Origin of the sequence: Endozoicomonas gorgoniicola, assembly GCF_025562715.2 — a bacterium.
Lineage (GTDB): Bacteria > Pseudomonadota > Gammaproteobacteria > Pseudomonadales > Endozoicomonadaceae > Endozoicomonas_A > Endozoicomonas_A gorgoniicola.
Window position 1 is genome coordinate 403,700 of sequence record NZ_JAPFCC010000001.1, and the last position, 57,671, is coordinate 461,370.

General features: G+C 48.4%; 54 protein-coding genes and 2 pseudogenes (1 of these 56 cut by a window edge). 25 read left to right on the forward strand and 31 right to left on the reverse strand.

Translation table 11 applies throughout. From position 1 onward, the window contains the following. Positions 1-237: 237 nt before the first annotated feature. Positions 238-1,158 (forward strand): LysR family transcriptional regulator, encoded by a 921-nt coding sequence (locus NX722_RS01840; protein WP_262566458.1) that lies wholly within the window; start codon positions 238-240, stop codon positions 1,156-1,158. Positions 1,159-1,311: 153 nt separating this feature from the next. On the opposite strand, the gene dapD is transcribed toward NX722_RS01840, so the two are convergent. Next, on the reverse strand, positions 1,312-2,337 hold the full coding sequence (gene dapD, locus NX722_RS01845; RefSeq protein WP_262568596.1) for a 2,3,4,5-tetrahydropyridine-2,6-dicarboxylate N-succinyltransferase: 1,026 nt from the start codon (positions 2,335-2,337) through the stop codon (positions 1,312-1,314). A gap of 53 nt (positions 2,338-2,390) precedes the next feature. Beyond that, positions 2,391-2,789: an ArsC family reductase gene (locus NX722_RS01850; RefSeq protein ID WP_262566459.1), complete on the reverse strand. Its 399-nt coding sequence runs from the start codon at positions 2,787-2,789 to the stop codon at positions 2,391-2,393. Between the two features lie 159 nt (positions 2,790-2,948). Between NX722_RS01850 and NX722_RS01855 the strand changes: the two genes are divergently transcribed. Continuing rightward, positions 2,949-3,932, forward strand: coding sequence for a pentapeptide repeat-containing protein (locus NX722_RS01855; RefSeq protein WP_262566460.1), 984 nt, complete (start codon positions 2,949-2,951; stop codon positions 3,930-3,932). Positions 3,933-3,944: 12 nt separating this feature from the next. Here the strand turns inward: NX722_RS01855 and NX722_RS01860 are convergent, their stop codons facing one another. Beyond that, on the reverse strand, positions 3,945-4,442 hold the full coding sequence (locus NX722_RS01860; RefSeq protein ID WP_262566461.1) for an aminoacyl-tRNA deacylase: 498 nt from the start codon (positions 4,440-4,442) through the stop codon (positions 3,945-3,947). Between the two features lie 381 nt (positions 4,443-4,823). On the opposite strand from NX722_RS01860, the gene nhaD reads away from it, so the two are divergent. Then, entirely contained in the window at positions 4,824-6,140 is a 1,317-nt protein-coding gene (nhaD, locus tag NX722_RS01865) for a sodium:proton antiporter NhaD (protein WP_322740904.1), read from the forward strand. Positions 6,141-6,614: 474 nt separating this feature from the next. On the opposite strand, the gene NX722_RS01870 is transcribed toward nhaD, so the two are convergent. From NX722_RS01870 to NX722_RS01880, 3 genes are all read right to left on the reverse strand, one after another. Then, positions 6,615-7,211 (reverse strand): hypothetical protein, encoded by a 597-nt coding sequence (locus NX722_RS01870; RefSeq protein ID WP_262566463.1) that lies wholly within the window; start codon positions 7,209-7,211, stop codon positions 6,615-6,617. Positions 7,212-7,409: 198 nt separating this feature from the next. Continuing rightward, complete coding sequence (locus NX722_RS01875) at positions 7,410-10,535, reverse strand: efflux RND transporter permease subunit (protein WP_262566464.1); 3,126 nt, start codon at positions 10,533-10,535, stop codon at positions 7,410-7,412. Position 10,536: 1 nt separating this feature from the next. Beyond that, a complete protein-coding gene (locus NX722_RS01880) occupies positions 10,537-11,742 on the reverse strand; it encodes an efflux RND transporter periplasmic adaptor subunit (protein ID WP_262566465.1) in 1,206 nt (401 codons plus the stop codon). 332 nt (positions 11,743-12,074) lie between these two features. Here NX722_RS01880 and NX722_RS01885 point away from each other — a divergent pair, with 332 nt between their 5' ends. The 5 genes from NX722_RS01885 (at position 12,075) to NX722_RS01905 (ending at position 17,351) form a co-directional block, all read left to right on the forward strand. Further along, complete coding sequence (locus tag NX722_RS01885) at positions 12,075-13,436, forward strand: IS110 family RNA-guided transposase (RefSeq protein WP_262563664.1); 1,362 nt, start codon at positions 12,075-12,077, stop codon at positions 13,434-13,436. 524 nt (positions 13,437-13,960) lie between these two features. Further along, a complete protein-coding gene (locus tag NX722_RS01890) occupies positions 13,961-14,659 on the forward strand; it encodes a response regulator (protein ID WP_262566466.1) in 699 nt (232 codons plus the stop codon). A 52-nt stretch (positions 14,660-14,711) separates the two neighbouring features. After that, positions 14,712-16,094, forward strand: a complete 1,383-nt coding sequence (locus NX722_RS01895; protein ID WP_262566467.1) for an ATP-binding protein — start codon at positions 14,712-14,714, stop codon at positions 16,092-16,094. Next, positions 16,061-16,768 carry a deoxyribonuclease V gene (gene nfi, locus NX722_RS01900; RefSeq protein WP_262566468.1) on the forward strand — a complete coding sequence of 236 codons (708 nt, stop codon included), beginning with the start codon at positions 16,061-16,063 and terminating at the stop codon, positions 16,766-16,768. The genes NX722_RS01895 and nfi overlap by 34 nt, the downstream gene beginning before the upstream one ends. Next, positions 16,731-17,351 (forward strand): hypothetical protein, encoded by a 621-nt coding sequence (locus NX722_RS01905; protein ID WP_262566469.1) that lies wholly within the window; start codon positions 16,731-16,733, stop codon positions 17,349-17,351. Before nfi ends, NX722_RS01905 begins: the two co-directional genes overlap by 38 nt. A 57-nt stretch (positions 17,352-17,408) precedes the next feature. Here NX722_RS01905 and NX722_RS01910 read toward each other — a convergent pair whose 3' ends face one another. The 6 genes from NX722_RS01910 to NX722_RS01935 form a co-directional block, all read right to left on the reverse strand. Beyond that, positions 17,409-18,593, reverse strand: coding sequence for a CsgG/HfaB family protein (locus NX722_RS01910; protein WP_262566470.1), 1,185 nt, complete (start codon positions 18,591-18,593; stop codon positions 17,409-17,411). Between the two features lie 12 nt (positions 18,594-18,605). Next, positions 18,606-20,009, reverse strand: coding sequence for a DUF6844 domain-containing protein (locus NX722_RS01915; protein ID WP_262566471.1), 1,404 nt, complete (start codon positions 20,007-20,009; stop codon positions 18,606-18,608). A 75-nt stretch (positions 20,010-20,084) separates the two neighbouring features. Then, the gene (gene lpoB, locus NX722_RS01920) at positions 20,085-20,711 is read right to left on the reverse strand and encodes a penicillin-binding protein activator LpoB (RefSeq protein ID WP_262566472.1); all 627 of its coding nucleotides are present in this window, start codon (positions 20,709-20,711) and stop codon (positions 20,085-20,087) included. Positions 20,712-20,725: 14 nt separating this feature from the next. Continuing rightward, complete coding sequence (locus tag NX722_RS01925; RefSeq protein WP_262566473.1) at positions 20,726-22,135, reverse strand: COG3014 family protein; 1,410 nt, start codon at positions 22,133-22,135, stop codon at positions 20,726-20,728. A 153-nt stretch (positions 22,136-22,288) separates the two neighbouring features. After that, on the reverse strand, positions 22,289-22,687 hold the full coding sequence (locus tag NX722_RS01930) for a VanZ family protein (RefSeq protein WP_262566474.1): 399 nt from the start codon (positions 22,685-22,687) through the stop codon (positions 22,289-22,291). After that, a complete protein-coding gene (locus NX722_RS01935; protein ID WP_262566475.1) occupies positions 22,675-23,364 on the reverse strand; it encodes a pseudouridine synthase in 690 nt (229 codons plus the stop codon). Before NX722_RS01935 ends, NX722_RS01930 begins: the two co-directional genes overlap by 13 nt. Before the next feature lie 251 nt (positions 23,365-23,615). Here NX722_RS01935 and NX722_RS01940 point away from each other — a divergent pair, with 251 nt between their 5' ends. Then, entirely contained in the window at positions 23,616-25,064 is a 1,449-nt protein-coding gene (locus NX722_RS01940) for an anion permease (protein WP_262566477.1), read from the forward strand. 320 nt (positions 25,065-25,384) lie between these two features. Here NX722_RS01940 and NX722_RS01945 read toward each other — a convergent pair whose 3' ends face one another. Beyond that, positions 25,385-25,582 carry a DUF2788 domain-containing protein gene (locus NX722_RS01945; RefSeq protein ID WP_262566478.1) on the reverse strand — a complete coding sequence of 66 codons (198 nt, stop codon included), beginning with the start codon at positions 25,580-25,582 and terminating at the stop codon, positions 25,385-25,387. Between the two features lie 147 nt (positions 25,583-25,729). Between NX722_RS01945 and NX722_RS01950 the strand changes: the two genes are divergently transcribed. Both NX722_RS01950 and NX722_RS01955 read left to right on the forward strand, forming a co-directional pair. After that, complete coding sequence (locus tag NX722_RS01950; RefSeq protein WP_262566479.1) at positions 25,730-26,092, forward strand: hypothetical protein; 363 nt, start codon at positions 25,730-25,732, stop codon at positions 26,090-26,092. A 45-nt stretch (positions 26,093-26,137) separates the two neighbouring features. Beyond that, the gene (locus tag NX722_RS01955; protein ID WP_262566480.1) at positions 26,138-27,283 is read left to right on the forward strand and encodes a hypothetical protein; all 1,146 of its coding nucleotides are present in this window, start codon (positions 26,138-26,140) and stop codon (positions 27,281-27,283) included. Positions 27,284-27,318: 35 nt separating this feature from the next. Here the strand turns inward: NX722_RS01955 and NX722_RS01960 are convergent, their stop codons facing one another. From NX722_RS01960 to NX722_RS01980, 5 genes are all read right to left on the reverse strand, one after another. Beyond that, on the reverse strand, positions 27,319-27,927 hold the full coding sequence (locus tag NX722_RS01960; RefSeq protein ID WP_262566481.1) for a YjaG family protein: 609 nt from the start codon (positions 27,925-27,927) through the stop codon (positions 27,319-27,321). Positions 27,928-28,028: 101 nt separating this feature from the next. Further along, positions 28,029-28,589: a hypothetical protein gene (locus NX722_RS01965; protein WP_262566482.1), complete on the reverse strand. Its 561-nt coding sequence runs from the start codon at positions 28,587-28,589 to the stop codon at positions 28,029-28,031. A gap of 445 nt (positions 28,590-29,034) precedes the next feature. Then, positions 29,035-29,601: an elongation factor P-like protein EfpL gene (gene efpL / locus NX722_RS01970; RefSeq protein WP_262566483.1), complete on the reverse strand. Its 567-nt coding sequence runs from the start codon at positions 29,599-29,601 to the stop codon at positions 29,035-29,037. Between the two features lie 70 nt (positions 29,602-29,671). After that, the gene (locus NX722_RS01975; protein WP_262566484.1) at positions 29,672-30,064 is read right to left on the reverse strand and encodes a DUF3301 domain-containing protein; all 393 of its coding nucleotides are present in this window, start codon (positions 30,062-30,064) and stop codon (positions 29,672-29,674) included. A gap of 340 nt (positions 30,065-30,404) precedes the next feature. Further along, a complete protein-coding gene (locus NX722_RS01980; RefSeq protein WP_262566485.1) occupies positions 30,405-30,575 on the reverse strand; it encodes a hypothetical protein in 171 nt (56 codons plus the stop codon). A 321-nt stretch (positions 30,576-30,896) separates the two neighbouring features. Between NX722_RS01980 and ald the strand changes: the two genes are divergently transcribed. Continuing rightward, complete coding sequence (ald, locus tag NX722_RS01985) at positions 30,897-32,018, forward strand: alanine dehydrogenase (protein ID WP_262566486.1); 1,122 nt, start codon at positions 30,897-30,899, stop codon at positions 32,016-32,018. A gap of 116 nt (positions 32,019-32,134) precedes the next feature. Then, a complete protein-coding gene (locus NX722_RS01990; protein ID WP_262566487.1) occupies positions 32,135-32,596 on the forward strand; it encodes a GNAT family N-acetyltransferase in 462 nt (153 codons plus the stop codon). A gap of 15 nt (positions 32,597-32,611) precedes the next feature. On the opposite strand, the gene NX722_RS01995 is transcribed toward NX722_RS01990, so the two are convergent. After that, the gene (locus NX722_RS01995; protein ID WP_262566488.1) at positions 32,612-33,448 is read right to left on the reverse strand and encodes a DUF4922 domain-containing protein; all 837 of its coding nucleotides are present in this window, start codon (positions 33,446-33,448) and stop codon (positions 32,612-32,614) included. 196 nt (positions 33,449-33,644) lie between these two features. On the opposite strand from NX722_RS01995, the gene NX722_RS02000 reads away from it, so the two are divergent. Next, positions 33,645-34,220 (forward strand): hemerythrin domain-containing protein, encoded by a 576-nt coding sequence (locus NX722_RS02000; RefSeq protein WP_262566489.1) that lies wholly within the window; start codon positions 33,645-33,647, stop codon positions 34,218-34,220. A 31-nt stretch (positions 34,221-34,251) separates the two neighbouring features. Here the strand turns inward: NX722_RS02000 and NX722_RS02005 are convergent, their stop codons facing one another. Beyond that, positions 34,252-36,270 carry an acetoacetate--CoA ligase gene (locus NX722_RS02005; protein WP_262566490.1) on the reverse strand — a complete coding sequence of 673 codons (2,019 nt, stop codon included), beginning with the start codon at positions 36,268-36,270 and terminating at the stop codon, positions 34,252-34,254. 305 nt (positions 36,271-36,575) lie between these two features. Here NX722_RS02005 and NX722_RS02010 point away from each other — a divergent pair, with 305 nt between their 5' ends. Further along, the gene (locus NX722_RS02010) at positions 36,576-38,177 is read left to right on the forward strand and encodes a hypothetical protein (protein WP_262566491.1); all 1,602 of its coding nucleotides are present in this window, start codon (positions 36,576-36,578) and stop codon (positions 38,175-38,177) included. A gap of 59 nt (positions 38,178-38,236) precedes the next feature. Here NX722_RS02010 and NX722_RS02015 read toward each other — a convergent pair whose 3' ends face one another. Further along, positions 38,237-38,623: a YybH family protein gene (locus tag NX722_RS02015; protein ID WP_262566492.1), complete on the reverse strand. Its 387-nt coding sequence runs from the start codon at positions 38,621-38,623 to the stop codon at positions 38,237-38,239. Between the two features lie 84 nt (positions 38,624-38,707). Continuing rightward, on the reverse strand, positions 38,708-38,971 hold the full coding sequence (locus tag NX722_RS02020) for a YihD family protein (protein WP_262566493.1): 264 nt from the start codon (positions 38,969-38,971) through the stop codon (positions 38,708-38,710). A gap of 393 nt (positions 38,972-39,364) precedes the next feature. Here NX722_RS02020 and NX722_RS02025 point away from each other — a divergent pair, with 393 nt between their 5' ends. The 3 genes from NX722_RS02025 (at position 39,365) to NX722_RS02035 (ending at position 43,835) form a co-directional block, all read left to right on the forward strand. Next, the gene (locus NX722_RS02025; RefSeq protein ID WP_262566494.1) at positions 39,365-40,714 is read left to right on the forward strand and encodes a hypothetical protein; all 1,350 of its coding nucleotides are present in this window, start codon (positions 39,365-39,367) and stop codon (positions 40,712-40,714) included. 390 nt (positions 40,715-41,104) lie between these two features. Further along, complete coding sequence (locus NX722_RS02030) at positions 41,105-42,436, forward strand: hypothetical protein (RefSeq protein WP_262566495.1); 1,332 nt, start codon at positions 41,105-41,107, stop codon at positions 42,434-42,436. A gap of 145 nt (positions 42,437-42,581) precedes the next feature. Continuing rightward, a complete protein-coding gene (locus NX722_RS02035; protein WP_262566496.1) occupies positions 42,582-43,835 on the forward strand; it encodes a methyltransferase in 1,254 nt (417 codons plus the stop codon). A gap of 54 nt (positions 43,836-43,889) precedes the next feature. Here NX722_RS02035 and NX722_RS02040 read toward each other — a convergent pair whose 3' ends face one another. The 3 genes from NX722_RS02040 to NX722_RS02050 form a co-directional block, all read right to left on the reverse strand. Further along, the gene (locus NX722_RS02040; RefSeq protein WP_262566497.1) at positions 43,890-44,495 is read right to left on the reverse strand and encodes a hypothetical protein; all 606 of its coding nucleotides are present in this window, start codon (positions 44,493-44,495) and stop codon (positions 43,890-43,892) included. Positions 44,496-44,688: 193 nt separating this feature from the next. Continuing rightward, the gene (locus NX722_RS02045; RefSeq protein WP_262566498.1) at positions 44,689-45,288 is read right to left on the reverse strand and encodes a short chain dehydrogenase; all 600 of its coding nucleotides are present in this window, start codon (positions 45,286-45,288) and stop codon (positions 44,689-44,691) included. Between the two features lie 22 nt (positions 45,289-45,310). Continuing rightward, on the reverse strand, positions 45,311-46,288 hold the full coding sequence (locus NX722_RS02050) for a PLP-dependent cysteine synthase family protein (RefSeq protein WP_322740962.1): 978 nt from the start codon (positions 46,286-46,288) through the stop codon (positions 45,311-45,313). Between the two features lie 63 nt (positions 46,289-46,351). Between NX722_RS02050 and NX722_RS02055 the strand changes: the two genes are divergently transcribed. The 6 genes and pseudogenes from NX722_RS02055 to NX722_RS02080 all read left to right on the forward strand — a co-directional run bounded on the left by NX722_RS02055 (position 46,352) and on the right by NX722_RS02080 (position 49,812). Beyond that, on the forward strand, positions 46,352-47,596 hold the full coding sequence (locus tag NX722_RS02055; protein WP_262565184.1) for an ISL3 family transposase: 1,245 nt from the start codon (positions 46,352-46,354) through the stop codon (positions 47,594-47,596). A 133-nt stretch (positions 47,597-47,729) separates the two neighbouring features. Continuing rightward, positions 47,730-47,819: pseudogene (locus NX722_RS02060) on the forward strand (IS5/IS1182 family transposase); the annotation flags it as partial. Positions 47,820-47,881: 62 nt separating this feature from the next. After that, on the forward strand, positions 47,882-48,097 hold the full coding sequence (locus NX722_RS02065) for a DUF397 domain-containing protein (protein ID WP_262566499.1): 216 nt from the start codon (positions 47,882-47,884) through the stop codon (positions 48,095-48,097). Positions 48,098-48,130: 33 nt separating this feature from the next. Next, positions 48,131-48,243 (forward strand): annotated as a pseudogene (locus NX722_RS02070) (IS5/IS1182 family transposase); the annotation flags it as partial. Positions 48,244-48,364: 121 nt separating this feature from the next. Beyond that, positions 48,365-49,300, forward strand: coding sequence for a hypothetical protein (locus tag NX722_RS02075; protein WP_262566500.1), 936 nt, complete (start codon positions 48,365-48,367; stop codon positions 49,298-49,300). A 308-nt stretch (positions 49,301-49,608) separates the two neighbouring features. After that, positions 49,609-49,812: a hypothetical protein gene (locus NX722_RS02080; protein ID WP_262566501.1), complete on the forward strand. Its 204-nt coding sequence runs from the start codon at positions 49,609-49,611 to the stop codon at positions 49,810-49,812. Between the two features lie 124 nt (positions 49,813-49,936). Here the strand turns inward: NX722_RS02080 and NX722_RS02085 are convergent, their stop codons facing one another. The 3 genes from NX722_RS02085 to NX722_RS02095 form a co-directional block, all read right to left on the reverse strand. Then, complete coding sequence (locus NX722_RS02085; RefSeq protein ID WP_262566502.1) at positions 49,937-51,319, reverse strand: YjiH family protein; 1,383 nt, start codon at positions 51,317-51,319, stop codon at positions 49,937-49,939. A gap of 191 nt (positions 51,320-51,510) precedes the next feature. Continuing rightward, positions 51,511-52,080, reverse strand: coding sequence for a GNAT family N-acetyltransferase (locus tag NX722_RS02090; RefSeq protein WP_262566503.1), 570 nt, complete (start codon positions 52,078-52,080; stop codon positions 51,511-51,513). Positions 52,081-52,086: 6 nt separating this feature from the next. Continuing rightward, the gene (locus NX722_RS02095) at positions 52,087-52,347 is read right to left on the reverse strand and encodes a hypothetical protein (protein WP_262566504.1); all 261 of its coding nucleotides are present in this window, start codon (positions 52,345-52,347) and stop codon (positions 52,087-52,089) included. A gap of 39 nt (positions 52,348-52,386) precedes the next feature. Here NX722_RS02095 and NX722_RS02100 point away from each other — a divergent pair, with 39 nt between their 5' ends. Next, positions 52,387-52,995: a C58 family peptidase gene (locus NX722_RS02100; RefSeq protein WP_262566505.1), complete on the forward strand. Its 609-nt coding sequence runs from the start codon at positions 52,387-52,389 to the stop codon at positions 52,993-52,995. 180 nt (positions 52,996-53,175) lie between these two features. Here the strand turns inward: NX722_RS02100 and sstT are convergent, their stop codons facing one another. From sstT to NX722_RS02115, 3 genes are all read right to left on the reverse strand, one after another. Further along, entirely contained in the window at positions 53,176-54,426 is a 1,251-nt protein-coding gene (gene sstT, locus NX722_RS02105; RefSeq protein WP_262566506.1) for a serine/threonine transporter SstT, read from the reverse strand. A gap of 330 nt (positions 54,427-54,756) precedes the next feature. Then, a complete protein-coding gene (locus NX722_RS02110) occupies positions 54,757-56,784 on the reverse strand; it encodes an NADPH-dependent 2,4-dienoyl-CoA reductase (protein WP_262566507.1) in 2,028 nt (675 codons plus the stop codon). 359 nt (positions 56,785-57,143) lie between these two features. Beyond that, positions 57,144-57,671, reverse strand: partial view of a hypothetical protein gene (locus tag NX722_RS02115; protein WP_262566508.1) — the 3' portion only. It continues 117 nt past the right edge of the window; only the last 528 of its 645 coding nucleotides appear in the window; its start codon lies beyond the right edge, outside the window — the gene reads right to left on this strand; the stop codon is at positions 57,144-57,146.

Sequence of the window (57,671 nt, forward strand, 5' to 3'; positions counted from 1 at the left end):
AATAAAATTACTTTCCGAATTATTTGTTTTTATCCGTCTATAACCAATAGTTTTGTTTCAGGTTATACCTATATCACTAAACGACATGGAGATGATATTTTGTTATATGTCATTGGGTACTTAAATCACTCTGAGTTATATTGCTAAAACTTAGAGTTAACTTAATTTGTTTAAGAAATACTCAAAAAAGATACAAATTCATTATTACTGATTATTTTTTCATTATCGCAGGGACTTATGAATACACAGGCAAATTTAAATCTTCTGCGTGTTTTTTATAGCTTGTTGAATACCAAAAGTACCGTTAGTACAGCCAAAGCATTGAACGTTACGCAACCTGCAGTAAGCAAACAGTTAAATCAGCTGAGGGAGTTGTTACAAGACCCACTGATTTTCCGCTATGGAAGTAGTAATGGACTTACGCCAAAGGCAGAAAGCCTCCGGGGGTTGGTTTCTGAAACCGTTGGAAATTTAAATACTCTTTTTGAGGGCCACTCTTTCGATTTGTTGTCCAGTGATATTCATCTGAATATAGCAACCAACAGTGCAATCATTCGTGGCTGGTTAGCAGGCATTATTGGTTCGCTGCATCAGGAAGCCCCCAATCTTTCTGTCAACTTCGTACCTATAAGCGAACATGTAGAGAAAGGATTTAATAAAGGATTGATTGACTTATACATAGGTCCTTTACCCATAAAGGCTGATATTCCTCTTGAGATTATGGAAGTTATCACACAGCCTGTACGTTGTTTTATGCCGAAAAAACATCCACTTGCCCTTTCTACCGATCCTGGTGAAACTTTGTCCGTTGATGATTTAAAAAAATATGCATTCACTAATGATCGCGCCGGTTTTTCTAATACTGACGAATGCGGCAAATACTTTAAACAGCTAGGCGTGACTCCAAAAGAAGCATTCTCGTTAATGGAAGGCGGTTCCGCACTAACCACTATAAAAAGTACCAGCACATTGCTGATCGGCGCTTACGAACTGTCACCTGAATTCCACCGTGATAATGAGCTCACATCCAGAGCCCTTCCCGGAAATGTACCTCTGCTGAAGGTGGGACTGGTTTGGCCAAAATACAAGAATGCCTGCTCCAAACACAGTTGGTTTAGAAAGCGTTTTATCGAATTGTGGAATAGAAATTATTCATAGCGACAACATTTAGCATTTTGTGCTTATAGCTGCCTGGGTACTCTGCACTGTGTAAGCCGCTAAGCCAGTAAAGCTATTTTGCAAAGAGTTTTACCGGCTTAGAGAGGTTTTTGCGGCACCCTCGATTGGGCGAAGATATACGATTACGGCCTCTTAGTTATGAGCGTGCAACTCATCATTCAGGGCAAAAGCCGTCTTTTTGGTCAGGCATTCAATGGCGCCTGTCTGGGAGTTTCGCCAGAACAGCAGGTTGGACTGGCCTGACAGGGTTGAAGCCTTAACGGTTTCAACCGGATTGCGTTCGTTATCCAGCAGGGTGACTTTTGAACCAGCGGTGAGGTACAGGCCTGCTTCTATGGTGCAGTGATCTCCCAGTGGGATGTTGACACCCGCTTCAGCACCAATCAGGCAGTTTCTGCCAATGGAAACGACGATATCGTTACCGCCAGACAGGGTGCCCATGGTGCTGCAACCACCACCCAGATCGGAACCTTCGCCCACCCAGATACCCGCCGAAATACGACCTTCCACCATACTCTTGCCTTCAGTACCGGCATTGAAGTTAATAAAGCCTTCATGCATCACTGTAGTGCCTTCACCGACATAAGCGCCCAGACGTACTCTGGCCGTGTGGGCGATGCGCACGCCTGTCGGAACAACGTAGTCGGTCATTTTCGGGAATTTGTCGACGGAATTGACACTTAGGTAACGACCTTCAGCACGGGCTTTTAGTTGGCGCTCCTGCAATTCAGCCAGGTCGATTGCGCCTTCGCTGGTCCAGGCTACATTAGGCAGCAAAGGGAAAATTCCTTGCAGATTAACACCGTGTGGTTTGACCATTCGGTGAGAGAGCAGATGCAGTTTCAGATAGGCTTCGGGAGTACTGGTCAGGGCGCTGTCGGTTTCAAGGAAGGTAATAACCCGTGGGCGGTCGCTTTCTTCCAGGCTCAGCATAATGCTGGCCAGTTCCTGCTCACCCAGGTTTTCAAACAGTTCTTCCAGGGCGTGGCAGGTTTCGCTATCCAGTTCAGCGTAAGTGTTGCCGCCTTCGTACCGGATCAGGTTCTGAATGGCTTCAACCAGCTTTGCTTCCGGATGTATCAGCGGTTTCGGATAATACACTTCCAGCCATTCGTCTTTGTTGTTTTTAGTGCCAATGCCAATGGCGAGGCTGAACAGAGAGTTGGTTGTACTCATTGAATGTGCTGCCTTATTGCAATTTTTCAGTTGAATTAGGTAATGGGGGCAAAAATCTGTTTATAAAGGTCTGGCTTGAATCCCAGGTGTTTTTCTGTGCCGGTATCCAGCAGTGGACGCTTGATCATGGCAGGGTACTCCACCATCAGAGTCAGGGCGCGATCTTTATTAATGCTCTGTTTTTGCGCTTCCGGAAGGTTCCGCCAGGTGGTGCCGCGCTTGTTCAGCAGTTGTTCCCAGTCCAACTCTTCAGTCCACCCCTGTAGCTGCTGAAGGGTTAACCCATCTTTGCGGTAATCGTGGAAATGGTATTTGACATCATTGTCATCAAGCCAGCGGCGAGCTTTTTTTATGGTGTCACAATTCTTTATGCCATAAAGAGTTATGCCATTAAGAGTTATGCCATTAAGAGTGCTGTCGTAAAGAATGGTCATAGTGTTTCCTGATGTACCCTGAAGCCCTTGCCGCGCTTACTATGCCTTAAATACCGATACGCCTCAAATACCAGCCTGTTGCAAGGACTTCACAGCCTGCGGCCATGTGCCGACAGAATAAGGATGACTATTCATTGATTTATTGAGGCTGGCTGCATTATGAACTCGGAAGATCTGCACTGTGCTTATAAAGGTTCGTCAGGCTCTGGCTGCGACGGGAAGGTGGTATCCGGTTCAACGTTTTGTTTCTGGCACTGTCCGGATATTGACAAGTCGGGCATGGAACTCACCAAGAGACTGGAAAAGAGAGCCAGGACAGGACGCCCTATGGAAGGCTTTCTGCTGAAAGGTGCCAATCTGGAGAATGTTAATCTTGTCAATCATGACGGAGAACCCTACCGGCTGACAGGGGCAGATCTGAATCGGGCTAATTTGCATAAGGCGCATTTATATCAGGTGAGTTTGTTACAGTGTAATCTGCTTAAAGCCAATCTCAGTGGTGCGAATCTGCACTTTACTGATCTCTCAGGCTGTAATCTTCTGGGGGTTAATTTTAAACAGGCCCGGCTCGACGAGGTTTACTGGGGCGACCGGCTGTTGCAGGAACGTCTGGGTTATGAACAACAGCGCAGTCATCAGCATGAATCGGCCCAGTCGTTGTTTCAGGAAGCAGAAGAGGTTGCACGTAATATTCGCCGCAATTGTGAGAGTCAGGGGTTGTTTGCCATCGCGGGTGACTTTTTTTATCGGGAAATGGTGATCAGACGTCAGCGCTATCCTAAGTGGTCGTACGACAGAGGGCTGTCATTGCTGGTTGATCTGATCAGTGGTTATGGGGAAAAGCCGCGCCGGGTCATTTCGTTTGCGGCTGGTTTGATTATTCTGTTTTCTTTCATCTATCTGCTGTTTGGGGTTCAGGAGGGGGAACGACTGATTCAGTATTCCCCGGATCAGTCGTTTCTGGTCAATGCACGAACCTGGCTTGATACTCTTTACTACAGTGTTGTCACGTTTACGACACTGGGTTATGGCGATATTACGCCTGTGGGCATTTCAAGGCTCTTTGCGGCGCTGGAGGCTTTCACCGGCAGTTTCAGTATGGCGCTGTTTGTGGTGGTGTTTGTAAAAAAAATGTCTCGGTGACAGTCCCTTTCTTCAACCGGTCTTGTACGCTTCACTTTCTTCAGGATCACAGCTGATGGCAGCGTGGTTCTGCCCCTGTAACAACTGTTTAAACTGCTCCCGGTGCATATGAACCAGCTCCCTGTGGTTGCCTGCTTCAAGATAGATGTCCTGAACGGAGTTGAGTTCATCATCCCAGCAAGTACTTATGCCGTAAGCGGTTCCCATGGCCGGAACTGCACCGGAATCGCAGTCCGGAAAGAGTTTTTTCAGCTCTTTCTCGGTAGCCAGTTGTAAATGGCGATCCAGTTTGGCATTGATCCAGCGGAGCATCAGCTTATTCATGGAGGGCATTATGGCCATCATGTAGCCTTGCTCGTCGTGAAGTACAACCGCTTTGGTCATGTTCTTCACCGGTATACAGGCGGAACGGGCCGTATCCAGCGATCTTTCGGAATAGGGGTGGCAGACCAGTTCGTAGTCTGCATGATGCTCATGGAGAAAAGATTGCAGTTGTTGGGCAATAGCCATGTCAGTAACCCCGGTTAACTATTTGAATAGAAATGGTCTGAATAGCAAATAGTCAGACATCTGTGCAAAGAAGAGATAAGGATAAAGTTTATATGGAATAAGAGCGTACGCCTGACGAGTTGGTACGGAAACTGAGAACAAAAACGAATTAAAACAGCGTCGTATATAGTCTACTGACTGTTAGAAAATTCTATTTATATCGTTCTGTATAAATCATCGCTCTGTTTTTCCTGCTTTAACGACGGTATTCTGTTTTTAATTCGGTAAAAATATATAAGGTTACAATTGATGAATATAGGGTGCAGAACCAGGTCTGCCTCAGCAGCCGCGTTAGCGATTTCTTTCCCACAGATAACCTGGGCTGCAGATGATTTGTTAAGAGTGACAACCCATCCTGTGGCATGGGTCTGTGTCGTTATTTTTGTTATCGCTTACATCGCCGTTATGGCGGAAGAGAAAATCCACCTGCGTAAATCCAAGCCGGTCATACTGGCTGCAGGACTGATCTGGGCCCTGATTGCCTGGCTGGCGAAAGAGCAGGGGGTTGCGCACAGTGACCTGTCACAGGCAGTCATGCATGACCTGGAAGAGTACGCGGCGATGTTTCTGTTCCTGCTGGTGGCGATGACGTATATCAACGCCATGGAAGAACGACATGTGTTTGCCAGCCTGCGCTCCTGGCTGGTACAGAAAGGGTTTAATTTCAGGCAATTGTTCTGGGTAACAGGGGTTCTGGCGTTTTTTATCTCCCCGATAGCCGATAACCTGACGACTGCGTTGTTGATGGGAGCGGTGATCATGGCTGTGGGACAGAAAGATGTGCGCTTTATCTCTCTGGCAATGGTTAATGTCGTCGTCGCATCGAATGCAGGTGGAGCTTTCAGCCCCTTTGGGGATATTACCACGCTGATGGTATGGCAGGCGGGTAAAGTCGAATTCGCGCAGTTTTTTACACTGTTTATTCCCTCGGTTGTGAATTTCCTGCTGCCGGCAATGATTATGAGTGCTTTTGTCAGTACAGGGCAGCCGCTTCCGATTAAGGATCAGATATCTATTCGACCGGGCGGGTTGGTGATATGCATCTTGTTTTTGCTAACCATTGCTATTGCAGTTTCCTTTGAACACTTCCTTGGTCTGCCTCCGTTTATGGGGATGATGACCGGACTGGCGCTGTTGATGTTTTATACCTACTTCCTCAACCTGAAGGGATTAACCAGCAGCAAGCTCTTTCCATCCGGTATGCATAATTATGAAAACCTCGACGTGTTCCAGCGGGTGGCTCGTGCCGAGTGGGATACGCTGCTGTTCTTCTTTGGTGTTATTTTCTCGGTAGGTGGGCTTCGATACCTTGGCTATCTGGAAGTGGTATCCGAGTTAATGTACAACGGTATAGGCGAGAGTTGGACAAACATTGCTGCCGGTGTGATTTCAGCCATTGTTGATAACATTCCGGTGATGTTTGCAATTCTTGGTATGAACCCACAAATGGATACTTTCCAGTGGTTGCTGATTACCCTGACTGCCGGTGTGGGGGGGAGTTTGTTATCAGTGGGTTCTGCTGCGGGTGTCGCCCTGATGGGAACGTCTAAAGGGCATTACACCTTCCTGTCTCACCTGCGCTGGAGCTGGGTGATTGCCCTTGGTTATATTGCCAGTATTCTTGCCCACTTCCTGCTGAATGGCGAGTCGTTTATCTAAGCAGGTAAACGACATAAGGAGTGCATTGGCCAGTGGTTCTGATGTTGACAATTGCATCGTAGCGCTGGCCAGGCTTAAGGTTCCGACTTTGTTTATGGAGTGAGAGAGACAGCCTGGACATATCAATATTGTATTGTCTGAACCTGTCGGCATGGGGCTTTGAGTCTGGTGTAAAACTGACCACGAGAGATTCCCCTGTGCTGTTTACAACGACGGAACCTCTGATGGGTTCATAGCGGCAGTTCAGATTGTTACTGATGCTGCAACCCGAAAGCAGCAAGCTGGCAATCATTGTTATCGCGTACAGTTTCGAATGGCAGCGTCTGTTTTCCCTCATAACTTCCCTCTCAGCTGATATCCATTTTGTTTATATCTGATTATCTCCTGCCTTTGCCCTGATGTATATGTACCGAGTGTATAAGGGTTACACCTTGAAGTGAGTGGTAATGGCACCGCTGGCTCGATAAAGGCTGTCTACATTAGGTTGCATCGTGGACATCCAGGCGCGACAGACGCATATTGGACCGAAAGGAAAAGAAACAGGTTTGCTGACAAAGATATTACAGCTATGGTTGGTGAAAGGTAATGAATCCAGTCAAACAAGGAATAGCTTTTTGGTTGGCAACCGGGGCAAACAGATAGATTATGACAAATGCTGATAGTACCGCTTTTGGTTCTTTTACTGTAACAAGGCCGGAAGCGCTTCACTGACCATTGAGTTTCTTTTTTTTGCAGGTTCATTTTGAAGATTTGCGTTGAGAACTTTATAAGTTCTTCTGAGATCGTATTTATTTCACAGTTGATTTCTTCAATCGAATTAGCAGCTTGATTATATTCATAACCTTTTGATTTACCGAATGGTGCAATGCCCCATTGACCTTTATCCGACACGCAAAAAGAAAATACATACTCATCTTGAGAATTTTTTGGTAATTTCAATAGCGAGAAAGGAAGTGTATCAAACACCTTTGCACTCTTGACCAGTATTGCTTCTATATTTTCATCGCTAAGCTCCATGGCACTCAGGGAACTACAGCAAAGAAACATTACAAGAATAAGTTTTTTCAACATCGCTTTATTACCTGATGGTTTTTAACAATAGCCCTCTATGCTAGATCAAATTGGGGGATAGGGTGGGAGGTAGTGGTGGCCTGAAGATTCGCCCCTCTAAAGGTTTGTCGTTACCGGTGTTTGTCAACAAAGTTGTCCCGTCATTCCTGCACAGGCAGGAATGACGATGTTCTGATTAGCTTTCTGCTACCGCTTTGGTTAGCTGTTAGCCTTATCCGGGTTGAAATGTTCGCGCAGTCGCTGCAACAGGAAGTAGAACACAGGTATTAGCAAAATACCGATTACGGTGGCGGCGATCATACCGGACATGACCGTTGTACCAATGATTTTGCGGCTGGCTGCGCCAGCGCCGCTGGCAAATACCAGGGGCAATACACCCAGGATAAACGACAGGGCTGTCATCAGTACCGCACGGAAACGCAGAGCAGCTGCATCAGCCGCAGCATCCAGAATACTCTTGCCCTGCTGGCGTTGAACCATAGAAAATTCAACGATCAGGATCGCGGTTTTAGCGGCAATACCAAACAGCAGGACAATACCAATCTGGGCGTAAATATCATTGGCCATTTCCGGAGCGAAGGTGCGGAACAGGTTAATACCGGCAAAAGCACCAAAGGCAGCCACAGGGACCGCACTGATAATCGCCAGTGGCATGGTCCAGCTTTCATACTGGGCGACCAGGAACAGGTAGACAAACAGAAACGCCAGACTGAACAACAGGGGTGCCAGGTTGCCTGCTTCGATTTCCTGCAAACTCTGACCAGACCAGGAGTAGGTGTAACCCTCTGGCAGTGTTTTGGCAATTTCCTCCATCGCGACGATAGCGTCACCCGAACTCAGACCCGCTGCAGCCTGACCACTGACGTTCGCGGAACGGAACATATTGTAGTGCTTAAGACTGTTTGGCCCCAGAACAGGGCTCAGGGTGGCAACGGTCGTCAGAGGTACCATTTCACCTTTGTTATTACGAACAAAGAACCGGCTCAGGTCGGCTGGCCCGGTACGGTATTCACTTTCAGCCTGTAAACGCACCTGATAGGAGCGACCGAACTTACTGAAATCGTTAATGTAGGCAGAGCCCAGCTGGGTTTGCAGTGTCATAAAGATTTCAGACAGTGCTATACCCTGTGCCTTGGCCTTGTCACGGTCAATATCCAGATAATACTGGGGAATATTGGCGCGCCAGGTGCTGAATACACGATTCAGGCGAGGGTCCTGGTTAGCCTGATAAATCAGACCATTAAGAACCTGCCCCAGCTCTTGTGCTGAGCGTCCCCTGGTATCCTGCAGGCGGAAGTCAAAGCCACCGGAGGAACCAAGACCGGGAATGGGTGGGAATACAAAGGCCATGGCCTGGGCTTCAGGCAGGCTCCATACCATGCCCTGAATTCTCTGGAGAATGGCAGACTGGTGTTGGTCCGGGTCAGGGCGCTCACTCCAGTCGTTCAGGTTGACAATGGCCATGCCACCATTAGAGCCTGAGCCAGAGAAGATACTGAAGCCGGAAACGGTAATCACACTTTTAACATCCTTGTCAGTACGGATCATGTTGGTGATTTTTTTCATGACCTCCTCGGTACGGTTCACCGAAGCAGCATCTGGCAGCTGAACGTCAAGTACCACAAAGCCCTGGTCTTCATTAGGGACAAAGCCAGTAGGGGTAGCCTTGAACAGGTAGCCAGTGCTGCCAATCAGGATGGCAAACAGGCCAATGCCTAATACAGAGCGGCGCAACAGCAGGGTTACCCAGCTTTTGTACCCTCCGGTCATCTTGTGGATGAATACATCCAGTGGTTTCAACCAGGCGACATGTCCCATTGACTCTTTTTTCAGCAGAGTGGCACACAGCGCAGGGCTCAGGGTCAGGGCATTGATGGAGGAGATAAGCACCGCTACGGAGATGGTCACGGCAAACTGGGAGTACAGACCACCGGTAATGCCCGGCATAAAGCCAACGGGTACAAACACCGCCAGCAGTACCAGAGTGGTAGCAACAATCGGGCCGGCTACTTCTTTCATGGCCTTGCTGGTTGCCGCTTTCGGGTCCATGCCTTCTTTGGTGATCAGGCGCTCAACGTTCTCAATAACAACAATGGCGTCGTCTACTACAACACCTATCGCCAGTACCAGACCAAACAGGGTAATGGTATTGATAGAGAAACCCAGCACCAGCATGACCGCGAAAGTACCGATCAGGGACACTGGAATGGCAATGGCTGGAATCAGGGTGGCACGCCAGTTCTGCAGGAACAGGAACACCACCAGAATAACCAGCAGTACCGCCTGGAACAGGGTATTCACCACTTCACTGATGGAGGCATCGATGAATTTGGTGGTGTCGAAGGCGATCTCGTATTTGACACCGTCCGGAAAGTTTACAGACAGCTCTTTAACGGCCTTTTTTATGTCCGCAGCAACACTCATCGCATTCGCGGCAGGCTGCTGGTAAATCACCAGGAAGGCAGTATCGGTGTTGTTGAAACGGGATGTGCCAGTGTAGCTTTGAGCCCCAAGCTCGACACGGGCAACGTCTTTCAGACGGATAATGGTGCCATCCGGACGGGCTCGAACGATGATATTCTCAAAATCCGGCTCTTCGACAAGACGCCCCTTGGTTTTGATGGTGTAGGTGAACATCTGGTCCGGTACATTGGGTCCCTGACCTAACTGCCCCGCTGCCACAATGGTGTTCTGTTCCCGCATGACTGCTGCAACATCAGAAGTGGTAACGTCCAGGGCAGCCATGCGTTCCGGGTTCAGCCAGACACGCATACTGTAGATCTGGGCGCCCAGAATGTTGGCGTCAGCGACACCGTCAACCCGGGCCAGACTATCTTTCAGGTAGTTATTGGCATAGTTGTTCAGGAATATGCTGTCATATTCCGGGCGGTCAGAAATCAGGTTGATACCCAGCAACATATTGGACGACTGCTTTCGCACCCGCACACCCGTACGACGCACGTCTTCTGGCAGAAGAGGTTGGGCTACGGCAACACGGTTCTGGACATTTACCATCGCTATGTCCTGGTCGATGCCGGACTTGAAGGTAACGGTGATCGTTGCGGAGCCTTCGTCGGCAGAGGACTCCATGTAGATCATGTCTTCCACACCATTGATATTATCTTCGAGCGGGCGAATGACAGCCTCTTCAATGGTTTCCGCATCAGCACCCGGATAGCTGGCACTGACGTTTATCTGGGGTGGTGTGATACTCGGAAACATTGCCACGGGCAACGCATTAAGGGCTATCAGACCGACCAGTGTGATGACTATCGATATGACAAAAGCAAACTTGGGCCTGTTAATAAAGAATTGACTGAACATCTCAATTACCCTGCTGAGTCTGAGTGTCGGTCTGAGCTGGCATCATGATAGCGCCACTTTCCGGGTCGAGGGTGACCCGATTTGGCTGAACCTTCACGCCGGGGCGAACTTTCTGCAGACCTTCCACGATGATCTGCTCACCGGCTTTCAGACCGCTGTTAACCACCCAGAACGGGCCCATGCGTCGTCCCATTTCGACCTGACGGGTTTCTACCTCGTTGTCACTGTTGACCACCAGTACAAAGCGACCGCTCTGATTTTCCTGGATGGCAGACTGAGGCACTACGGGACGATCCTGTTTGATGCGGCTCTCGGCGATCAGGGTCACGTACATGCCGGGAACAATAATGCCATGGGGGTTAGGGAACTGGGCACGAAGGGTCAGGGTGCCGGTGGTCTGGTCAACCTGAGTGTCCGCAAAATTGAAGACGCCGGGCTGATCGTATTCTGAGCCGTTTGGCAGGCGCAGACGCATATCGAAATTGCCGCTGTCTGTGCGTTCTCCCCCTGTATCCTGGAGATAATCGACCAGCATGCGCTCACCGACCTGGAAGGTGACGTACATAGGGTCAACGGTGGTCAGGGTAGCGAGAGAACCGGAAGATGGGCCGACCAGGTTGCCAACGCTCTGAGTGGCACGACCAATCTGACCGGCAAATGGCGCATAGATATGGGTATAGCCAAGGTTCAGCTTGGCGGTTTCCAAACCGGCTTCTGCTGCCTGAACGGCGGCTTCGGCACGTGCCTGATTGCTGGTCTGTGTATCGAGATTAGCCTGACTGATATGACCTTTCTGGAACAGGTCCTTGCTGCGTTGAAGGTCTTTGACAGCCTTGATTCGTTCGGCCTTGGCGCTGGCAACGTTGGCTTCAGCTTTTTTCAGGGCTGCTTCGTAAGGTTTTGGGTCAATCTCAAACAGTAGCTGACCATTTTTGACATTTTGTCCTTCTATGAAATCACGCCGGGTCAGAAAACCTTCAACCCTTGCACGCAGGTCTACGGTTTTAACGGCTTCGGTGCGGGCAACGAATTCGTGATAGTCTCCAACGGGTTGCCGGGTAACGTCAATCACAGAAACGGCAGGTGCTGGCATCTGTCCCTGTTGTTGTGGTTGTTGATCACAACCGGTCAGCGCAAATAAAGATGCGATGAGGAAGCCAACCGACAATAATTGCCGCTGGCGGATATTTGAAATGATCGATTTCATTGACTGCTCCGGTCGGAAGAAACAGAAGGGTTTGCGAGCTTTGTGATGAGTGGCAAATGTGTTTTGAGTTTAGCGGACTAGCCCGCCCGGCGGGCACACAACCCAGAGTAACTCTTAGCTGCCAACCTCAATTCTTCGTCCTACGATAAGGAAGGAGGCATATCCGAGCCAGAGACCGAACGCACACTGGTGCTCTTGCCCGAAGTTTAGCGTGGTCGGGAGGCTGGCGACCGCATCACTGATGACGCCTGGCGATCTCGTTCAGAAGACTGCATATGATCGACAGCCCCATACCCGGATATGCCTTCGTTCAGTAGTGTAGGAACGCAGTCATGAAACACAACCCAAATCCGGCTAAAGTTCAAAAGCGGATATCTGGCCATCTAAAAACCGTGAACCTCTATGCTGCAGGCATTGATATTGGTTCAGAGTTCCACTTTGTTGCTGTCCCTAAAGAGCTCGATGAACAGTCGGTTCGGTCTTTTGCCTGCTTTACCTCTGATCTCGAAATGATGACTCAATGGCTCGTGAAAATCGGAATTACGACCGTGGTCATGGAGTCTACCGGAATCTATTGGATTCCCGCTTTCGAAATGCTTGAAGAGCACGGCCTTGACGTCAAACTGGTGAATGCTCGTCATGTTAAAAACGTCCCTGGTCGTAAAAGTGATGTGCAGGACTGTCAGTGGTTACAACAACTGCATACTCATGGCCTGCTTGAGGGAGCTTTTCGCCCTGAAGATCAGGTGTGTGCCTTGCGTGCCTATATGCGTCAGCGTGAAACCCTGATCCGTTACCGGGCGTCGCACATACAGCACATGCAGAAAGCTTTACGGCAAATGAACCTGTTGTTGGACAATGTCGTTGCGGATATCACTGGCAAAACGGGGATGGGTATCATTCTCTCCATTCTCGCGGGAGAGCGTGACCCAGAGGTACTGGCCAAACACCGGGACTCTCATTGTAAAAAATCAGAGAAAGTCATTGCTAAGTCACTGCATGGGCATTACCGGGTGGAACACCTATTTGCCTTAAAGCAGTCTGTTGAGCTTTATGATTTTTACGAAAAGCAAATTGAAGCTTGTGACAAGGCATTGGAAGACCAGTTGAACCAGTTTGATGATAAGTCCGAGAGTATCTCTCTGCCTGCAAAACGCAAATCAGCCAGCGCCCCTGCTTTTGATGTAAGAACTCACCTTTACCGGGTGACAGGGGTAGATCTGACATCGATTGAGGGAATAGAGGAAAATACCGCCCTGAAGGTAGTTTCTGAAATTGGTACAGACATGAGTCGCTGGCCGACAGTGAAGCACTTTTGTTCCTGGCTGGGACTGAGCCCGGGAAACAAGATATCAGGAGGCAAAGTGTTGAGCAGCAAGACCAAAAGAATCCCTAACCGGGCCGCTTCTGCTCTGCGTATGGCTGCACTGACTCTGGTGAGTTCGAAAAGTGCGCTGGGAGCCTATTATCGTCGAATGAGAAGTAAGCTGGGGGCACCAAAAGCGATTACAGCGACTGCACATAAACTTGCCCGGCTGATTTACAGCATGCTGAAAAACGGCTCAGAGTACGTAGATAGAGGTCAGGATTACTACGAGGAGCAATACCGTGACCGAGTCATTAAAAACATGAGAAAGCGCGCTGAAGACATGGGTTACAAACTGGTCGAAATTGAAACAGCCTCACCATCTTGACTCTATGCAAATAACTAGTCCCGAAGGAGTTACTCAGAAGCAGCCGGCCTGTGAGGGAAAGCAGGCTGTCAGGCTGACTGAGTTATTTCCCACTTTGGACGTGGATTCTACCTGTTCAAAGAAACACCTAGTAGTAGATCGGCTGAGTTTTACAAGTAATTGACGCAATGTCATTGGTGCCAATGGGTTTAATCATGATAAACCATCCATTTACAGGACTCTTACCGATTCTAACCGCCCAATATAGATCAGCAGCCATACACTTAAGCCCACTCTGAATCAGCTTTCAGGCGTTTGAGCCTGATTCAGAATGGTATGTACGATTTTGTAACTGCACTGTCAGTTAAAATCCAATATGATACCGGCAGGTTCAAGTGCATTGACCGGTAGCATATTGTCAAATTTCCCTGTTACCCTGAGCTGTACTTTAACCCCGACGTACCCCCGCCGGGGTCTTTTTTATCTGGCGTAACTGCACGATTGGCAGTTGCTCTTTGCTCATGGTTGTCTGGATGGAGTATCAAATGAGTAGCGACAGCGTAAAACTTCTTTTGATAGACGATGATGTCGAATTATGTGAGTTGCTGATCGAATATCTGGCCACAGAAGGTTATGACGTAAAGGCAGTTCACGATGGAGAATCGGGTGTGCTTTCTGCACTGTCCGGTGAATACCAGCTGGTGTTGCTGGATGTCACCCTGCCGAAACTGAACGGCTTTGATGTGCTGAAAAAAATTCGCCAGACTTCTGATATCCCTGTTCTCATGCTGACTGCCCGTGGCGATGATGTCGACCGTATCATTGGCCTGGAGTTTGGCGCAGACGATTATCTGCCGAAACCTTATAACCATCGCGAACTGGTCGCCCGTATCAAGGCGATTATGCGTCGTGGTCGCCCCCAGGCGACTGACAGCAACCCAAGAACCCTGAGTATTGACGACATCACACTGAATCTGGCGAATCGTGAAGCCACTATTCATGGTGAGGTACTGGAGCTGACGGCCACGGAGTTTATGGTGCTGAAAGCCCTGATCGAAAAAGCGGGTGAGCTGATCTCCCGTGATGAACTGACCCAGATTGCCCTGAATCGCCGTCTGACCCTGTATGATCGCGCCATCGATATGCACGTGAGCAACGTTCGTAAAAAGATTGGTACCCGCGCTGACGGATCCGCACGCATTAAAACAGTGCGTGGGGCTGGTTATTTCTATATCCGCCCCTGAGGAATCATGGGCGATAAGCACGTTTGCAGTACCTGATTGAATGAAAGCTCAAATGCACAAAATGCTGGTCTGGCCATTTCGCAGTTTATTCTGGAAACTATTCTTATGGTTCTGGCTGACCATGGTGTCAATGATGGTGGCGCTGGTAGTAGCCGTTGCCATTACGTTTGACCCTGCGGATTTCCTGTCTGAACGAAGAGCCCTGTTTCGGGAGCTGGAAGTGGCTTCCCGGCAGGTTGAACGAATGGCAGCCGGCTGGTCGACCAGTCTTTCTATAAGACAGTTGCCTGGTAGTTATTATTATCTTTTTGCCCCTGATGGTGAACCTGTCGGGCAACCGGTAGTCCCTGCTGAAGTTCAGTTCGCTTACCGCAAAACCCATGACCGGCGGGAGCCGGTTATCACGTTCCGCAGTGGTGTTGTTGCGGTAGGGCCACGCAAAATCTGGATTGATCGTACTCCCTTTGATCTTTACCTCACCAAAGAGATGCCTCGCCTGGTACACTGGCGGGTCAAGAAAGTGTTTGTACAGCAGTGGCATCTGGTCATCATTGCTCTTGGGGTCAGCTTCCTGTTGAGCATCATGCTGGCGCGCTATCTGGTAGTCCCCATACGACAACTACAGGGTACATCACGCCGACTGGCTCAGGGTGACCTGGCTGCCAGAGTGGCTCAGGTTGTTCGTGAACGACGGGATGAGCTGGGTGAGTTTGGTCGTGACTTTAACCACATGGCTGAACAGCTTGAGTCGCTTATAAACGACAAAGAGCGATTACTCAGGGATGTGTCCCATGAATTACGTTCGCCTCTGACCCGGTTGCAACTGTCACTGGCGCTGGCCCGTCGGAAATCGCCGGATGCAGAATCTGAACATGGTCGTATTGAGCGCGAAATCGAACGTCTGGACCAGATGATCGGAGAAATTATCCGCTTCTCCCGTATTCAGAATGGTGTAACAGACCTGGCCTGGGAGCCGGTACCACTTCATGCACTGATTGAAGGCATTGTTGACGATGCCGACTTTGAAGCTCAGGCTCAGGATAAGTCGGTGGTGACAACAGAACTGCTGGATATTGAAATCAACGGTATAAAAGACTGGCTGGGCAGCGCCATTGAAAACATGGTGCGCAATGCCATTCGTTTCACGCCACAGGACAGCCGTGTGGAAGTGGCTCTGAAGAAGCACAAGCGCTATGCCATTGTCACCGTCAGAGACTTTGGACCGGGTATTCCGGAAGGTGCTCTGGATTCGCTGTTTGAGCCGTTCTTCAGGGTGGACGACACTCGTGGTAAAGAGAATGATGGCTTTGGGCTGGGAACGTCCATTGCGATGGGGGCTGTGAAAAATCATGGCGGTACCATTACAGCAAGGAACGTTCATCCGGGCCTGGAGGTCACCATTTGTTTACCTTTGAATCACAAGGTCGTTGCCTGACGGTTGCCGAAGCCAGGGAGTGGCAACAGGAAATGGCCGGGCAGATTGTCTGCCGGGATGAGGTTAGAGATGTCCACACGGTGGCCGGTGTGGACGTCGGCTTTGAAGAAAATGGCTCTGTGACCAGGGCGGCAGTCGCCGTCCTTGATTTCCTGACATTGCAGCTGGTGGATTTTACCATTGCCCGGCTGCCCACCTGTATGCCCTACATTCCGGGGCTGTTATCTTTTCGTGAAAGCCCTGCCGTTCTGGCTGCCCTGCAGCAGCTGACTGTGCAGCCAGACCTTTTGTTATGCGACGGACAGGGCAGGGCGCATCCCCGGCGATTTGGCGTAGCGTGCCATGTTGGTCTGTTGTCCGGTATTCCTTCCATTGGTGTTGCCAAACAGAGACTCTGTGGGGAACATGACACTTTGCCTGTTGAAAAAAACAGTATCGTTGCGTTGATGGACGATCAGCAAACCATTGGTTACGTTTTACGCAGTCGCACCGGCATCAAACCTCTGTATGTTAGTATTGGACACAGGATTTCTCTGACATCCGCTATGTACTTTGTGCAGGAAAGTCTTGCCGGTTACAAACTGCCTGAACCCATTCGCTGGGCTGACGGGTTAGCATCAAATCGAGGGAAAATCGTTGAAAAAGCTAGTCGGATTCTGGAGCGTTCCATTTAACCTTTCGCTGGCGCTGGTATTTTCGCTGCTGGCTATGTTCGCCGGGTGTTCGCAATCCCGGTCAGTAACACTTACCTCTGAGGAGTTGCAGGCTCTGGTTGACCAGAAATTTATGTCGCCACAGATTCGTAATTTGAAGGTATTGCCGCCCATTGTGAATGTTCAGCTCTATCTGGAAACCCCAAAACTGACGCTTCATGGTGATTACCAGGCGATTGGTTTCCAGTTCAGGGGAACGCTGGATGCTGATGTTTTCAGTAACTATCTGGACGGAGGCGTCACCGATCCTGTTCCTTTCCAGGTAGAAGGCATTGCCAACCTGGAATACAGGCCGGACGACCGGGCTTTCTTTTTCTCAAACATTCTGCTGGAGAAGGCACATATCGATCTGGACATTGCCATGATCGAGACACTGATGATTGACCAGCTGAAGAAAGCCCTCAGGCAGGAACTGGGTAGCTTGCCGATCATCCCTCTTGATGATGGGGATGCGCTGTACCGTAAGCTTGGTAGCCTGCCTGCTGCGGTGAGGGTGGAGCAGGGTAAGGTGGTGATTACTCCGAAAGTATCTGAAGGTTCGTGAAAGGGAAGCAAAAGCCCCGCATAACACAGGGCTGTTCGTGCAAATCAGGAAGCTGTATTAAAGAATAACGCCACCAGACTCTGGTACAACAACATTACTTTTGGGGGCGGGAGAAGCTGGCTGCTTTTTAACGGGTTGGGTAATAGCGCTGCCAGGGCGGGCAATAAACCCCGGCTGGATAGTACCCAAGTCACCTTCCACCACCCTGGCGTAGGCCATTTTCGCTTCGACACGGGTGACCTTAACCGTCGCTACTCTGGTTTCAGTCTGTCCTAGTGGTTCATTGGTGTAGGGGTCAATCATCACTTCACCAAGGGCGTATATTTTAAAATAGCTGCCATCCCGGATAGTCTTGCCACCCTGGTTCAGAATCACCTGACCATTACTGGACGCAACCACGCGCAGTGGATAGATGTTCTCCAGCAACTCCCCGGAGATTTTTTTGCCTGTTGCTACCGACGCCTGCTCAAGACTGCCGACGTTGTTAAGCGTTACCGAGACGGTATCAGACCATTTGATCTGGCGGGTAGGTACTGCGATTACCTGGTAGCGGACTCTGGCGGAAGTGCGAACATGGTTTTCCTTCTCACCGGTCAGGGCTACCGAGGTTGACCAGCGATGAACGCCAGCCTTTTCAATGCTGCCCACCACAATGTAGTCCAGACCCAGCACTTGCCCGAGGCGTGCTTTTTCAGCCACCGAAACATCATCACTTTGCCAGAGTGATTTTTCTGCCCGGTATTCCTTTTCATGTTCACGATCCAGCACGGCAAAGCGACGACTTTGTACTAACTGCTCCTGCACCTGTCGTGTGACCATCTTGCGGAATTCTTTCCCGCCGGTGAATGGCAGTACCGCGATTCGACGACGGTTGTCGCTGGGAAGGCCGGGAGCCTTGTATTGATGTACTTCCACATTCAGGTTGACAGTGCAGCCTTTTGCAGTGCATTCACTGTTGGTAACACGATAGCCCGCCACCTGTCCCCTGGCTTTAAGGTTGGTTCCCTGGCTGATTTCAATCCGGGTTTCACTCTCTCCGTTCACCCTTGACTGTCCCGTGGCAGTGGTTTGCTGACTATTAATGTCCGTGCCATGAACCTGTCTGACTGCTTGAACCAGCCCCTGTTCAATGGCTGATTCCTGTGTGAGCCCTGTACCCTGCACCTGTACGGTTACCACTTCTGCCAGTAAAGGGGAGCAGGTACAGAGTGCCAGAAGGGCGGCAGCAATTTTATGTTTCATAACAAACTCCGTTTAAAAATCGCTGTCATCCATAATAAAAGCACTGGATGCCCGGTTACCTGATGAGTTTTTTTGTGTCGGTGTTGCAGCTGCTGGCTTTGTTGCTGAAGGCGTTTTGTGAGCTTTAAAGGTTCTCAGAGCCTGTTCACGCTTAGGGTGCCAAGCTAATACGACGCCATTGATTTCCCGGTTAGAAACCGGGTGTGTTTCTGACCACTTTTTGGCTTCGTAGATTCCCACCAGTCCTTTGACCTCTGACTGCATTTTGGACATGGCTTTGGTTTCTCTGAGGATAGTGGTCACGGTTTCCTTGAGCGTCTCATTAGACTGATTGACTCTGGCTACTGTGACTTTCTGCTTCCCCTTGTTAGTGTTACTTTCTGTAAAACCATTCAGGTTGTAGGCTTCAGCAAAGTGAGACATAGCATCGTTGTAGGCTTCGATATACGAAAACTCCCGGTTATCGGCACACTCTTCATAATCTGCCGGATTGCAGCTGTTGCCTGCCTGTGAGAAGGACAGCAAGACTGGATAGCCCTCTTCATCCCGGAACAGGCGCAGACCGTACTCATACATCAGGTTTGGCTCGTTAGCTTCCAGATAGTCTTCAATATTGACGCCCCTCCTGTTTTCATCCGGTGTGATAACACCTTTACTACTGCGTAATTCGGTCAGGATGTTTTTCATTTTTACGGATGTCTTCATCACAACAGCGACTGCGGTCTTACCATTCACATCGGTGGTTTCAAAAGTGTTGGTGATCATGGCACCGCTCAGGTCACCATAGGACCGGGTCTTGACCCCTTTGGTGAAGGCTTGCTTCAGCATGGTTTTGCGCTTTTCAAGGGGGGCTGCTTTATACTCGGCGGGATCAATGCCCTGTTCTTCCAGTTTTGAGTCCAGCACGGCATGGCTGTAGGCAGCTACTTTGTTCAGCAGGCTTTCAGCTGAACTTTGTGCCTGCAATTCGTCCGGGGTAAATTCGGGGAGTGCGCTGGTTTTAAAGCTTTCTTTGATGATGTCGCTGGACACCTGGGCATAGAGTTGCCTCAGAAAGTTTTCCCTGGCTTTGTTTTGTGCCTCCTGGTAGGCAATAACCCTTGCGTCCCCCCAGTCTGGTGAGGTGGAACTGACTGAAACCAGGGCTTTACCATAGGCAATAAATACTTCATTGCTTCGTCCCTGCGACTGAAGCTTGCGTCTTTGCTTAGCCACGTGCCGGGAGGCTGCTTTTTCCACATCCCTCAGGGCATCCTGAACTTCATTCTTGCTGGCAGCAATCACGGCTTCCTGAGTCTGCGCCGGAGCAGGCTCTGCGTTGGTGGTAGTGGCGGTGTTTGCATTAACAGGCTGTATCAGCATGGCAGAAAGCGCAAAAGAAATGGCAGACGCAACGATCTGTTTGCGACGGTTCATAAATCCCCCGAAAAAATGGTAAGCCGGAACAGGGAGAACCTGTTCCGGTTGAGTGGGTGGTGACTTAACCCGGTATTACCAGCTAACTGAACGACCATCGCCTTTTTTGACGATAGGGACTTCACCTTCCCAGTAGGCCAGTCCATTTTCCAGATTGGTGAGGGTCATTTGCAGGTAGTAATTGATCTCCTGCTCGCTTTTAGAAAGGGTGAAGTTGCGCTGGATAATCTTGCCGCTGAGGCTGAAGTCCGGGGCGATCACCTTATTGTTGCCCTTGACGGTTTGCTGATTCACCAGTTTGGAATTTTTCAGCGCCCGGACTTTTTCGGTCATCTCATCTTCTGCACCGTTTAACCCAATGGCGGTGGTGGTCAGGAAACGACCGGAGTTCAGCAGGTCTACCCTGATTTTCTTGGTCAGCTGATCCGTATCAATCCGCTGGGTGGTGTCATTGATAATGCTGGATATTGCCATGACATACACTGCGCCCTTATCTGCGTTCGGGTGACGCAGTCTTGGGTTATTCAGCATACTCTGAACCATTTCATCGGCAGCGTCAGAGAAGTCCCGGTAGTTCAGGCCTGCTACCGTTTCCTGCTTGGTGGTCTGCCCGGTATTCTGGTCGACGTAGTAGGTTTTTGTTGCACAGCCCGTCAGCATTACTGAGGCCAGTATGGCTCCGGCCATTACCTTGATTTTCATAGAGTTACTTCCTGTCAGATATTGATGACATCAACAGTGGGGGATGCCAGCGGACTTACCGCACGAACATAGACGATGCTGAACCGGGACTTTGAGTCAAGTTCAACGTTTAATGGTGTTTCCATACCCTTAGCAGAGATGGCGAGACTACCATTTTTTGGTTTGCTGACCCGGGCTAGCTGGAAGTCTTTTGGCAGACTGTTCCACATGCGTAAATCAGCGCTTGTCGTAGCTGCCTGAGCGATTGATGCAATCAGGCCAGCCATCTCGTTTTTATCATTCATCTGCTTTTGAGCAATAGTTTTCCAAACCGTCCGTGCTACTTCACGGCTGAGGATATAGGGGAACTCCGCCTTGAATTCCGCATGAATAACCCGATCCATTTCAGACAGAACAGTGGTTGTTGTTCCTTCTACTTCCAGTGCCGGAAAAGCCTGCTGGCGGTCTACCAGCTTTGGCAGCGCCATACCGGTATACATGACATCATTACTGGCGACAAAAACAGGCAGGTCGATTCGGAGTTCTTCCTTTTTAGGTCCCAGACCATTTTCGAAAACAACCCAGACGGTCGGTTCAATATCACTGATCGATTTTTTGCCCTTACGCAGAGAGTCAGCCAGTACCATGTCGGCTTTGGCGGTGTCATTGCCGGTCATGGCAGCGGCACGTTTCAGGCTGTCGTAGGCCTTACCGAAATCACTGCCACCCTGGGCATTGACCATAAAGAACAGACCGTGCATATAGGTGCTGAATGGATTCACATAATCCTGGTAGGCGTTCCATTGTGAGAAATCAATGCCTTGCGACTGGATGATTTTTTCTGCTTCGCTAAGACTTTGTTCGGTATTGGCTTCAGTCTCTTTCTTTTTAGTAGCTTCTTTCGCCTGCTCTTCTTTTAACTTTGCTATTTTCTCGGCAAAGGCATCAACAGCCCGGCGCTGGCGGTCATCAACCCGATTCCACTCAACCCTGGCGTTGGCGACATCGCCTTCAAACATAAAGTTGAGGGCTTTATAACTGTTAGCCATGATGCCGTCATAGTGAGCCTGCTCATAGTCCGCTAACGAGTCATTAACCAGTATGCTGCCGACACCATCAGCCGCCTTTTCTGCAATACTCTCGGTATCTTCTGCCTTCATCAGCATTTCTGCATCATCAAAGAAAGCGGTACTTTGCTGGTAGCCACCTTTTATACGCAGCAGGGTTGCAGCTTCCAATGACCATAACAGATCGTTAGCGCCACCGGTTTCAGGGTTTACATCGGCTTTTTTTATCGCCATTTCTGCCGCAGCGTCGAGCTGACCACTGGCAATTTTACTTTCATAATTGCCATAGGTTTGTTGCTGGGCAATGGAGGTGCAACCCGTTAAAACGAATGAGGCGAGTGCCAATCCGAGAAGGTTTTTCTTTATCTTTAACTTCATTGTTGAACTGTACTAATTATAAAAATATATCTTGGTTCTATAGTCCAATGCAGTGTAACGACTTATATAGTTAATGAAAATTGTTTGAAGCCACAATTTTCAGGGGTGGCGAGTTTTATTCCCCGGAGTTTGCTCCGGGGAGTGGTTTGACTCTTAGTTCTGGCTAAAGCGTGAATCCCAACGCCAGTTAATCACAGGGATTTTTTTAAACAGGGGTATTGTCACTGTATAGAGCCCGATGCCAGCCGCATCGGCGAGCAGGTCAAGCCCGGATAACTCCCGATAATCCGTAAACCCCTGTAACACTTCCAGCAGCAGGCCGTAACCAAGCAGTGCCAGGGCTTTTTTCCAGTTCAGTTCTGTTTCGGGCCAGCTGGCGTCAACAAGAAAGGTCAGAATCAGAAAGGCGATAATGTGCTGTGCCTTATCGTTCCAGTCTGACAGAGGGATTTGCTCTGTGGGAATTAAACCCAGAATGGTCATTGTGATAAGGGCGATTGCCAGAGAAACTCTGGCAAGAAAGGTGTAGTGTTTTTTTATTATCGCTTCCAATGTGTGGTCCTTGATCGACGATGCCAGTGATGGGCAGATCCGGGCTTGTTCTGACTCTTGCTCAGTTGTTTTTTTAATGATTCTGGTACCGGGGCTTCCCGATATGTTCCCTGAGGCAGGTTGTCCAGAGTCCAGTCTCCTATCTTATAACGAACCAGCCTCAGAGTGGGATAGCCAATTGCTGCTGTCATACGCCTGACTTGTCGGTTACGACCTTCTTTGATGGTGAGTTCCAGCCAGCAGTCCGGAATCGACTGGCGCACGCGAATAGGTGGATTACGATCCGGCAGTTCCGGAGCGCTTATGCGTTTCACTTTGGCGGGCAGGGTTAAGCCATCATTCAGTCTCACACCTTTTCTCAGCTGATCAAGAGCGGTTTCGTCAAGAATGCCTTCCACCTGAACCCAGTAGGTTTTTGGCATTTTGTGCATGGGGGAACTGACCTGATGCTGGATTTTGCCGTTATTGGTCAGTAGCAACAATCCTTCGCTGTCCCGGTCGAGACGACCCGCAGGGTAAACACCGGGAATGGGAATATAGTCTTTCAGGGTTGCCCTGCCCTCTGCATCGGTAAACTGGGTCAATACACCATAGGGTTTATTGAACAGGATCAGCCTGACAGGCTTATCAGGACTGTCTGTGGTTTTCTGGGGCTGATGGTAAGTATTCTTTCGCATGATTCCGATCCGAAGAAAAATAGCGGGGGATTATAGGTGTCAGTGCCGTTGTTTAAAATCGGTATTACGTGAAAGTGATAGCTTTAAGATCTATATACATCAGAATGATGGTTAAGCCTTTGTTTGAATAAATATTTAAACTATGAATCTGAACTACACTAAATCCCTGTAAGCATGCTAAGTGAGCCAGTCAATAGGGTATTTTTTTGACTGCTGGATAACAAAACGAAAGATACAGGACAGGGTGAACGTTGAGTACTTTAAATTCTGCTGATAATCGTTCTATTTTAACTCAGCCAACCTTGTTGTTGCGCTATTGTTTTCCTCTGCTTTTTGGGGTAGTTCTCTGGAATTTGCCAGCCCCGGAAGCTATGGATATCAGGGGCTGGCAAATGGTGACCATTTTTCTGAGTACTCTGCTCGGAGTCATGGTCATGCCCTTACCCATGTCAGCGGTTACTTTTTTTGGTATAGCTGCATTGGGTCTTACCCAGACTCTGACTCTGAAACAGGCGCTGTCTGGCTACAGTGAACCCATTACCTGGCTGATTGTGCTGGCGTTCTTTATTTCCAACGGTTTTATTAAAACAGGTCTGGGAATGCGAATAGCATTTTGCTTTATGCGGTTGTTGGGGAAAAGGACTATTACGCTCGGTTATGGTGTGGCACTGACGGATGCTTTACTGGCACCTGCCATGCCCAGCCAGACAGCCAGAGCCGGTGCTGTGGTTTATCCGATTATGCGTTCAATCGCTGAGGTTTATGAGAGTTATCCCGGCAATCCTTCTGCCAGAAGAATGGGAACCTATTTAACTCTGGTGGTGTTCCATGTTAATGCGATTACCAGTGGAATGTTTCTTACTGCCATGGCGGGGAATCCACTGGTTATTAAGCTGGCAGGTGATCAGGGTGTTGATATTACCTGGGCGTCCTGGGCTATTGGTGCGATTGTTCCAGGTTTGATTTGTCTGGCGGTCATGCCTGTCCTGCTTTACAGAATTTCACCTCCCCAATTAAGGGAAACCCCAAAAGCCGTCGAGATGGCAACAGAAAAGTTACACGAACTTGGCCGCTTTAAACGAGATGAATGGATTATGGCAGGCACTTTTGTGGGTTTGCTGGTGTTCTGGGTAATGGGGCGTTACCTGGGGCTCTCTGCACCACTGGTGGCTCTGTGTGGCGTGTGTCTGCTGCTGTTGTCGGGTGTACTTAACTGGCATGAAATAAAAGGTAATAAAGGTGCCTGGGACACCATGATCTGGTTTGGTGCTTTTGTCACTATGGCGCATTATCTGAGTGAGTTTGGAGTGATTACGTATGTCAGCAGCTCTATAGGCGTATGGTTTGAAGGTTTACCCGTTTGGCTCAGTCTGATTTCAATTAGCGTGGTCTATTACTTTGCTCACTACTTTTTTGCTTCAGCAACGGCTCAAGTCAGTGCCATGTATGCCAGTTTTCTGATTATCATGATCAGTGCCGGTATTCACCCAACAGGCGCCGCTCTCATACTGGCTTACCTGAGCAGTAATTGTGCGGTGTTGACACATTATGGCAATGGCCCTGCTCCGATTTTGTTTGGTGCCGGATATGTTCCACTGACCACCTGGTGGAAAGCCGGTTTTTTGATGAGTCTTGTTTATCTGACGATCTGGCTCACCGCAGGAACAGCCTGGATGAAATGGCTGGGCTATTTTGGATGAATCTGTTAAAGCTGAGTTGGTGCCGTGACGGAATGGGTAAAAGTACGAACAGATTTTGTTGTTAAGTTGGTTTTCTGTGTGTGTCTGTCAGTTCGTGTTGTGATTTGGCGTATATCTACGGATTAATGAAATTGTCAGAAGGTTCAAAATAGCAGGACAGATAAGTTGCTATGTATCTTATCTCTTGTCATGGAGTGCTGGTGTAATCAACGGTAAGTTTACCTTTTTGATTTACCGACTTGTCATGTTCGTTCTTCTATTCTGGCCCGGGTCAATGTTTTGACCCGGGTTTTTTTTTAAGCCTTTCTAACAGACGACTGTCAGCCAATCGAACGCATAAGAATTCCTTTGATAAGAAATCCCAGAACACCCAGACACAGTGCTCCAAATAAAACAAAGGTACCAAACTTGCCGGCTCTGGACTTTTTCGCCAGGTCATAAACGATAAACCCCATAAATAGAATCAGCCCTGTGAGCAGGGTTTTCAGCATCAGGGACTCAAAAGTTTCTATATCCATTACGGCGCACTCTGTTGTTTATTGTTCTGCATCTGTAGTCTTCTGCAGCTGTGATTTTAGCTGCTCATGCCTGTTGGGTGAATGGTTGTATGAAATCTGTCTAAACTGAGAATTAGCAACTTTCATGGACTTTTATGGAGAGAGGGAATGGCATCCCGCATCCGTCTGGTAGACATTACCAAACTCAGCAAGTCATCCTGGCTTGTGCAGAAAGAATCAGAAGCAGTTCTCAATCAAGCAAATCGAAGTATGAAGCAGCAGGCTGAATTTATGGAAAATGTCGGCCTGGATCGCAAGGCGCTCAGAGATTTCATAAACAGCGACCGCTGGACCGTCAAACAGAGACATAAGGCCCGTCAGGAACTGATTCGTTTCAGTGAAGAACTGAAACAGGATATGTCTGAGCAGGCTTCTGAAAAACGCAGGGAAATTCGCCTGGCTAACAATCTTCTTAAGCCCAAACGCAAGAGCAAGCCGTCTGTCCGGAGACGCCGTACCGGATTTGTATAAGGAAAAGGCATACAGATCGGTTAATACAGCAAGGATGCGAGCAGCATGAGCAATGTTAATGGCGTAGATAATAGTAATATTTCATTTCAGCCACTTGATCCGGCTGAACTGAGTCAGCAGGACTTTATTGCAGCCGTGTATCTTGAACGAGGCAGTATGCTCGATGGCGAAGTACGCAGAATTGCCAAAGATATAGAAACGTCCAATAATCTGTTGCACTCCGTTAATACAATGGTTAATAAGGCTAACATCGCTCAGTATAATGACAGTAATTACAGTGAAGTAAGCTGGTCAGTCAACGGACAAAGTATTGTGCTGGATAATGGGTATGGGTTGACGGTACGTACTGATGACGCTGGAAATACAACGTTTGCGATAACAGATGCAGAGAATAATCAGCTCATTTATAAAGATCAGACTCTTATACCAGTGTCGTCCGGAGATACTGTTGATGTGAGTGAAGTCGGTATCCCTGTCATGAATGATATGACAATGGTTCTGGATGACGGTACTGAAATTACCTTTGATACAGGAACCCCTGCTTCAGCTTTTGACCCCAACAATTTTTCCGGTGGTATGGTTGATATCAAGACGATTACCATTAAACGGGGTAATCAGGGGATGACAATTAATGATGTTGACACGGCAAATCCAATGATTATCGCTCCAGCGTTAAATGGCACGACTCTGGACGCTCTGGATAACGATGGTTATATTCTGCTGGAAGCGGGAGGGCTGAATGCCTGGGAATATGATGGTGTTAATGTTTCCGGCATGACCCGGGAAAACCCCAATGATCCAAATGTGCAGGTCAGTGGGTACGCAGCCCGTAAACTGGCTTTCCAAAACAACACTAATAACGAGTACAGTGGTGTTACACCGACATTAACAGAAGCAGAGAAAGATATTCTGGCTAACGTCCTGAAAATTTCAATTAAGAAAGATGATGGAAAAGGCAATCTGGTTGCGCAGGACTGGGCCACAATAAGGGGAGACCTGACACCGCAGGAGTGGGGGTTCCTTAAGACCGACCTGCTGGCAGCCAAGGAGAACCTGACTGGCAGTAACCAGCTGCAGACTGTTCAGCTGCAAAGAGCAATGCAATCGCATAATCAGAATTATGATGCCATGTCCAATGCAGAGAACAGAATTTACAGCCTGCTAAGGGATATTGTGAACAATATCAAATAGACGTTTAGAACCTTATTCGTCAACTAGTCCAGCCACTAGTCCAGCGATATTCCCAGCTGGCTGACACCATTATTCTGAGCTTGCGCCCTGATCTCTTTCATAAAATCGGGACTTTGTTTTTTCTGGGCCTCCAGCCTGTTAAGAATGTCATCCAGAAAGTCCAGATGCTGTTTGTAGAGGTCGTGCTCTTCAATATACTGTGCCAGCTCGGTGCCATTTAAATCAGGTACTTCTGCATAGCGAATAAATTTGCCGATGGTGCTGAGAGAAAGCGTGAGAGCGCTGGCTGCTTCATCAGTACTGGGTGTCATAGCACAGCTGATGGCGCAGTTAATACTGACAATAGTGTCCAGGGCGGGCTGGACGCCAAACATATCGTAATCATCCGGATTGGGCGTATTGTCGTCTATTTTTTCCAGCAGTCGTTCAAAATTTTTGGCGGACTGATACCCGGCAATGTTGTCCCATAGCATGTTCAGACAGTGCCTGACGGTTGAACGATCACCAAATTCAGCCAGCTCTGAGAATAATGCAAAATTTGGCCATGCTCTTTCAGTGACGACTGTGGCAGCCGCAGTGAGTTTCCAGTCAGAGAATAACTCGATCCTGTCACGAAACAGGGCATACTGCTTATGTGTATTCAAGGTGACTTCCTGCTGTTGAATCAGGGGGCGTATTGTATCAGGAGAGGCGGGGATGGGTACTTGTCAGATAAAAAAGGAGAGGGGCTTTCCGTGCAGTCTGCTCAAAGAGCCCATTTGAAGTTGACAGTAATGGAGTCAAGATTGTAATCAGAGTTGAGTTCAATTTTGGAGTTGTCCATCAGGCAGTTTTCTGCTTTTAATTTGCCACTGAATTCAACTTTTCCGCATTTGCCAAAGTTAAACCGGGTTTTTTCCTTAATGAATTCAATCCGTTCCTTCAGAGGTCTGGCAACCCCTAATGCTTCCAGCCCAAGATAGGCGGCACTGGCTGCGGCATCGCTACCCAGTTTTTTAGGGTCTTTAAAGGCTTTATAAACAAATTGACTGACTTTTTTCTGAGTAAACGGGTTTGACTTGTTTTCTACATCAAGCTTCGGTATGTCTTTCTGGCGTTTAGTGGAAAAGAGCAGTTGAGATGCAGGAGGCGTGTAAGAGTCCACATGCGCTACATCGTTTGAAAACTGGTTCAGGTATTTTGCGTAACTGATGGTCGTGTTGCGATCAGGGGTTTCAGCCCAGACGGCGGGTGATATTGCAAGTATCAGCAGCCGCTTCAGCGATCGATAGATAAGATGACATTGAATTAATTTGCGTCCATCCATGGTGTCTATCCTTCCCTGACGTCTATCCATTAACGTCAATTAATATATTGCCAGTCAGTACACCATGCTGGCAAGGAAATATCCTTCATCTGATTATTTAAGCATGCGGTTTAGTGAACTTCTAACTCGAATCCGCCATATAACGATTAAATCTAAAATTAAAAAAGCCTTATTATCATAGGAGATTAGCCATCATTAAGCCTAATAAACATGACGGATAAAATACAATTTATCTCTTAATTCATGCTGGGCATTGTTTTGTTTTTGCACTTTGTTTTGTCGATAAACTGAAATCAATACAAAAGGTTACTGTGTAGGGGGTTATCGGATGGGATTTGATGATCTTGAACAGATGACAGAACACTCTGCCGGGTATGAGAAACAAAATACAGGTCTGTCAGGCAGCAAAGCGATTAATAGCAATCGCCTGCTGCTGGCTGATTTATCAGGCTCTGGACATATACTTGCCCGTTTCAGTATTTACCTTGATGACTTCACCAATGCTCAAGTATTCAGGTACCTGAACTTCAAGACCCGTACTCAGCTGGGCAGGCTTGGTTCTGGCAGCGGCTGAAGCGCCTTTGATGGCCGGGGATGTGTCGACAATTTCCAGAGTAATGGAAGCAGGTAGTTCAATAGCCAACAATTGTCCCTCGACCAACAGAGCCGTCAGGCCTTCCATTCCATCACTCAGGTACCGGAGCTGGTCTTCAATGGTGCTGCTGTTGACCAGGTATTGGGAATAATCTTCTGAATCCATAAACGTGTATTCATCGCCTTCCTTATATAAGAAGGAGACAATACGCCTTTGCAGGTCGACATCAGTGAACTGATCATCACCTGTGCAGGTCTGCTCCAGCTTTTGTCCACCCGGGACTGAAGAGAAGCGTATTTTATAGAGCGTTGAGGCACCACGGGCAGAAGGGCTTTTGGTTTCAACCTGACGTACCAGATAGTATTGACGATCAATCTGAACAATCTGACCCTTTTTCAGTTCTCTTGCGTAGCTCATACAGCAAGTCCTTCAAGATGATTAAGTGCGGGCATTCTATCAAAGACCGCTGTTGGACGAGAGCGATTAGCTATATCACGTTGTCAGACTTGATGCTTTTTTCTTTTCTATAGGAAGCCGAAAGAATAACGTTAGTGTCATGTTCTCCGGATTCATCAGGAGACTGGATATCCATCATCTGGAGTCTGGAGCCCAGCAGACGAATATGTCCGGGGTATCGGCGAATGCCGTCTGGCGTAAATTCAAAACTGAAATCCCGCGCCAGACACATCTGTCCATCGGGTCCTCTTTGGGGTCTGGTTTTATAGCGTACGACAGTCCCATCAAGAAACTGAAGGTTCATATTCTTGCAGGCTCTTTTGCCATGGGTAATGGCAACTTCACGCGCTTTGGAAGTGTCTGACCAGTACCAGAAGGCGAGTGCTGCAGGGATTATCCAGATAACAGTGTCCATCAAAAGCATAGAAATATAACTTAAAAAATTGTCGAAAATTGTTAAAAAAAACGATTCAGATCAACAACGTTGTCGAAATAGTGAAAAACACCTGACGAGATCGGTTTTTATACCCGATATAGTCAGCCCGCTGAACACAGTCAACCTCTGGGAGCCTGTCGGACTCAATTTCACACAAACGTGTGATGAGAACCCATTATCCTGTAAACCTTCGGTGTCGTTTACCTTCCGGTAACTGCGCCGAAGGCTATAGCTGAGATCAGATAATTTTTATTGTATTTAATAGAAAAACAAAATTTTCCGGTATGATAAAACCTGTTAAATTTGCTGTTTGTTAACTTTTGTTGTTTCAGTGCAGATGTCTTGGGTTGGATGGCTTACCCTTTGGTTTTCCATCCTGATCAATCAGCTTATCACGAGCATCAACGCGATAAATATGACGAAAATACTGAGCTTTAAGATCATTGCTGTCTAGTGTTTGTTTTACTTCCACACCTACACGCTGTAGGTATTCAAGCATAAATGCGGGGTCTGGCACTGCAGCCTCCAAGGCTAACTTGTCTTGTAAAATTCGGCGTAGAATATCACTCCTCTGTTAAGGTTTTTTGACCTGAGGCACCTTTTTGCATGCTATTTTCATAAATTTACAGCACCAGGTGTTGTATAAAGAAGTGTCATTGTTGTGAAAATACAACTGACAAAAGTGCTTTGGTGGATAGTTCTGTTAAGTTGTGTTTGTGCAGACTTAAATGTCGATAAGTGAATATAAAAGAAATAAACATCTAACAAAAAACATTATAATTGAACATAAGACTGCATTTTCTATTGAGTGGAGCATATTATGCTGGTTGGCGTGCCTAAGGAAATAAAAAATCAAGAATACCGTGTTGGACTAACACCTGCTTCTGTTAAAGAGCTGACAGAGCACGGGCATGACACTTATGTCCAGAAAAACGCAGGGGATGGTGTAGGCTTCAGTGATCAGGATTACATCGATGCAGGTGCAATCATTTTGGAAACTGCTGATGAAGTCTTTGCTAAAGCCGAGATGATCGTCAAGGTTAAAGAGCCTCTGGCTGAAGAACGCGCCCGCCTTCGCCCGGATCACACACTGTTTACCTATCTGCACCTTGCTCCGGACGAAGCGCAGACACAAGACCTGATTCACTCCGGTGCTACCTGCATTGCCTATGAGACCGTCACCGACAAAAATGGCCGCCTGCCGCTGCTTGCTCCCATGTCAGAAGTCGCTGGTCGTATGTCCATTCAGGCCGGAGCCCATTGTCTGGAGAAGTCCATGTCTGGTCGTGGTCTTTTGCTGGGGGGCGTACCCGGTGTTGAATCCGCTAAAGTGGTCATTATCGGTGGCGGTGTTGTTGGACAGAACGCAGCAGCCATGGCAGTAGGCATGGGCGCAGAGGTCGTCATTCTCGATCGTTCAGTTGAAGTGCTGTGTAAACTGGATGAGCAGTTCGGCAACCGGGTACGTACTGTCTATTCAACGTCACACTCTATTAATGATCATGTCACGACAGCGGACCTGGTTATTGGAGGAGTACTGTTGCCAGGTGCTGAGGCACCCAAGCTGATTACCCGGGATATGATCAGCAAGATGAAAAAAGGTTCCGTTATCGTTGACGTTGCCATTGACCAGGGTGGGTGTGCAGAAACAGCCGTTGCAACGACTCATGATGAACCGACATTTATTGTCGACGATGTTGTACATTACTGTGTCGCTAACATGCCGGGTGCAGTGGCACGCACATCAACCCTGGCACTGAATAACGCAACCCTGCCTTATGTATTACAGCTGGCGGACAAAGGTCCCCGGCAGGCACTGGAAGAAAATCCACACCTCCTTGAAGGGCTGAATGTGTGCAAGGGCGTTGTTACCTGTCAGTCCGTTGCCGACGCTCAAAACCTGCCTTACCGTCCAGCAGCAGAAATGCTGACCGAGCTGTAACAGGTATAAACTCCTGCCTTTCATTCTGCTATAAGCTGCGTTTATCCTTTTGATGACGCAGCTTTTTTTATTTTGATCTGATACATTTGCCATTTTAACGATCAGGAAATTCTGCAGTGATAAAATGGGAATGGTGTCATTATGAAAAACTCAGTCTTGACCAGCTGTATGAGATTCTGGAAGTGCGACAATCAGTCTTTGTCGTAGAACAGAACTGCGCCTATCAGGACGCAGATGGTCTGGATAAGGTGTCGTACCACCTGATGGGCTGGTTTTTTGACGACGAAGGACGCAAAACCCTGGCCGCCTATGCCCGTGTTATTCCACCGGAAGTCGTAAAGCCGGAACCGGCAATTGGCAGAGTCATTACTGCTGAAGCCTTTCGGGGGCAGGGTTTAGGGCGTCTTCTGCTTGCTGAAGCGGTTCGGTTATCTGAAGAGATTTTTCCTGACAATGATATTTACCTCAGCGCCCAGGCTCATCTGCAAAGCTATTACGGGAGCTGTGGCTTTATGGCATCGGGGGAGCCGTACGATGAAGATGGTATCCCCCATATTGCCATGTTCAGACGGAAATAACGTCAGTAAACCGTTTCAGGCACAGACCTCAGCCAGTAACCGGTTGCCGCCCAGGGATTGCACCGCATCAAGCTGCTCATCATTTTTAACCAGAATAAGCCCGGCAAACCCAAGGGCATTGACTGATATGCCCTGATAACGATCACGGGTTCTGGGAATCATCATCATCCAGTTGTCGGTCATCAGAAGGTTATACGGGGCAAGGATCTGCCCGGCCGGTTTGCCGCAGTTAAACTGGCTGATCATGGAGAGATATAGTTTATAAACCTGTTCTGCTGTTTTTCCGGCAATATCGACGGTCAGGTTTGGGAATGGAAGCGCCAGCAGGCGCTCTGGATTCTGGCTGATACGCTTCAGGACTGCATCAACTGGCAGGGTGGCGGGTTGAGGAAATGCCTGAAAGTGGCGATGAGGCTGGCTGGCTCCCGCTTCCATGCCACTGTTATAAAAAGCCAGCATCGGGAATGAACTCATGACCTGCAGTATGGCATGAAACTCTTTTTCACCCAGTAATGTTTCCTGGGCTTCAAACTCTGGTGTAACAACCAGAAGATGATGATCCACCACATTGAATTTATTAAGCAGAACCACATGACCAGCTTGTAAATGACAGATGTAGAGTGCTTTCTCATAAGGAAGAAATGGGTTTTTGCCTGTGTTTTTAGCGAACTTGTGGGAAGGTTTTGTTCGTAGGCTCGATAGCTTTCTGACCTCAAAAGGGATAGCGCCGGAAAGGGTGACCAGTTCCGTAGACAGCGATTGCAGAGAGCCATTATTCAGAGCTTTCTGACTGGTTTCGAGCAGCCATTGCTTCAGATCAGAGGTATGAAAAAAACGTTTGTTGTCGTTCATAGGCTCAATAGTCTTTATGGTTCCTTATAGATCAATAGGATAGTTGTTTAAAATTGATATAAGTCAATGTATCAGAGACAGGTACTTTTCGAACACAGCATGATACAAGTACCCTAACAACGATAATAACCATGAGTTTTGGATATCTTTTTATCCCGGCACAGATAAAAAGCTGTCCTTCACAAGGGGGAGTACGATGTCGATGTTGATCGATAGAATTATAAAAGATCATGAACACCTGACACGCTTGCTGGTTTGTCTGGATAGAGAAATCTCAAAGTACAAAGAAGGGGCAACCCGTCGACCCAGGCTATCTGTGATTATCGATGCACTGGACTATCTCCATAATTACCCTGACAGTTTTCATCATCCGCTTGAATCACGACTGCTGGCAAAACTACGTCCCAGAATCACGGATAGCGAATTGCGGGATAAACTGGAAGTGATTGAAGACCAGCACGTTGAGATTAATCAGTTGACCAATAATCTTATTGATCGCTTCCAGTCCATACAAAATGACCAGATAGTACCTATTGATGCACTTCTGGCGGATTACCAGCGCTATGCTGATCTGCAGATTAACCACCTCAAACTGGAAAATACCTGCATGATCCCAGCCATGCAAGCGTTGTTAACAAAGGAGGACGTTGCAGCGGTCACATCCGCACTGAATAGTAACCCTGACCCTCTGTTTGGTGCGCATCTCTGGGACTCTTACGAAAATCTTTACCAGTTTGTTATTGGTACCGAGAAAGAACAGGTTGCTGTCTGACTGCCCATTTTAACTTCGCAGCAGGACAGTCTTAAGTCCGACAGGCTCCCAGCTCTGCCCGATTCCGGAAGTACTCCAAAGCTTCCGGGTTGGCCAGCGCTTCGGTATTGGCAACGGTTTTTCCGTGGACAATATCTCTTACTGCCAGTTCTACAATTTTACCGCTGATGGTTCTGGGAATGTCAGCCACCTGCAATATAACAGCTGGCACATGCCTGGGTGTTGTATTGCTTCGGATAGTCATTTTAATGGTTTTAATCAGTTCATCATTGAGCTGCAGGCCGGGTCGAAGCTTAACGAACAGTACGACACGAACATCGTTGTCCCACTCCTGCCCTATGGCAATACTTTCCAGGACGGCTTCAACTTTCTCGACCTGCCGATAGATTTCTGCCGTACCTATCCGGACACCACCCGGATTTAAAACCGCGTCGGCACGGCCATGGATCACAATGCCGCCAGACTGTCTGAGTTCACCATAATCACCATGGGCCCAGACATTGGGAAAACGATTAAAATAAGCTTTCCGGTAGCGGCTTCCATCCGGATCATTCCAGAAGCCAACCGGCATGCTGGGAAAGCTGGACTGACAGGTCAGCTCACCTTTTTCGCCAGTGAGCGCCTGTCCTTCGCTATTGACGAACTGCACATCCATACCCAGTCCCCTGCATTGCAGTTCACCCCTGATAACGGACAGCGTTGGGTTGCCCAGGGCAAAGCAGGAAACAATATCTGTGCCGCCTGATATAGATGAAAGGCACACGTCGTTTTTTACAGAACGGTAAACATAGTCGAAACTCTCATGGAGCAGGGGAGAGCCAGTCGACAGTATGGCTTTCAAGTGTCTGAGGTCGTGGGTTTCATCCGGTTTTACGCCCGCCTTTTCCAGAGCGGCTATGTATTTTGCACTGGTTCCGAATACACTGACCTGTTCTTCTTCCAGTAAATCAATCAGTGCGGACGGTTTGGGAAAAAAAGGAGAACCGTCGTATATGATCAGAGTCGCACCCAGGGCCAGGGAAGACACCATCCAGTTCCACATCATCCAGCCACAGGTTGTGAAATAGAAAAGACGGTCTGTGGACTTGAGATTGGTATGCAGTCCCAGCTCTTTCAGGTGTTGCAGCAGCGTACCGCCGTGACCATGAACAATGCATTTGGGAACACCCGTGGTACCCGAGGAATACATGATAAACAGTGGGTCATTAAATGCGACAGGCTCGAAGTGAACCCCGTGGCTGCCTTGTGCGGCAAACGTGGAATACAGTTCCGTATCCGGTAGCGCAGAAAGGTCAGGTTCAGGCTCCATAAAAGGTACCAGTACCGTCATCTGAAGCTCTGGAATGGCCTGCTGAATAGCGGCTATTTTGCCTTTGCAGTCTATGACTTTGCCACCATAGAAGTAACCGTCACAGGCCAGAAGCAGTTTGGGTTCTATCTGCCCGAAACGATCAAGTACTCCCTGAAGGCCAAAGTCGGGAGAGCAGGAAGACCAGATGGCTCCCAGTGCCGTAGTGGCCAGCATCATGATGATGGTTTCCGGGCAGTTTGGCATAAGGGCAGCAACCCGGTCACCTTTCCTGATGCCCTGTTGAACCAGCCCACTCTGGGCTGCGGAAACCGCCTGATAAAGTGTCTTCCAGGTCAGGGACTCCCTCCGTCCTGTCTCTCCCCGAAAAATAATGGCAGGTTGGTCAGACTCCCTGTGCCGCAACAGATGCTCGGCATAGTTCAGGGTACTTCCGGAAAACCAGTCGGCACCGGGCATGGCGTCGTTTGCCAGAATGGTTTGTGGAGGGGTATGGAGCATGACCTGAAAGTAATCGGCGACCAGTTCCCAGAAAGACGCTCGTTCAGAAATACTCCACTGATAAAGGTGGTTGTAATCCGGGAAAGTCTGACCTGTCTTTAGTTGAGCCGCCAGGCTGAAAGCCTGCAGGTTGGAGCTGTTGATCGTCTGTTCTGAAGGGGTCCAGAGTACCTGAGTCATAACCGAAGATTCCTGTTTATTATTCTCACCCGCCACAAGATCCATAAATGTAGCTGGCATTTTTCAGGTGATCACAGTTTATCATGACACAGTGCAATGGTGGGCTGTAAAGTAAAAAAGGCCGACGCTACGACCTGTTTTACCGATTCCGTTATTCAGGCTGTCTGGGGTTGCTGTGCGGTGACCATTTCCCGATCCCTTTAACCGGCAGAAACTGAAAACAGGTCTATCCTTGACTGGTCAGAAGAATTCATACTGCCAGCTTGTCACAACTTTGTGTCACAAGCTCGTGTCACAACCTCATGTCACAACATAGTTAGGCAGTGTTGAATGGATTACCAAGAGAGACCTCATTGATCATCAGCGTGCCCAAACCATTATGGCAGCGGTTGCTTTTACAACAGGGCTTTGGCCTGATCTTTTATCTGTTCTGTCATATCAGCCCGGTGGCCTCTGCTCCCATTGCTTCATCAGCTATTGCTTCATCAGCTATTGCTCCATCAGCAATGACAATAGGAAAACAGGTCGATAAACCGATCACTATTCTCACCTCTCACGTCACCCAACTGGGTTATATTGCTGCTGCTCGTACTGTGGCGCATATTGTTGCTGAACAATTTCCCGGGCGGCGCATTCGTTTGATCGTGGATTACGATCAGGACAAGGTCGGTATCCGTGAGAAATTTAACCGGATATTCCACTTTCCTGACCAGGTTGAAATACTTTATTTACCCGGCAAGGGTAGATATACACGAACTGCCGATTCCTATAATCCCGAAGACAGGTTACTGGCACAGCAGTGGCTTGACGAATCCTCTCTTGTCATTATCGCCCTGAACTTCCTGGGCAGAGGGTTCGATCTGCCATCCGGGCAATGTCTTTTTATTGCACAGATTGGCACACCGGCTTCCTGGACGGGGCTTCCCTGCCAGTGCAGGTACCGGGTTAATCTGGGGCTGGGGCCTGATGAGGATGGCATGCTGTTAGAGCCGCAACTGCTGAAAAAAGCAGAGCATGGCATGCCATTGGCTTTTACGGATGACTTTAATCGGGCGATGGTGGAATACCCGGAACTGGCACATTTTATCAATCTGACACGGGCAAATTCTTCAGGCAGCACTCCCAGATATTATATGGCTTACCAGCATGTCAGCCGAAATTTTGCCGAATTTATCGCGATCGCCTCTCACCTTGAGGGGGACTCCGCTGAAGCGTGGATTCTGTCTAATATGGATGACACTTTTCTGGAAAGCCAGATAATGACTGAATTTCTTATTGATGAGGGGGTTGGAAAACTGATTTATTATCCGCCTTCGGCTTCGCCCAGGGAAACCATACTAAAGGAAGATGGAAGAGTCGTTCACTTCGCCAGGCTTCCCTTCCTGAAGGATGATCTGTACTACGCATTATTTGCTTACTCTCAACCGGTGGTTGGTGTGACCAGTAACCACAGCCTGTTTATTGCCATGACTTTGGAAAAACTGCCCATTTATTTACCGTACACACCCTTGCAGAATGATGTAAACCGCCATCTTTCTCAGCTTGATCGCTTGTTCCGGTCATTGTTTATAAGTGGTATGAAACCTGCCGAAACAGCACGAATCATACTGGCGAATCAAACCAGCATAGCGTCCTGGTCAAAGAATATCGTGGCATTAAAGTCAGCGAATGCACAGTTGATCAGTATGATTGAGCATTATGAAGGAAGAAGGGGCAGCCTGCCTGCCTCTGTTAACCAGGCTTTTAAAGGCGGTGATTGTCAGTGGCCAATGTTGAGCCACAATCCAACCATCACTAATAATCATGCAGCAAGGGTTATTCCGGCTAACAGCCTCGGGGGTTTTGATGATATTTACTACCTTGCCCGCAGGGTTATAGGTTTATGCTATTTAGCACTGTGTGTTTATGGTGTTCGTGCAATCAGGTCCGGCTTAACAGACTCCCTTTGGTCACAGTGGAAGCGTTAAAAACCATGCATGCAAAACCTTCGTCATACCCGCGAAGGCGGGAATGAATGTTTGTCAGGCTATTCCGGAGAGGGGGAGAAATGCTGGTGGCGAATCAGCCACTTTCCTGAATGGTTTTCCAGAAATGCCGTCACACGAACTTTAGGGTTTTCGTGCCCTTTTACATTCAATTGGGTACACATGCAGGCTGCCTCACCATAAAGGTATACGACAGGCGTTTCAGTTTCTGACTCAAATCCATCTTCACTGCTGAAGTAGTCGTTGTAGCGCTGTTCAATGGCTGAGCGGCTGCTCAGGTTGACGTGCAGACCGAAGCTGTGCGGTTCGTTATCGTCCACGAACAGAGACATCATACCGTCTACATCCTTGTCTTTTATGCAGCGTTCATATTGTCTGATGATATGCAGGAAAGGTGCCAGTGCCTCCCCTTCCAGTCTTGTGGACATATTAAGACTCCTAACATAGCGATCAAGCGTCATTAGAAGTCTATAAGAAATAGCGGCGACTGCCAGAAAGAGTCGATAAATTCTTCAGCTGATGCCACGGGCCTTTAGAATCGCGGTCTTGAAATCGTCAATGCAGTCCTTGGCAATACCGGGGATCATCTCATGGTGGTCACGACTGCGCATTTTCAGGTGATATATCAGCATATCGTCGTTCATTGCGCGGAGGTCGCCTTTGTGTCCGGCTTCTTCAGCTATTTTGCCCAGAAAGCTCATCAGGCTGTCATTTTGGCTGGTCATCCATTCGTCTTTCAACAGATCCAGCAGCTCGTTAATACGGTGGCATTGCATACTTTACTCCCTTGCCCTGTGGTGAAGAATTGTGTTCGAAGAAATTGTTAATGCATGAATTCGTATCATATTGATTTGTAAGAGCATGATACATACAAGTTGTATGAATGTTTAGTTTTTAACTTCCCTGATCTCGCCGGTCTGAACTTAGCCGGCGATACGCTTATTGGTTCTGTCAGAACGGGAGGGACTGGATTAGTGGCGGCGAGACATGGTTTACCCTCTATACTTTCGTGCGAAGGCATATTCGGATATGGGGCTGTCGATAATTCGTATTGCCATATATGGCATATAGAGTCTTTTCTGATGGTTTCTAAGTGATATGGCTTTGTGGCTTATTTCCCGAATCCTTGCCGTGAGCTAAATCTAACCAAAAACGACGGTGGTGGAGTGATGAGAGGGCCTTATACCTTTAAACGTTTGTTTCTGCGTTCGTTGTTAATAACCTTTCTGGTGTTCCAGGCCGGAGTATCAATGGCTGGCAAGGGCGAAGAAGCGACCATTCCAGAGCCGTTACAAAAAGTACTCGAATCACTGGACTACGAAGTGGTTAAGTGCAAACCGCTGGAAGGTGGCAGATTCTGCCATTCTTCATCGATTGCACGCTCAATACAAATCTATGATAGGGAGCATAATGAGCACGGTGATCGATCATTGATGACGGGAGTCATGAATTCATTTTCTACACGATCTTCTGTTGTTTCCCGGTTTCGTAACATTGACCCACGGTCGTGGGACAGCCCTCATACTCAGGCAGCAGCGGTGAGTGACTTGCTGGCGAGAACGCTTTTTTTCGAGTTTGCAGCCCAGCGCGACCGGCTGGTAGAGGGTTTGGAGCGTATTTCAAATCGTGGATATCACAGCATCCTTCTAACAGCGATAAATACTCTAAGAGCCATTAGAGAAAGCGCAGAGCCAGTCGACTTGCCCCCTACAGCGAGGGAGCTGGTCACGGATGTCCGACGGGATTTGAATCACTTTGGAAGCCTTGAAGTTGCCATTCTTCTGGCAATGACAATAGGTAAATCTACATTGGTGCTTGATGGCAGCGACCCTTCCGGAATCAGTGTAGTAGCCATAGCCCGCCTAAACCCCGGAGAGAACAGCACTTCCATGTTCGAAATAACTATCTGGCAACACAGAGAACTCCCTCCGCAATCGTTGGAAGCATTGCTGGATGCAGCATCATTTCGATTTGTTATATCTCGCGAATACGGGTTATTGCCCTTGCAAAGGCTGGACGCATCTGTTCAGGAACAGCCTGCACTTGTTGCTGGAGCATCTATAAGCCCTGCTAGTTGTAGCAATAATGAATGCCTTGCTACTTGCTACGGTATGCGAAAAAGCGGTTCCCGAAGTATGGGGACATCTGATGACAAGCCAGTGAAAAGCCGGGCTATCCCAAAGCTGAAAAACAGCCTTCCGAAAGAATCCATTAAGGATAAATGGGACCTTTATAGCAATCGATTCAGGCAACAGACACCAGACAAACCTGTTTCCACCACCTTTAAGTTAAACGCTGTTCTCGCAGGCGCGGCCCTTGCCCATTCACTTTATCTTTGGTATCACTCAGATTTTAGTGCCGTTGATGGTATCAGACAGTGTGGGCAGTACTATATTCAACGTGCTGAGAATGCGGGCAGAAACTTCAGGGTCGAAGTTTATAATCGCATTTGCGGGAATATGACCTGGTATGAATGCCGACAGTATTACATGAATAATTATATTCCAGATGGGCGATAAGCAAGAGAGACTGCGGCTGCCTTTCGTCTACATACTTGCTCCCATTTTTGAGCAGGCTGTACACCAGCCGGGCAAGCTTACTGCTGCACAACAACCTGAGAGAGAGCCAGATACGGGAGTATGTTAAACGACGAAAGGTCAGTGGTGGGCTGTTTCCAGGGCTGGCGGATTTGATTGAAAACGCTTCTTGTGTATTGCTTTGTGGGCTTTCCAGTAGTTACTGAGAAGTAGTTACTTAGAAACTACGACTGTCGTTTGCTCATTGTACAATAGTAGTCTATTTTAACTTCATATCTCCGTTTAGCCACTTGAGCTGCTTTACTTACTCCGCCGGTCATTTAAGGAAAAATACAGTGTAAGACAGAATGATTCTTGCTGGAGGAGCTGTGAGTGCCAGTTGCTTCCCAGTTTACACAAAAGATGGCTTTTGATTTTCAGGTGACCATCATGCGCAGTCTTCCTTCTTTTCTAAGACTACCTTTTATTTCATTGATCCTCTTCTGTCGTTTATCGCAGAAATTTTTTTATGCTCTAGCCTCGGGAGTATTGTTTTATGTCGTAACTTTACCATTCAGCCCTGATGTCAAAGCAGCCTCTGTTCCAAAGAACACAGATAAAGACCATCTTTTCTACTCCTTCTGCAAAATTACAGACTGCTTTATTTTTTTAAAAAAGCAAACCGGAAGTGATATTCTTCTACCGCTACAGGTTTCTGATGGGTATCTCGATCAGCCCGGCATATGGCGTATGCCGTTTATTCCTCGGTCCGAATTACAGGAAAACTATGACTTTCCTCTGAACTCGGGGGATAACAGCAATCTCAAGGGAATTGAAATGAACTACGCCCCTGAAACTAAACGCTTAAACATGATTTACATGGGTAGTAATCAAACTTACGGTTTTATAAGCTACAAAGTCAGAGAAGGCAGGGCCGCCATGAAGGGCCGGATCACTTGGGAATTACCAGAAAAGCCGATCAGTTTATCTAGCAAAGGCACTTTTAGTGTAGTGGCGTCTACAGACAAAATTTGGCTAATCAAAAGAAAGAAAATGAAACAGATGCCACTTCCCGGGAATAATGAAAACCCTCTTACGATTAAAAAAGTTATCATGAATAAAAATCATGATATTTACCTGATTGGTAACCGTGCTGGCAGGTACAACTCACGTCTTCCAGTTGTTTATCGCTATCAATACGACAGTAAGCACTCTAAGTATAAGGCAGGCTACGAATTCTTTACCAATTTAAGCCGTATTGGCAGTTCGAAAACCTACGTTGATTTTACAATCGTTGGAGACACATTCTATGCCATTTCTGAAGGGTATACTAAAAATTACATGAAAGCAGTTTTTGTTCAGGGATACGACACTGAGACCAAACAAGGTCCCAGAAGCTTGAGTATTGCCGCCTACGGAGGTTACCGGAGCCTGTCTGTGGTCAATGACCGATTGTTTCTGATTACCGATGGGTTTAGCTACACAACTAAAGGAAAGGGTATGTTTAAAGTTATTGAAGTAGTCAATAACAACATAAAAGACTGGCGAGCTATTGATGGCGGTAGTGAAAATAATGATTTTACAGCCAGAGTAACAGATGCAAATGAAGATAATCTGACAGTTCTGATCCCAAAAACCAGTAACAGGCCGTGCAAAAAAGTTACAGAGCAGGGTTATAATTTTTCTGGCTGCATATTCCTGGATAAATACACATTAACGCACTAAGTTCACGGGAGGCAATTTACCTCCCTCCTATTTTTCCAATCCCAGTTTTCCAATCCCAGTTTTTCAATCCCAGAGCCTTCGCAGGCTCTTCGTGCCTGCTGACAATTACTCTGCTCAGGCAGATACATGCCTGCGAAAACTGTGTTTGGAATTGTTATCGTATGAGCTGGAGGCTGCCAGTGACAGATATGGTAAACTCTGGCTTTTGCGTGTTCTTAGCATGTCTGTCGTTGATCCTCATTTTAACTCGCCCTTTCACACTCTCACTTTACAACGCATTCCTTTGCGTCGACGGGAAACCCTGCAGGCCTGGGATGCAGCCGATGAGTATCTGCTCAACCATTTCTTTACCGAGTTTGCTCAGCGCCAGCCTGCCCCCGACCAGAATGTACTGGTCTGTAATGACAACTTTGGTGCGCTGTGCCTGAACCTGCATGACTACAAGCCTGCCCTTTATACAGACTCCCATATTGCCGAGCTGGCACTGGCTCATAATGCACAGCTGAATAACCTGCCGGTGTCTTCTGTTTCTGTGATTCCTTCAACTGCCGAACCAGCGTGTAACAGAGCGAAGGGGAAGTGGGATGTGGTGCTGATGAAATTACCGAAAAATCAGTCCTGGTTCCGGGAGCAGCTGATTCAGATCAAGCCCTTTCTGCATGAAGGCAGCAAGGTGGTCGTGGCAGCCATGGTCAAGCATCTGCCTCATTCAGCACTGGAACAACTGGAGCAGATTATTGGGCCTGCCAGCCTGTCCAGGGCGAAGAAAAAAGCGCGCCTGCTGATGGCAGACACTGATCTGCAACGTAAGGCACCAGAGTCTAAATACCCCAGGCACTGGCAGGTTGATAACGCCCGTAAACCGCACAATGGCATTAAGCTGATTAATCATGCCAACACGTTTTCCAGAGACAGCCTGGATATTGGTGCCCGCTTCTTTATCGAACACCTGCCAACGGGCATAGGGGGCAATATTATCGACATGGGCTGTGGTAATGGCATCATCGGCATTGCCACCGCGATGCAGAATCCGGGTCATATCACCTTTGTTGACGAGTCGCATATGGCGGTTGCTTCTGCTCAGGCAAGCTGGCAGGCGAACAGCATGAACGAGGCTCAGGCGAGCTTTAAAGTGAATGATGCATTACAGGGCTTTCCTGCCAATAGCGCCGACTGCGTGTTATGTAATCCTCCTTTTCATCAGCAGAATACTGTTGGCGATCAGATTGCCCAGCGTATGTTTCGGGATGCAAAACAGGTTCTGAAACCGGGCGGTGAGTTCCGGGTCATTGGTAACCGGCATCTGGGGTATCACGCATTGATGAAAAAACTGTTTGGTCAATGCACTCTGGTGGCCTCTAATTCCAAATTTGTTGTGCTTTCGTCAATCCGGTGTTAAAGCCATTTTATGCATCTTCCTGTGAAGATGCATAAACTTTCATAAAAAGCTCAATCAGGCGTTTTCTTGCAACAACTTCAGAATCGGTTGCAAGAATCGGTTAGCTTCCTGAGTGCTGACCTTTTTACGCAGCCCGGCAGGGATCGCTCTCTGGTAAACACGCTTGTTAGCCGGCAGTTCACTGATCAGGGCATTGATCATTTCCGGGTTGAGCAGTCGGTTAGCAACAGGTGTCTGAGGGTAGGCAGCACGAACAACTTTCTGGTCGTACTCAATCAGAACGGCTTTCAGGGAACCCGGTTCGGCTTCTTCATACCCCGGCTTAGCTTCAGCAGGGGCAGCGGCAACAGCACCAGACTCTACCAGGGCAGCAGCCAGCTCGTCACGCATGATCCAGACAGGCGCTTCGCCAACCGTCCCTTCCAGAGCGAGAATGGATGCGGCAGTGCCTTCAGGCTCGATTTCCAGAAAGCTGGCGATACGCTTGCCCAGATTATTCACAATCAGGGATGCCCGCTTGGCACCGGTCACCTCAGCAACCTGCTCTGCAGTGACTGCACGCTCAGGGAAGTCAAACCATGCGGTCAGCAGATCCATGTCCTGTGTGCGAACGGCTTTGTTATTACTCAGTGCTTTAAGAAAAAATTCTTTAGAAATCAACAGCTTCACCTCGACGAAAAAAAATCCGCCTATTCTTTCAGGCTGACTCAAATAATCAATCGCTAGTTGTGCTGATCTGTATGTTTTTTCACTTATAACGGAGAGTACTAAATGATTGATGAAACGACGCCTGAGGGCAAGTTTGTACTCGTTCAGGCTCCTGATTATTTGATAATTTCAGACTGTGCCGAACTTAATGAACTTTGAATACCTGTCCGGTAGCGACCCCAAGTGCTGAACGAACGTAAGCTTTCGCAACAAGGTCTCCGGACACCGGCTGGTAGCCCGGGAAGAAATCACCATAAACGTCAACAGATTCCTGCAGCAGGCTGGGGCTGACCACATTAATCCGAATGCCATTAGGCAGTTCTGTAGATACCGCTTTGACAAAATGTTCTACGGCTCCGTTTACTGTACTGGCACCTGTGCCTGTAGCAATGGTGTGGTCACTGAGAATCCCTGAAGTCAGGGTAACAGAGCCTCTGGGTGACAGGTATTTTAAAGCCTCCCGGGTGAGGTTGACCTGTCCCATTAGTTTATTGCTCAGGCTAAGCTGCCACTCTTCAGCACTCATGTCTGTGAATGAGTTAAATGCGACATTACCAGTGGCACAGATCAGGTGATCAAAGGCGTTGATCTCTTCGAACACGTTGAGAATAGAATGAGTGTTGCTGATGTCCATCTGGTATTCGCCGCTGGACTTGCCGACTTTGATCACCTCATGTTTGCCTTCCAGTGCCTTGACGATGCGTGAGCCGATAGTTCCGGTAGCTCCGATAACGACAATTTTCATAATGGTTCTCCTGTTATAAAACCTATTCCGGCCACAAATCAGTACTCAAATACTTTAGACCTGAATCGCAAAGCAGAATGGCTATGGTTTTTCCTGAGTGAGTAGTTTTTAGCAGTTGCATCGCTGCGGCCAGGTTAGCCCCTGCGCTAAAACCTGCAAATAGTCCTTCTACCTTGGCAAGTTGTCTCGCCCAGTACATCGCGTCTTCATCAGTCACCTTCATAAAACCATCAATGCAGGCAGAGTCAATCAGGGAGAGGTCTGGCATGGAATACCCACCCCCCTGGATTCGATGATTTGGATTGGTTGGCTTCTCGCCACTGAGGACGGCAGCACCTTCAGGTTCAACGATATAACAATCAATCGAGTGATCCACTTCCTTGAAGTATTTGCTGCAACCGGCGAAGGTGCCACCTGAGCCGACAAAGTCACAGAATGCATCAATATGACCAACCTGCTGAATGATTTCCGGCCCTGTGTTTTTGAAGTGTGCCCGCCAACTTCCCTCCAGCTTAAACTGGTCGGCACGAAAAGCGCCTCGCTCGGCGGTAAGCTCAATAGTCCTTTGCCTGACACGCTCCAGATCAGCGCCAGATACCTGCCCGGGGGTTGAATCAGGGCATTGATCGACCAATACCACTTCTGCCCCAAGCGCTTTCATCATACGGGCTCTCTCTGTTGAATTTCCCCGCGACATGACGGCAATAAAATGATACCCCCTGGCAGCACACACAATGGCTAATCCTGTGCCGGTGTTTCCGCTCGTCAGTTCGATTACAGCCTGACCAGGTTTCAGTAACCCCTCCCTTTCAGCATCCTCGATGATCTGACGTGCAATTCTGTCCTTTTTTGACGATCCGGGGTTAAGGAATTCAAGTTTGGCAACAATTCGACCATCAATTCCGTGAGTAAGACGATTAAGCTCAACGACTGGGGTGCAGCCGATTGCTTCAACTGCCGACGGGAGTAATTTACTGGTTCCTCGCTGTTTGCTATGGATTTAGTACGGTTATCTGACTGATAATTACCCGCCAAATAAAGTACACAGGTTTCGCAATTGTTCATGGATGGTAACCAGATTTTCATGCTTGGTCTTGGTTTGCAGGCACCCTGGAAAATAGTTGATCAACACCTCGATACATCCCAGAAGCCCAACCAACTCAGACTCAGAGTCAGCGCTGATCGTGGCAGCCTGTTTCCCTGCCCCAAATGCGGTAAGGCTTGCCCGACGCATGACTTTAAGGAACTAACCTGGCAGCATCTGAACTTTTTTCAGCATCATTGCTATATCACCGCTAAAGTACCTCGGACAACCTGTGAAGAACACGGCACTCTTCGTGTAAATGTTCCCTGGGCCAGAGAGAACAGTAAGTTTACCCTTCTTTTTGAACAGGCGTTGCTGTCTCTGGTCAGGGAGATGCCGGTCAAAGCCTGTGCCAAACATATTGGAGTCAATGACAAGCGTATATGGCGGGTGATCAAGCATTACGTCAGTCAGGCATTACTGCAAATGGATCTGTCATCTCTGAAGGCTATAGGGCTGGACGAAACGGCCTCAAAACGAGGTCATAACTATGTTACCGTTTTCATTGATATGGACAGGCACGACAAGCCCGTAATCTTTGCCACCACAGGTAAGGGCAAAGGTACTATTAAGGAGTTCAGGGCGTTTCTGGAGAAGCATGGAGGCCAGGCAGATAATGTGCTTGAGGTGGTTTGCGATATGTCAAAAGCGTTCTTGGCCGCCGTGAAAGAAGAGCTGCCGCAAGCCAACGTCACTGTTGACTGGTTCCACGTTGTTCAGCTGTTTACCCGGGCTGTTGGCGATGTCCGCAAAGAGGAGCGAAAACTGGGGCAGCATCCGAAAAGTTTGCGCTGGGCAGTGCTAAAGAAGGCAGATGGGCCACTTACTGAAAAACAGGTGGAAGCACTTGCCGAACTGGAAAGCAGTGACTTGAAAACTGGTATAGCATGGCGAATCAAGGAAAAGCTCCGCTGGATCCGGAAGGCCAAAACAGCGCAGGCGGCTCGCTGGAGGTTAACGCATTTCATCAAATATGCAAAATCTGAACTGGGAGAGTGTGAAATTCTGGTTCCGGTACGTAAGGCATTATCAACGGTAGAGAGTCACGCTGATAAGATAATACAACGATGGTCTTCAACCTATACCAATGCTCGCATGGAAGGGCTGAACAGCTTGTTTCAGGCAGCCAGAAGCAGAGCAAGGGGCTATCGAAATACAGGAACTTTTCTGATGATGATCTATATGATTGCCAGCCCTGTAGCGGATTTACTGAAATCCATATGAAACGGCGAAGAGCCAATTTACTATTTCGACTCATTAAAGAATATCTCCTAAAAAGCCTTTAACATCTGGTTGTTTCACTGAACCACCCGCAGTGTCTCTGAAGTGGATCCCAGTAATCAAACAGCCTCAGGGGCGACAAGAGAAAACGAGCTTCGCTAGCGTCGATGCCCAGAGCGTTAAGAATACCGCTTATGCGTTGTATAGAGGCTATGATGCAGGAAAATTTACACATTTAGCGTTCATAGCTAGACTGAGTAAGTCGTCACTGACAAAGAGGAGTAAATTATGAACTCTTACTTTAAAAATGACAGGCACTTTAAAAAATCCTCAGCCTGTCTTAGCCCGGAACACCCTGTCTGTGTTTCTGTTGCAATCAGTCCGGAAAAAGAGGTTGCTGTGAAACAAAGCAACGATCCGGACAGAGCGACGCTGGTTTTTAGTTCAGACGAATGGAATGCTTTTATCAAGGGAGTCAAGAACGGAGAGTTTGATTTGAGCTGAAGTGGGTAAGGTATTTAGAAGTACCCCAGCGATATCAGCCGTGAACAGTTTGAGCCTATCCTTCCGATCCTTGAAAGCCCTCGTAAAATACCCAGCCCTGCACCGTCGACCTTTACGATGTATTTTGTGCTGCACTAGGTGTTCTTGTTGAGAAGACTAAGATTATGAACAGCTTCTAAGAATGGTCTACATTGTCTGCTGTATACGCAACTGAATAGCAGTGCGACCCCACAGGGCAGGGACTGCCAGACAACAACAAGGTGATAAATGACCCCCTGGTTTGCAAAACAACTGCTGTTCTTTCTTTCGCTGGCAAGTTTGCCCCACTTAAAGTACCTCCCTCCTGCACCGGAATTAACCCGGGAACAGAGTGTTCAGGAGATACAATATAAAGTCATTCGCATGAAAGACCAGCTGGCCGGAACAGGCTGGCACCGATTCAGCAATGAACGACTGATCGTGTCGAGTATGGCAGTTCCGGCTCCCACCCCTTTGCAGTATTGGGACCTGGCTGGCTGGTCCTGTGGGCCAAATGCCGTGACTCGTGCAGTGAGCCTGGTGACTGGCAGAACGCTGTTTACCAGTAATGTTGAGTACACCCGTTTTGCCCTTGGGGTACCTAAAGGGCTGGGAGCCTACCATGACCATCAGTACGATGATGCCATGTCCTATAACACCTACGGTTTTAAAAATGTTTACAATCTGCTCTTGATGTTGAGAGTTCCCGGGGTCGTTCAATCCAGCCTGTCCGGCTGGGGTCTTAAAACCGGGGCTCCCCCTGAATGGCTGGCTCAGTATATGAACGCTTATGCTGAAATTGGCAGTGGCATGCATGGGCTGGAATTTGTTTATTACGGCACAAATAACTTTAATAATCTGTGGCAGCAGGTCACTGCGCATCTGGACAGGGGAGAGGGGATTATTCCGCTGGTTGTATCGGGTGCCTTGCAGTGGCACTACCTGAATATTGCTGGTTATAGCCCTGAAACCGGAGAGGTATTGTTACTCGACTATGGCAGGCTTCTGAAATGGAGTATTCACCACTTACAGGGACTGATGTATATGGGATTTAATTCGCAATATTATCAGGGGAAGGAGTACGCTGCTTTTGCGGTCAGTTCTCTGGTTAACTGGTTTTCTACGATAAATGATTACAATGTTATTTTTGTCCGGCGAAAGGACATTGCCGGAAGCCGCTATTAAATCTCACTATTAAATCCCACTTCCTAACCCGGCTCCCAAACCTCACGTTTTGTCTATAACAATAACCTGCGGTTTCGTACTGATGCCTACTACAAAGATGGAACCACTATCTCCCACTCCAAAGCTGAAAAACGGCTTGTGTCGCTCAAATCTGAGTACTCATCAGGAACTGTTTCAGTAATTCGTTAACGGTCAGCCATTCAAAACGGGCTTTCCAAACAAGGCTCGTTTGCATTCAAGCCACAAAACTTCAGCCGATACTTCTTCAGTCACTCTCAGCAAACAGTACCACACAGGAGGTGGTGATTATGAAGAAAGTTGTTGGTTCAATAGCGCTTGTTTTCGGAATGGCATCTGCTCAGGCCATGGCCAATGATGGCCCGAATCCCTGTCGGTGGGAACACTACCCACAGCCTGCATATTGCAAGGTTAAGCGTGATGTGAAAAAGAATAACACTGTGCCTGTCAGACAAGAGAAGCCCAAATATCGTCGCACTGGTGGAGACCGCTGACTTAATTACCAGGTGAATCGGTGTACCGATTGACTTCTGTTGTGGAAATCTGGAAAAGCCCCTTAGGTCAGGGGCTTTCGCTTATCAGAAGAGTACTTTGGGGTTTCAGAAGAACGGGTCGGCTTCAGAAGAACAGGTGAGCCATGGCTGCAATCACTGGCAGGGTGACCAGGGTTCTCAGGATAAAGATCATGAACAGCTCACCCAGGGAGACAGGCACCTTGCTACCCAGCAGCAGAGCGCCGACTTCAGACAGATAGATCAGCTGTGTCAGGGACAGAGCAGCAATCACAAACCGGGTCATTTCTGTTTCGATGGATGCAGCCAGAATGGACGGAACAAACATATCTGCAAAGCCAACCACCATGGTTCTGGAAGCCAGCTCTGCCTCTGGAATCTGCAGCAGTTCCAGCAACGGGATGAAAGGCATGCCCAGATAGTCGAAAACAGGTGTGTATTCAGCAAGGATCAGGGCAACAGTACCGATACCCATCACGACTGGCAGCACGCCAAACACCATGTCGATGGCATTCTTTAAGCCGTCTTTAAATACTTTGACAGGATGATTATCTGCTTCAGTGGCTTTGTTGATGGCATTGCTGACGCCCCAGGAAAGTGCGCTCTGGCCCACAGGGATCACTTCACTGTCTGCTTTACGTGCTTCGCCGGAAATGTACAGGTCTTTCTTATTGGACAGAGGGGGCAGTTTTGGAACGATGATGGCTGCCACAATGCCTGCCAGGCAGACTGTCAGGTAGAAAGGGCCAAACATGTGTTCCAGTCCCACCTGAGCAATAACCACCAGAGAGAAGGTAATGGAAACGGCCGAGAATGTCGTGCCAATAACGGCAGCTTCCCGCTGGGTGTAATGGCTGGTTTCATACTGTTTACTGGTCATCAGAATACCGACACTGCCGTCGCCCAGCCAGGAGGCAATACAGTCAATAGCAGCACGACCCGGCAGTCCAAACACCGGTCTCATGATTTTTGTCATCAGGGACCCCAGCAGTTCCAGCAGGCCAAAATTCATTAATAATGGCAACAGCAGACCGGCAAAAATAAAGACAGAAAACAAGGTGGGCAACAGACTAAACAGCACCATACCACCAGTGTCTTCTGACCAGATAGCAGCAGGTCCCATTTCAAACAGGCTGAGGATGGCAAAGACCATGCCCAGAAGGCGTACAAAGCACCAGACAGGGCTGACATCAAACAGGCCTGACAGGAATGCGGAATGGCTGATAAAACCGGGTTTGAACGCTTTTGTTGCGAGTGTCATTAATCCGGTAAAGATAATAATCAGCGTGATTAATGGCGAAAGGGTGTCGCCTATGGCACTTTTTAAAGCGGATGCCAGCAGTGCAACAGGGATAGTGAACTGTTCACCGGCGCTGACGGGAGTGATGAATAACAGAACCCCGAGCAGTGAAGGGATAACAAATGTCATCCATTCTGACAGTCCATACGGCTGTCTGTTGTTGGTGCTTAGGGCTGCAAACTGCTTCATGACTAGCCTCCTTTCCCCAGTAACTTCTATTCATGAAGGGCTGGCCTTCACTGCCTGAATATCCAACTTAATCGGATACCTCTCTGATCGTGCGGGGTGATTATGCAATAAAAATAAAATTATATGCAAATTATTATGCTCATTAAGTGAATAGTAATTCTCGATGTACGCGTTGAATTGTTGAATATGGGCTATTTGCTGATGCCGTAATGTATACGGTCTTCCAGTCCACCCCGATAGGGGTAGAAGTCTTTCTGATGACCCTCCTTGGTCATTCCTATTTTCTGCATCACCCGTTCTGAGCCTTTGTTGCTGGCGTAGCAATCGGCAACGATCTTGTGTGCATTCAGATGCTCAAAACCATAGCGGAGCAACAGACGACTGACGCGGGTTGCCAGTCCTTTGCCCCAGAAGCTTCGATCCAGCTGGTAGCCAATTTCATAAACACCGGGAATCATTCCCATGGGGATGATGGCGGCCATACCGGCAAATGCCCGGGTATGGGTATCGCGGATGATCAGCGCCATCAATGGCTCACATTCTCCTTTAATGGCCATGGCATTCTGCTCAGCCATGGGAGCGAAATACTCCCAGTAGAACTGTTCAGGTGCGGGGGCAAACCAGAGATACTCTGTGACCTCGTCGTCCTGTAGCATCATGACCAGATCATCAATATCGGCTTTGGTAATCAACGACAGTTGATAGTTATCATCCAGGGGATAGGGAATACCCTGAAGCAGTTTATGTATCATTATTTCCATGATGATTTATCCTTTCTTTCTGCGACGGGATTCACCCTGAACACTACGGTATAACCGGCTCAGGGATTTATCCCAGGCTCGCTTTTGAGCAAGGGTTGCGGAATTCAGAGACTGTTCACGCATGCCGGGAGTATCCAGCAGCCAGTCACCCACAGTTATTCCAGTCATATCAGGGATAACAGGCAGTGTAAGGCGTTTGTCTTCGGTCTGGACGACAATAATAGAACGATGCAGCTCGACCACCCGGGCAGGGATTGCGTTTTCCATCCTCGCTCTTTTGGGTTAAAGATCAAAAGGCTGGTTGTTATGGTATACAGTGTTTTTACAATCGCTAACATTCATTCAGTGTTCGCCACATGGCGTAAAGAGAAACTTAAACAGCCTGCCCGGATAATCGCTTATTACCTCGATAGTCATGCTGGTCTATGCGCTGCCATGACCGTGACATGGTTGAGAAAAAGTATCGACTCGGGAGAAAAAGGCATTTGCAGGGCTACTGAGTTGGGTAGTCAGCATTTGATGGCAATCGTGCAGGCAGCCTACGCAAGGAGGACTATCCCCAACAGTGGAGGGAAAGGCCGACTTGACGTTATTATTCCTTTGCTCCACAGCCAGAACCTGATACCGGCAGAAGGTATCAGAGGAACAGGCTTTTTTTCCCCTGAGCAAATTGTTAACTGGGCGTTAACTAAAGCGGGCTATTCGTTATTTTCTTTCTGTCAGCCGGATAATTATAGTCATATGGTAGGTATGCGGTGTGAAGGTAAAATCCTGCAAATGTTTGACCCGGACGAAGGTCTGTTTCAATTCTCGGATGTATCGAGTTTTGAACAGTACATGAGGGAGTTTCTCGTTAGCGCGCAGTGGAACGTGGGTAGAGAGTGGGGAATTCTTTCCGTGAAGTCGGATTTGTGAAGCAGATGACAATACAATAGGCCAATTTGTTTTTTCAGGTTCTGTTGTTTTCGTTTCAGGTTCGATGCCACATCGGCTTATGTTCATGCTGAAAACAGCCCCAAATAGCTTGAGTAGCTATTTGAAGCTGATTCAGAGAGATGGTAACTACAACCAGGTGCAATTAAACCGGATTTATGATCAGGCTTCAGCCTGTTGTTCGGAAACAACGGTTGAACCGTTCCGTTCGGCAGCAATGCAGGCTGTAGCCGTGAAGACTACGTCGGTAGAGCTGTTCAGCGCAGTTTCAACAGAATCCTGAATCACACCGATAATAAAGCCGACAGCCACCACCTGCATGGCCACTTCGTTGGGAATACCAAACAGGCTGCAGGCGAGAGGTATCAGCAGCAGAGAACCACCGGCAACACCAGAAGCTCCGCAGGCAGACACAGCAGCCACCACACTCAGGATAAAGGCAGTAGCGATATCCACCTGAATACCCAGAGTGTTAACCGCTGCCAGAGTCATCACAGTGATTGTGATCGCAGCACCCCCCATATTGATGGTGGCACCCAGAGGAATGGAGACAGAATAAGTATCTTCATGCAGTTTCAGGTTTTTACACAGCTGCATGTTAACCGGGATGTTGGCCGCAGAGCTGCGGGTAAAGAACGCTGTAACACCACTTTCACGGATGCAGCGCAGCACCAGCGGATATGGGTTCTGGCGGGTCTTCAGGAAGACGATCAGCGGGTTAACCCCCAGCGCGATGATCAGCATGCTGCCCACCAGAATCACCAGCAGGTGCGAATACCCCAGCAGTACCGAGAAACCGGTAGAGGCAATGGTGTCTGCCACCAGACCAAAGATACCGAAAGGTGCCAGCTGAATCACAAAGCGAACAATGCTGGAAACAGCGTCGGACACGTCTTGCAGGGTCGTTTTAGTGGTTTCGGAAGCGTGGCGCAGCACAATACCCAGACCAATAGCCCAGGCCAGAATGCCGATGAAGTTACCATTCAGCAATGCTTCTACGGGGTTCTGGACGATTCGGAACAGCAGGGTGTTCAGAACTTCCCCGATACCTTCCGGTGGCGTGGCACTGGCACTTTCTGTTGCCAGACTCAACGTTACCGGAGACAGGTAGCTCAGGGCTACGGCAGTGAAGGCGGCTGCCAGAGTACCAATCAGGTACAGGGTAACAACAGGGCGAATGTTACTGTGCTGGTCTTTTTTCTGGTTGGCAATAGACGACATTACCAGGACAAATACCAGTATAGGCGCCACGGCTTGCAGGGCTCGTACAAACAGCGAGCCAAGAATGGCAACAGAGTCAGCGGTAGCCGGAGAGGCTACGGCAATGAGCGTACCCAGAGCAATACCGATAACGATTCTGAGTACCAGGCTGATGCTCGTTATTCGCTCAAACAGCGACTGAGCTTGATTCATTTAGAACTCCCTCTTTTTCTTTACTTTTAAAATAGGTAACGACCTGAGCACAGGCTTGTTGCTCTTGTTGTACTGATGATCAGGAATAGACTCAATGGCACCTCGATGGTGACATGGTACATGCCAGAAAGTCATGGTGATGATTATATAAGAGAGATGGCCCTGAATGATATTGCTGCAAATCATTGTTTTTATGAGGTTAAATACCATAAAAAATGATTTGACAGTTTATTATCTTGCTGGTTGGTGTTTTGTTGGGCGGGTGATTGCCGCCCTGGTCGAGTCTGACAGCCTGATAGCGCGCAGTGGCAGGGTGTGGATTGCAGCCGATTAGATAACAGCAGCCAGATGGCAACCCTGGTTGATCGCACGCTTGGCATCCAGCTCGGCAGCGACATCCGCTCCTCCAATCAGGTGAACTGGCTTGGAACTGATCGAGTCAGCCAGAGTTCTCAAAGGGTCCTGTCCGGCACAGATAATCACATGATCGACGGGCAGGATTTCAGACCGACCTTCGACTTTGATATGCAACCCCTGATCATCAATTTTTTCGTATTCGCAGGAGTGCAGCATTTTTACGCCGCGCCTGGCCAGTGTTGAGCGATGAATCCAGCCGGTGGTTTTACCCAGATTGCTGCCCGGCTTCTGGCTTTTACGCTGTAACAGATAAACCTTACGTGCCGGTGTTTCGGTCGCATGTCCGGACACCAGTCCACCCCGGTGCCTGACCTCCAGATCAACGCCCCACTCCTCCATAAAGGCGACCGGGTCAAGGCTGGTGGACGAACCGTTCTGGGTCAGGAACTCTGACAGGTCAAAGCCGATGCCTCCGGCACCGATAATGGCAACAGTCTTGCCCACCTCAGCCCCCTGAAAAGCGTCCAGATAACTGAGTACTTTTGGATGGTCGATGCCTTTGATATCAGGCGTTCTCGGGGTGACACCGGTGGCGACAATCACTTCGTCAAAATCACTGGTGTCCAGGTCTTTTGCGACTACTTTCGTGTTGAGTCTCAGAGTCACTCCGGTCAACTCTATCTGGCGCTGGAAGTAGCGCAGGGTTTCATTGAACTCTTCCTTGCCGGGTACCGTTTTGGCAATGTTAAACTGCCCGCCAATCCGGTCGGACGCTTCAAACAGAGTGACTTTATGCCCTCTTGATGCCGCCGTTGTTGCAAAAGCCAGCCCTGCCGGGCCTGCACCGACTACGGCCAGTTTTTTGTGCGTTTCAGCAGGCAGGTAGTTCAGCCGGGTTTCATCACAGGCTCTTGGATTGACCAGACAACTGACAGGCTTCAGCTGAAAAACATGATCGAGGCAGGCCTGGTTGCAGCCAATACAGGTATTGATCTCGTCGGCGTGCTGTTGTTCTGCCTTGTTAACCCATTCCGGGTCTGCCAGGAAAGGGCGAGCCATGGATATAAGGTCGGCGTCGCCTTTTTTCAGAACTTCCTCAGCTGTGTCGGGCATATTAATTCGGTTTGAGGTGATGACCGGTATTGACAGTTCTGAACGGATTCGGGCAGTGACCGACGTAAATGCTGCCCGGGGAACCATGGTGGCAATGGTGGGAATACGGGCTTCGTGCCAGCCAATTCCGGTATTAATAATGGTGGCGCCTGCCTGCTCAATGGCTTTGCCCAGCTCTACAATTTCATCCCAGGTGCTACCACCTTTAACCAGATCAAGCATCGACAGGCGATAAATGATGATAAAGTGTTCTCCAACGGCCTGTCTTGTACGACGAACGACCTCTACTGGAAGTTTTATCCGGTTGTGGTAGTCGCCCCCCCACTCATCGTCCCTTTCATTCACTTCCCTGGCGATGAACTGATTGAGGAAATAACCTTCGGAACCCATAATTTCCACGCCATCATAACCCGCTTTCTGTGACAGTTTTGCACAGTGTACAAAGTCATTGATTTCTTTTTCGACTTCGTCACTGGTCAGGGCTTTGGGGACAAAAGGAGTGATCGGTGATTTTCTGGCACTGGGAGCAATAATGTCCGGGTGAAACCCATAACGGCCGGTATGCAGAATCTGCATACAGATTTTACCGCCTTCGTCATGTACTGCTTTGGTCAGGGGTAGATGGTGGTCGACGTCTGCCTCTGTACACATGGCTGCGGCACCGGGCATTCCTCCGGCTGCCTGGTTGGGCGCAATTCCGCCTGAGACAATCAGTCCTGCGCCGCCTTTAGCCCGTTCTGCGTAGTAGGCACCCAGCTCTTTAAACTTGCCCTGCTCTTCAAGATAGGTGTGCATAGAGCCCATGATGACGCGGTTCTTCAGAGTGGTAAAACCCAGGTCCAGAGGCTGGAAGAGATTTGGATACAGTGGGTGTACTTCAGCTGACATCGTTATTCCCCAGTGGTTTTTTGTTATTTTGACCGAGTATATCGCAGCCATTCTGCATAGTCTTTTCTGGTAGCTGTTATTGGTCGGCCTTAGTGATAGTCCTGATGGACGATGATCCGTTTTGAGCGGGTCGACAGAGTGCTGCATAAGCCTAACCGCAGGATTAAACCACGGGACGGGTACAAGATAAAGTGTGTGTGATTACCGGTGCTGCCGGTATCCTACAACTGGAGCACGGGCATGTGCATAGACCGGACGGTCACGAGCACTGATTAGCCGCTGCTGATTAAAAAAAGCCGAATGGGTAGCAACAAAATAGCCTGTGCGGTTTTTTTACTGGTAGTAACTCAAATCACAGGTTAGGTTCTACGATTTGTTGCGGTGCCAAGACAAACCCATAATATATTGTTGTCTAAATACCTTGCCAGATCGCGCGGCAGGGACTTTCTGGCATCTATCTCCATTGTGCCTATGCAATCTACAGACCCCATAGCAGCTTGGTATAGAGCAATAGGCAGGTAAGCGCAAATAGCCCCTGAAAAAAAACGTGCCGAGCGACGAAGTTCACGTGGTGGACTGGATTGGCAGCTCTTATGAAGGTATTCTGCATAATCCATTGCTTTATTGCCATAGGAGGAGTCTCCAAAAAAGGACGTGAGAATGGATGAGGTGTTGTAAACACCGGGATTCAATGTATGGGTATGACCGCGATACTCTGTATCCGGGTAGCAGGTAACCCAAATATTGCCTATCGTTGCGGCTTTGCCGGCAATCTCTTCATTGAGAGCACCCTTTAAGCGATACACATAGTCACAGCCGGCATGGGGCTGATACAGGCTTCTCTCAAAACCCAAAGCTGTAACCTCCAAAATATAAGGCCTGTACGT

Coding starts and splice junctions, on each gene's coding strand:
- NX722_RS02020 (WP_262566493.1), bottom strand. CDS start 38,971: ATGCAATGCCACCGTATTAACGAGCTGCTGGATCTGTTGAAAGACGAA.
- NX722_RS02100 (WP_262566505.1), top strand. CDS start 52,387: ATGGTATACAGTGTTTTTACAATCGCTAACATTCATTCAGTGTTCGCC.
- NX722_RS01850 (WP_262566459.1), bottom strand. CDS start 2,789: ATGACCATTCTTTACGACAGCACTCTTAATGGCATAACTCTTAATGGC.
- NX722_RS01880 (WP_262566465.1), bottom strand. CDS start 11,742: ATGAAATCGATCATTTCAAATATCCGCCAGCGGCAATTATTGTCGGTT.
- NX722_RS02085 (WP_262566502.1), bottom strand. CDS start 51,319: ATGAAGCAGTTTGCAGCCCTAAGCACCAACAACAGACAGCCGTATGGA.
- NX722_RS01875 (WP_262566464.1), bottom strand. CDS start 10,535: ATGTTCAGTCAATTCTTTATTAACAGGCCCAAGTTTGCTTTTGTCATA.
- NX722_RS01885 (WP_262563664.1), top strand. CDS start 12,075: ATGAAACACAACCCAAATCCGGCTAAAGTTCAAAAGCGGATATCTGGC.
- NX722_RS02080 (WP_262566501.1), top strand. CDS start 49,609: ATGAAGAAAGTTGTTGGTTCAATAGCGCTTGTTTTCGGAATGGCATCT.
- NX722_RS01925 (WP_262566473.1), bottom strand. CDS start 22,135: ATGAAGTTAAAGATAAAGAAAAACCTTCTCGGATTGGCACTCGCCTCA.
- NX722_RS01945 (WP_262566478.1), bottom strand. CDS start 25,582: ATGGATATAGAAACTTTTGAGTCCCTGATGCTGAAAACCCTGCTCACA.
- NX722_RS01855 (WP_262566460.1), top strand. CDS start 2,949: ATGAACTCGGAAGATCTGCACTGTGCTTATAAAGGTTCGTCAGGCTCT.
- NX722_RS01935 (WP_262566475.1), bottom strand. CDS start 23,364: ATGCGAAAGAATACTTACCATCAGCCCCAGAAAACCACAGACAGTCCT.
- NX722_RS01840 (WP_262566458.1), top strand. CDS start 238: ATGAATACACAGGCAAATTTAAATCTTCTGCGTGTTTTTTATAGCTTG.
- NX722_RS02110 (WP_262566507.1), bottom strand. CDS start 56,784: ATGTCAGCTGAAGTACACCCACTGTATCCAAATCTCTTCCAGCCTCTG.
- NX722_RS02045 (WP_262566498.1), bottom strand. CDS start 45,288: ATGAAAATTGTCGTTATCGGAGCTACCGGAACTATCGGCTCACGCATC.
- NX722_RS01890 (WP_262566466.1), top strand. CDS start 13,961: ATGAGTAGCGACAGCGTAAAACTTCTTTTGATAGACGATGATGTCGAA.
- NX722_RS01975 (WP_262566484.1), bottom strand. CDS start 30,064: ATGCTTTTGATGGACACTGTTATCTGGATAATCCCTGCAGCACTCGCC.
- NX722_RS01995 (WP_262566488.1), bottom strand. CDS start 33,448: ATGAACGACAACAAACGTTTTTTTCATACCTCTGATCTGAAGCAATGG.
- NX722_RS02015 (WP_262566492.1), bottom strand. CDS start 38,623: ATGTCCACAAGACTGGAAGGGGAGGCACTGGCACCTTTCCTGCATATC.
- NX722_RS02075 (WP_262566500.1), top strand. CDS start 48,365: ATGACCCCCTGGTTTGCAAAACAACTGCTGTTCTTTCTTTCGCTGGCA.
- NX722_RS02065 (WP_262566499.1), top strand. CDS start 47,882: ATGAACTCTTACTTTAAAAATGACAGGCACTTTAAAAAATCCTCAGCC.
- NX722_RS02000 (WP_262566489.1), top strand. CDS start 33,645: ATGTCGATGTTGATCGATAGAATTATAAAAGATCATGAACACCTGACA.
- sstT (WP_262566506.1), bottom strand. CDS start 54,426: ATGAATCAAGCTCAGTCGCTGTTTGAGCGAATAACGAGCATCAGCCTG.
- NX722_RS01980 (WP_262566485.1), bottom strand. CDS start 30,575: ATGCTTGAATACCTACAGCGTGTAGGTGTGGAAGTAAAACAAACACTA.
- NX722_RS01955 (WP_262566480.1), top strand. CDS start 26,138: ATGAGCAATGTTAATGGCGTAGATAATAGTAATATTTCATTTCAGCCA.
- NX722_RS01860 (WP_262566461.1), bottom strand. CDS start 4,442: ATGGCTATTGCCCAACAACTGCAATCTTTTCTCCATGAGCATCATGCA.
- NX722_RS01915 (WP_262566471.1), bottom strand. CDS start 20,009: ATGAACCGTCGCAAACAGATCGTTGCGTCTGCCATTTCTTTTGCGCTT.
- efpL (WP_262566483.1), bottom strand. CDS start 29,601: ATGAGCTACGCAAGAGAACTGAAAAAGGGTCAGATTGTTCAGATTGAT.
- NX722_RS01870 (WP_262566463.1), bottom strand. CDS start 7,211: ATGTTGAAAAAACTTATTCTTGTAATGTTTCTTTGCTGTAGTTCCCTG.
- lpoB (WP_262566472.1), bottom strand. CDS start 20,711: ATGAAAATCAAGGTAATGGCCGGAGCCATACTGGCCTCAGTAATGCTG.
- NX722_RS02095 (WP_262566504.1), bottom strand. CDS start 52,347: ATGGAAAACGCAATCCCTGCCCGGGTGGTCGAGCTGCATCGTTCTATT.
- NX722_RS01895 (WP_262566467.1), top strand. CDS start 14,712: ATGCACAAAATGCTGGTCTGGCCATTTCGCAGTTTATTCTGGAAACTA.
- NX722_RS02025 (WP_262566494.1), top strand. CDS start 39,365: ATGAGAGGGCCTTATACCTTTAAACGTTTGTTTCTGCGTTCGTTGTTA.
- NX722_RS01950 (WP_262566479.1), top strand. CDS start 25,730: ATGGCATCCCGCATCCGTCTGGTAGACATTACCAAACTCAGCAAGTCA.
- NX722_RS02005 (WP_262566490.1), bottom strand. CDS start 36,270: ATGCCAGCTACATTTATGGATCTTGTGGCGGGTGAGAATAATAAACAG.
- NX722_RS02055 (WP_262565184.1), top strand. CDS start 46,352: ATGGATGGTAACCAGATTTTCATGCTTGGTCTTGGTTTGCAGGCACCC.
- NX722_RS02090 (WP_262566503.1), bottom strand. CDS start 52,080: ATGGAAATAATGATACATAAACTGCTTCAGGGTATTCCCTATCCCCTG.
- NX722_RS01910 (WP_262566470.1), bottom strand. CDS start 18,593: ATGAAACATAAAATTGCTGCCGCCCTTCTGGCACTCTGTACCTGCTCC.
- ald (WP_262566486.1), top strand. CDS start 30,897: ATGCTGGTTGGCGTGCCTAAGGAAATAAAAAATCAAGAATACCGTGTT.
- NX722_RS01965 (WP_262566482.1), bottom strand. CDS start 28,589: ATGGATGGACGCAAATTAATTCAATGTCATCTTATCTATCGATCGCTG.